This window comes from Marivita sp., assembly GCF_051859345.1.
In the GTDB taxonomy this organism is placed as follows: Bacteria; Pseudomonadota; Alphaproteobacteria; order Rhodobacterales; family Rhodobacteraceae; genus Marivita.
On the sequence record NZ_JBHYFV010000004.1, the window covers coordinates 56953 to 112327 of the forward strand.

Consider the following 55375-nt stretch of genomic DNA (forward strand, 5'->3'; position numbering starts at 1 on the left):
GGCATCAGCCGAGAGGCCGGATTGAAGGTGAACGTCTCCCACAGCGCGTAAAGGAACAGCGCCGCGGCAAGAGCCGCCAGCATCAGCGCCACGCTGCGGTTGCACTCTTCTGTCGCCTCGGGCGCATCGGGCTCAGTCATGCCCTCGGCGCTCTGCCATTGGCGCAACTTGCGAAATGCTGAAATCAGCAGCGGGATCACGATGATCGACGCAATAATCAGCACGCCGGGTCGTGTAAGCCAGGACCAGCCGTGGATCTGGTTGGTGAGCCAGAAATATTGCTCCATCGGGCTGGACAGCACGAAGCCGACAAGCGCCGGGGCGCGGGGCCAGCCGCCATGCTTCATCAGCCAGCCAAGCGCGCCCAACATGAACAGCATGAAGATGTCGCCGATGGTCGAGGTCGCCTGATAGGCACCGATCACCATGACAAGCACGAGCGGTGCCGCGATGATCGCAAAGGGGATGCGCGTCAGCCGCGCCAGCATTGGCGTTATGGCAAAGCAGAGCGCCGCACCCACGATCGAGGTGAGCGCCACCGACCACACGATGAGGAACATCAGGTCGGGGTTCTGCGTGACCATGCGCGGGCCGGGATAGTAGCCGAACGAGAAGAGCGCACCGAGAAAGATCGCCGCCGCCGGTCCGCCCGGCACGCTGAAGAGCAGCGTCGGCACGAGGTCCGAAATCACGGTTGCATTGTTCGCCCCTTCCGAGGCGGCAATGCCCCGGATCTCGCCCTTGCCGAATTTGGACTTGTCCTTGGTCGACCGGATGGCATGACCATAGGCCACCCATGTCGAGGCTGATGCGCCCACCGCAGGTACAAAGCCCCCGAGCACCCCGATCAGCGAGGCGCGCAGCACCAGCCAGCGGTGGCGCCAGAAATCGCGAAACCCTTCGCCCCACTGGGTGACTTCCATCTTCTGATGGCTGATCCCACCACCCTGCGCGAGCATGGAGATCACTTCGGCCACGCCGAAGAGGCCAAGTGCGACGATGGTCAGTGAGAACCCGTCAAGCAGGTAGACCTGTCCGAAGGTAAAGCGGAAATCGGCCGCCGCCTGTGCTGGCCCGACGACGCCAAGCAACACGCCAAGCGCCGCCGCTGCCAAGCCTTTGGCCAGATCCTTGCCGATCATCGACGAGGCAAAGAACAGTCCCACTAGCGCCAGCATGAAAAGTTCGGGTGTGGAGAGCATGAGCACTATCGGCCCAGCGATGGGGATGGCGAAGAACAGGACCAGCGACCCGACCAGCCCGCCCACCATGGAGGCCAGAAAGCCCACGCCAAGCGCCCGTGCTGCCTGTCCCTGTTTTGCCAGCGCGTGGCCTTCGATCGCCGTCGGTGCCGAGGCCGGGGAACCGGGTGCGCCCAAAAGCACGGAGGTGATCGTATCAGAGGTGTAGACCACCGACACCGCGCCCAGAAGCATCGCGAGGCCGGAATAATCGTCGAGATAGTAGATGAAGGGCAGCAGGATCGACACCGCCGCAACCCCGCCCAGTCCCGGCAACATACCGAAGACCATGCCGACAAGCATGCCGGCAAAAAGCGCGGCCAGTCGCATCGGGTCGAAGAGCGCGTCAAGCGCGATCAGCGCATTGTCGATCATATGGCTGTCCGGGGGTTGGAGACAGGAACAGGAGGCGGACCCGCTAGGGGGGCCGCCTCCGTACCGTTTGGTCTCTGCTTCAGAAGTTCACGCCGTACTTGTCGCTCAGCAAGGTGCGCAGATAGGTCTTGACCTCGTCCGACGGCGACAACGCCGCCTTGATCGCAGCCTCGGTGTCCGGACCCGCGCTGAGCCTTGCGCCGCCGGTGACATCCTGGCTTGCCGTCTGGAACTCGGGATCGGCGTTGATCGCCTCGACCGCCGCAGCAAAGGCATCAAGCGCCTCTTGCGGGGCGTCGGGATGCAGGTAGCCGGTCAGGCCGTAGGCATAGGTCACCGAGGCGATGCCCTGGAATGCGTCCCATTCAATGCCCGAGGGCGGCTGGCCGTTCATCGTCTCGTAGACCTCGTAGACCGAGGGCAGGTCCGGGGCGACCGGATCGCGGGCCTTGAGAACGCCACCTTCCATCGCGCCACCGGTCCAGAGCGGAACGGCATTGCCCTCTTCGACGCTCGGCACAACCTGTGTCAGCCAGACCGGGGTGAACTGATAGTCGATATTGACCTCGCCCTGTTCAAAGGCGAGCCGGACCGGACCGCGCCCGGTAAAGCCGAGCACCGATTTCACGTCGAGCCCCAGCACCTCGAAGGACAAAAGCCCCGGCAGGTCCGAAGCCGCCGCCGCGATGCCGCCATAGATCAGCGGGCTTGAAGAGTCCTTGATGCTTGCCGCATCCGTCACCCCGGTCGAGGGCGCGACATAGGCGACCGCGCCGAACGGATGGCTGTAGGCGACGCGGTAATCCGAAAGCCGGTATTCCACGCCCTCTTGCCCCAACACAAAGGGATTGGCGGTCGACGATGTGGTGAACAGGATCGTGGAGCCATCCGCCTTGGCGTTCTGCTCGAACCAGTTTGCGCCAAGGATGGACCCGCCACCGGGCCGGTCGATCACGTTGATCTCGGGATTACCTGGCAGGTGCTTTTCGAAATAGGGCTCAAGGAACTTGGCAGAGACATAGGTCGCTCCGCCGGTGCCGAAAGGCACGATTACGTCGATGGATTTCCCGGCAAAATAGCCGTCCTGAGCCTGAGCCATTGTGGCCATCGCGGCGAGCGCCGCAGTTGTCGTCAGCAGTTTACGCATGTCTTCCTCCCTAGGTTTTTGTCATGTCGGCCTTAGCCGATCTCGTTCTCCAGAACGCCCAGTCCGGTGATCGAGACCTTCATGTGGTCCCCGGACCTGAGATATTTCGGCGGGCTGAACCCGATCCCCACACCGACCGGCGTGCCAGTGGCGATGATGTCGCCGGGCAGCAACGTCATGGTGCGCGACATCGTTTCGATCAGCGTCGGTATGTCGAAGATCAAGTCCGACACCGTCACCCGCTGGCGTTCTTCGCCGTTGATTTCCGTCACCAGTTCAAGTGCGGTCACATCGCCGACTTCGTCGGACGTGGCGATCCACGGTCCCATCGGGCAGAAGGTGTCGATCCCCTTGCCGATGACCCACTGGTTGTGCTGTTTCTGCAATTCGCGCGAGGTGACATCGTTCACGATGACATAGCCGAACACATGGTCATACGCATCGGCCTTGGACACGCCAAAGCAGCGCTTGCCGATGACGACGCCCAGTTCTCCCTCGTAATCGACCGAGTCCGTCGGGTCGAGCGAGCCGCGCACCACATCGCCCGGACCGCAGACGCTGGTCGTGGCCTTGGTAAACACCACAGGGTGCGATGGCACCTGTTCCTTGGCGCTCGAATCAAAGCCACTGTTGTGGAATTCAGCCGCGTGGGCGTAGTAATTCTTGCCGACGCAGAAGATATCGCGCAGCGGTTCCGGGATCGGCGCAAGCAGGCGCACATCCTTCAGTGGCACGCGATTGTGTTCGGCAGTCTGCCAAGCCGCAAGCGCGGCATCTCCGCCCTCGATCACCGACAGGACAGCGCGTTGCGCCTCGACCCCGGTCACACAGGCCACGGCGTCGGTCCCGTCGACAAACCCGGCCGCCATTTCCCCGTCCATTTCGAAGGTAATCAGCTTCATTATCTCGACACTCTTTATTTTTATCGATAGAACTAGAAAACATATGAAAGTGAGTCTGTCAAATACAGTTGCGACGCCGGGCGAGGTGGGACATCCAGACGTTATGAATACACAGACCCTCCATCCGTCCGAAGGCGAAACCCTTGTGGATGCCGCCTATCGCGGCTTGCGCCATGACATCATCGCGGGAATCCGTGTGCCGGGCGAACGCCTGCGCATCGAAAAGCTCAAGGCGCTGTACGGCATTGGCCCGACACCGTTGCGTGAGGCCTTGCAGAAGCTTGCGCAGGACGGGCTGGTCGTCACCGAGGGCAATCGCGGCTTTACCGTGGCCCCGCTTGATCCGTCGGAATTCGCGGACCTCAACCTTGCCCGGACCGTGATCGAGAAAGAGGCACTACGCCTGTCCATCGCGCAGGGTGACACCGCGTGGGAAGCGCGCGTGGTGGCGGCAAGCTATATCATGGCCAAGGAAGACGCGGCCCTGTCCAGCGCCGCAGGCGCCGTGCCGGATGCGTGGGAACAGGCAAATGCGGGGTTTCACGCTGCGCTCGTCTCGGCCTGCGGATCGGACTGGTTGCTGCGCCTGCGGGTCGGGTTGCACGACCATTGCGAACGCTACCGCCGCGCCTCGGTCTATCAAAAACTTGGATCACGCGACCTTGGCGCTGAGCATGCCGCCATCTCGGAGGCCGCGCTGGCCCGCGATGCCGAGCGGGCCTGCACCCTGACTGAACGCCATTTCGCGCTGACCGCCGCGATCCTCAAGGAAGTCGAGGGCACCGCAGCAGGACAGTCCAGCACATGACTCTCGAAATCCTGATCTTCATTGCAGCCGGTCTTGTCGGTGGCATGGTCAATTCTGCGGCGGGTGGGGCCAAGCTCTTTGTCTTTCCAATGTTGCTGGCCACCGGCCTGCCACCCATCGCGGCCAATGTCACGCAGGGCGTGGCGCTTTGGCCCGCGCAATTGCCTGCGGTCTGGGTCTACCGACGCGAACTGATGGAGGACGCAAAAAGCCTTGTCTGGCAGCTGTTTCCAGCCCTGCTGGGCGCGGTGGCCGGTTCTGTGGTCATGATCAATTCCGGCAATGATGTCTTTGTCCGCGTCGTGCCGTTTCTGTTGTGTGTCGCGGTGGTTGCCATCGTGCTGGGTCCCAAGACGACCGACCTCATGCGCTGGGCCTTCCCAGGAGAGCGCCTGCGCGCCGCGACCACGGTCCTGTTGACGCTGATCGGCTTTTACGGCGGGTTTTTCGGTGCTGGCATGGGCTTCATGCTGCTGGCGGTGCTTTCGGCCTCGACAGGGCAGGGCTTGGGCCGGGTCAACGGAGCCAAGAACCTGTTTGCCGCGGCGATCCAGTCGGCAGCCGTCATCCCGATGATGCTGTCGGGTTTCACCGACTGGCTGGCGGCGGGCTGTGTTCTGGCGGGGGGCTTGGTCGGCGGATATTTCGGCGCGTCGATCACCCGACGCCTGCCCGAGAAACCGTTGCGCATCGGCGTCGCCGTGCTGGGCCTCGTGCTGACATTGTCTTTTCTGTTTTCCTGAAGAGCGGGGATCGCACCATGAAATTCTGCACCTACTTTCACGAGGACAACCGCCGACTTGGCCTTGTCGAAGGCGACCGCATCGTTGACCTGCACAAGGCCGACCCGCGTGCCGACTTCATCGACATGGTGTCGCTGATCCGGGGCGGCGAAGGTGCCCGTGAGGCCGCGCGCGTCGTCGCCGCAAATCCCCCTGCACACGCCTGCCTTGATACCGACATTGTGCGCCTGGCCGCGCCGCTTCTGCCCTCGACCGTGCTCTGCGCGGGCAGCAACTACCACGCGCACAATGCCGAAAAAGCGGGTGCGCCGCTCTCGGGCAAGGAGCCGGAGTTCTTTCTCAAGACCGCCGATTGCGTGATCGGCCCGGAGGATGGGATCGTGCATGACCCCGCACTCACCTCCAAGCTGGATTGCGAAACGGAGCTTGCCATCGTGATCGGTCGTGAAGGCCGCCACATTCCCGAGGCCGACGCGCTGTCCCATGTCTTTGGCTACACGGTGTCCAATGACGTGACCGCGCGCGACCGACAGGTGCGCCGCACGCCCGAAGGTCTCGTCTATTACGAACTTGGACGCGGCAAGGCCTTTGATTCCAGCCTGCCTCTCGGTCCAGTCATCACCACCACGGACGCGGTCCCCGATCCGCAGGCGCTCATGCTGCGCACCCGGATCAACGGAGAGTTGCGTCAAGAGGCCAGCACCGCCGACATGCATTGGAGTTGCGCCGCGCTGATCCATTTCTTTTCGATCAACTTCACCCTGAAGCCCGGCATGGTGATCCTGACCGGCACACCCGCCGGGACTGCATGGTCCGTCGATGCCGAACTTGGTGGCAAGTGGCAGCCCGCACCCGGTCTGGTGGCCGCAACGCGCTACTGCCTGCCCGGTGACAAGGTAGAAAGCGAGATCGAACGGATCGGCACGCTGCGCAATACGGTCATCGCAGAGGGCGCTGGGTAAAAACGCTTTGAGGCATCTTACGGGTCCATCAGTGTTACCGATGCTGTCGCGCGGCGATCGCAACATCCGCGCCCCTTCGGTGCCTCAAAACGCGGCTCGACTCTTCCATGATCGCGGTCGGAATGATCATTGCCGCCAAGGCCACGTCAGACGGCCCTCGCCGGAGGCATACCGCTAGGTGGCGTGCGCGACCAAAGCACCTCGCGAACGGATCACTTTCCCGGCCAATGCTGCCCCGGCCGCAGCCGCTTCCTTTTCCGACGCGCCTTGCAAGAGCGCTGCAAGATAGCCCGCATTGAAACTGTCTCCTGCGGCGGTCGTGTCAACCACGGCGTCTATCTTTTCAGGGCTGAGGGTTGTTATTGCGTTGTCCCTATGAATGAGGATGTCCGCCGGTCCATTCTTGACGAGTACAGTTCGCGCACCGGCCCCAGCATAGCGTGCGGCCGTGGCGAGGCTGTCGGCATCGCGAAACCATTCTGCTTCATCTTCGTGGGACGGCAAACTGATTGAGCTGACCGCTGCGGCCTTCATAATCGCGCTGGTCATATCTTCTTTCGATTCCCAAAGCTTGGGGCGCAAGTTTGGATCGAAGACCACAGTGCCGCCTGCCGTTTTGAAAGCAGCCAGAATAGCAAGGAATCGGGCGCGATCGCCCTTGGGCAAGATTGCGACGGTTATTCCTGAAAAAAAGGCGACATCCGCGCCCTTCAGGGCGTTCTCCAGACGCGTATCGTCCTGTGCAAGCGTGCGCGCTGCGCTTTGGCCACGCCAATAGCTGAAACTTCGTTCGCCATCGTTCAACTGGATCATGTAAAGCCCGACGGTCCGGTCGACGTGGCGTGCAATGTGGTCCGTGCCGATGCCCGCCTCCTCCAGAAAGCCAAGCATCTGATCCGAGACGCTGTCGGTTCCCACGACGGTGAAATAGTCAACCTGATGATCGGTGCCGAGAAGGCGGCGCAGATACCAAGCGGTGTTCATGGTATCGCCCGCGAATCCCATTTTGTAGGTGTCGGCGACGCCCATGGGGGCCATTTCGACCATACATTCACCAATTGCGAGGATGCGTGTCATTCGGCGTCGTCTGTGAACCAGCTGTGGTTCTCTGCCTTGATCGTGGCGATGAGATCGTCGATCCGCGACAAGTGCTGCACAAAGGCCGCCGCCGCGTCATCAGGTTTGCGATTGGTGATCGCGTCAAGGATGACCAAGTGTTCGTCAAGCGCGAGGCGCTGGGAGGTCGCGTCGAGCGAAAGCATGCGAATGCGGTCCATATGCGCCTTGCTGTCAAGGATCAGGTCCCAGACGAAACCGACACCGGACTGAACGCAGATTTCGCGGTGGAACGCATCGTCAAGGGCATGAAAGCGGCGCCTGTCGTTGTCCGCTACGGCGGCCCGTTGTTGCGCGATCAGGTCGTTCAGCGCGTCTATTCCTTCGGCGGTGATGACCTCGCACGCGGTACGGCAGGTGTGGACCTCTAGGGCAATGCGGATGAATTTGGCGCGCAGCACGTCGCGTTCCGAGATCAGGCTGACCATCGTGCTGCTTTGCGGGCGGATGATGAGGAAGCCGAGCTTTGCCAGACGCTTGAACGCCTCGCGCACGGGTTGCCGCGACACACCCATTTTCTTGGCGACGTCGGCTTCGGAAATCTTCGTCTGCGGGGGGAGTTCGAGCGACAATATGCGCTGCTGCAAGGCGTTGAACACCTGATCCGAGACTGTCGGTTGGGGTGAATGCTGGATGATCGGCAATGTCACAGCTTCTGAGTCCGATAAAATAATCTGCTCCACCACTGCCTTCTCCCTTGGCGACTATGTCCCTGACATCAATTTTGCCGCATCATGTCGGAAAAGGCAACTGGGATATTAGTTGACATGCGGAATCTGGCTAACTAGGATATCAGATGGATTGGCCGCATTTGGAGGTGCGCCAATCCTTAAAGTGAGGGGGGCACCATGACATTAATGGATGACGACCGTCTATTTCCGACGGATGCGACGGTCAGGGCGCTAGCGCGTGATCTATACGAGTCCGTCAAGGATTTGCCGATCATCAGCCCACATGGTCATACCGATCCGAAGTGGTTCGCAACAAACGAGGCGTTTCCAGATCCCGCGCAGCTGTTCGTGACGCCCGATCATTATGTATTCCGCATGCTGCATTCGCAGGGAATAGCGCTCGAGGATCTTGGCGTCCCGCGGGTTGACGGTGGGCCGGTCGAGCAGGACAGCAGGAAGATCTGGCATCTGTTCGCCAGCAATTATCACCTGTTCCGTGGAACACCTTCACGCCTCTGGGTTGATCATGCCTTGCAAGAGGTCTTCGGTGTGACGGACCGTCTGTCAGCGTCTTCGGCCGACGCCATTTATGACCATATTGATGCGAGTTTGAAGACAGAGGCTTTTCGTCCGCGTGCCTTGTTCGAGCGGTTCAATATCGAGGCGATCTCGACCACCGAAAGCGCGATTGACGATCTCAAGTGGCACAAGATGATCCGTGACAGCGGTTGGGGCGGCAAGGTCGTCACGGCCTATCGGCCTGACGCTGTGGTCGATCCGGAATTTGACGGATTTGCCGCGAACATCGAAAAGCTTGGCGAACTGGCGGGTGAGGATACATCGACATGGACCGGCTACCTGGCCGCGCATCGCAACAGGCGGGCATTCTTCAAGAGTTTGGGTGCAACATCGTCCGACCACGGTCACGCGACCGCACGCACAGAGGACTTGCCGCAGGATGTGGCGGCCAAGCTATTTGACAAGGCCCTGCAAGGGAATTGCACCGCAGACGAGGCGGACGCCTTCCGCGGCCAAATGTTGACGGAAATGGCACGGATGAGCCTTGATGACGGCCTGGTCTTACAAATCCACCCCGGGTCTTCCCGAAACCATTCCGCAGATATCCTGGCGCGGTTCGGACGCGATAAGGGATACGATATTCCGACACGAACGGACTACGTCTCTGCGCTGCGCCCGTTGCTGAACGCAGTCGGCGGACGTGCCGATCTGACGGTCATCCTGTTTACGCTGGACGAGACCTCCTATGCGCGTGAGCTTGCGCCGTTGGCTGGGGTCTATCCGGCCTTGCGTCTTGGCCCGCCGTGGTGGTTCCACGACAGCTACGAAGGCATGATGCGGTTCCGCGAAATGGCCACAGAGTCCGCCGGTTTCTACAACACGGTCGGCTTTAATGACGACACGCGCGCGTTTTGTTCCATTCCCGCCCGCCACGATGTGGCGCGCCGGGTTGATTGTTCGTTCCTTGCCACACTGGTCGAAACCGGCCGGCTGGACCGGGACGAAGCACCAGAGGTCGCCCACGACCTCACTTACCGGCTTGCCAAGCAAGCATACAAGCTCTGACGAGCATTTTCTGGGAGGAAAATTAATGACTTACACACAAACTCTTGGCGCAGCACTGTTGGCCAGCGTTGCGCTGACGACCAGTGCCTTTGCTTGTGAGACCACGTTCCGGTCATCCGACACCCACCCCGATGGCTACCCGACAGTTGCGGCCGTAGAGGCGATGGGCGCACTGATCGAAGAACGCTCTGGTGGGCGTCTTTGCATCGAGGTCTTCCACTCTGCCCAGTTGGGCGAGGAAAAGGACACCATCGAGCAGACCCAGTTTGGTGTGATTGACATGAACCGCGTCTCGCTTGGGCCGTTCAACAACATCATCGAAGAGACGCAAGTGCCGTCTTTGCCGTATATCTTCCGCTCGACCGACCATATGCACAAAGTGATGGACGGCCCCGTGGGACAGCAAATCCTTGACGCGTTCAGCGACCACGATCTGGTCGGTCTGGCGTTCTACGACGGTGGTTCGCGCAGCTTCTACAACTCAGAGCGCCCCATCAACTCGATCGAGGATCTGGCGGGCATGAAGTTCCGCGTGATGCAGTCGGATATGTTCGTGGACATGGTGGCGGCTCTGGGCGCCAACGCGACGCCGATGCCCTACGGTGAGGTATACTCCTCGATCCAGACCGGTGTGATCGACGGTGCCGAAAACAACTGGCCGTCCTACGACAGCTCGGGCCACTTCGAAGTCGCGCGATACTACACGCTTGACCAGCACCTGATCGTGCCGGAAGTTCTGGTGATGGCAAAGTCCACGTTCGATGGGCTTTCTGCCGAGGATCAGGAACTGGTACGTCAGGCCGCCCGCGATTCCGTCCCCGTGATGCGTGAGCTTTGGGCCGACCGCGAGGCAGAGTCCGAGGAGCGTGTTCGTGCCGCCGGTGTCGACGTAGTCACCGACATCGACAAAACACCGTTCATCGAAGCGATGGTGCCAGTCTACGAAAAATATGTGACCTCGCCGGTGTTGCAGCAAATGGTCCTCGACATTCAGGCGACTGAATAAGATCGCCTTCGGCCCGCCGTGTCGTGCGGCGGGCCGCACCCAACCTCTGAGGTATCGGCATGCAGCAGACGATGGAAGCCGTCGCGCTTTGGACAGGGCGCTTGGCGCGCCTTGCCCTATGGGCGGCAGGGATCGGGCTGGTCTTGATGACCGCCCTGATCGCGGCGCAGGTCTTTTGGCGGTACGTCCTCAACGACAGCATCGTCTGGACGGAACCCGCATCGGTGATGATTATGGGCTGGTTCATCTTTCTTGGTGCCGCGGTGGGTATCCGCGAAGGGTATCACCTGTCCTTCGATGTGGTGCTTTATGTGTTGCCGCACAGCGTGAAGATGGTGCTTTTTTCGGTCTCTGACATTGCGGTCGCCGGATTTGGCGGCGGGATGATCTGGTTCGGCTGGCAGTTGGCGGCCAAAACGGCAGGCAACATGTTGCCCAGCCTTGGCATATCGGGGGCCTATGACTTTGCCCCGATCGTGGCGGGTGGTGTGCTGATTGTCTTGTTCTCGGCAGAACGTGTGTTCCGCCGTGCCGCAGGCCTGCCGACCGCGCGCTTCGGCGACGATCCAGAGGCCGCATAACATGGAGCTCTACGTCCTTTTCGGCACTTTCGTGGTCCTCCTGCTTATTGGCACGCCGGTGGCTTTTTGTCTTGGAATCTCCAGCTTTGCGACGATTGCCTATCTTGGATTGCCTCCGGTGGTTGTGTTCCAGCGTCTGAACTCAGGAGTGTCGGTGTTCGCCCTTATGGCGATCCCATTCTTTATCTTTGCGGGCGACCTGATGGTGCGAGGTGACATTGCCCGAAGGCTGGTGGCGCTGGCTGGGGCTTTTGTCGGCCATTTGCGTGGCGGGTTGGGGCAAGTCAATGTGCTGTCCTCGGTCATGTTCGGCGGTGTGTCCGGCTCTGCGGCGGCGGATGCCTCTGCCGTGGGTGGCCTCATGGTTCCGCAGATGAAGGAGCGCGGATACGACGTTGATTATGCGGTCAATATCACCGTCGTCAGTTCGATTATCGCGCTGCTGCTGCCGCCCTCACACAACATGATTATCTATTCAATTGCCGCCGGTGGGCGCATCTCGATCGCCGATCTGTTCACCGCCGGTATTATTCCCGGATTCCTTCTGGCGCTATTGCTGATGATCGCCGCCTGGGCCGTTGCGGCGCGCAAGGGCTATCCAGTGCAGACATTTCAAGGTGTGCGCATGATAGGCACCTTGTTCGTGTCCGCAGCCCCCGGACTGATATTGGTGGCGATCATTTTCGGTGGGGTCCGGTCGGGCATTTTCACGGCGTCAGAATCCTCGAACATTGCGGTGGTCTACGCGCTGCTGGTCACGTTCTTTGTTTACCGCAGTCTCAGCTGGCACGATTTCGTCGAAGCGACCTTTGCTGCCGTGCGCACCACGGCGATGGTCTTGATGGTTATCGGATGTGCGGCGTCGTTTGGGTGGCTCTTGGCCTATACGCGGGTTCCGGCCTCTATGGTGGCAATGTTGCAGGGGGTATCGGACAATCCGATCGTGATCCTGTTGCTTCTCAACCTTGTGTTGTTGCTCCTGGGCACGTTCATGGACATGTCGCCGCTGATCGTCATCACGACGCCCATCTTCTTGCCCGTTGCCACCGCGTTCGGTGTCGATCCGGTCCATTTCGGGGTAATCTTGATCCTCAACCTTGGAATCGGATTGTGCACCCCCCCGGTGGGGGCAGTCTTGTTCGTTGGCTGTGCGGTGGGGCGTATCCCGATCTGGGATGCCGTCCGCACAATCTGGCCGTTCTATGGCGCAGCGTTCGCGACGCTGATGCTTGTCACCTATATTCCGGCGCTGTCTCTTTGGCTGCCATCCCTGTTCAGATAAGGCAAAACATGACCTATCCCGTTGTCCCCGCCGACCCAGGTGTCACCCGTCAAGTGCTGGCTGAAAACGCTGATCTGATGGTTGTCGCGTTCCGTTTCGAGGCGGCAGCGGAAGGCACGTTGCACCACCATCCCCATGTTCAGTCCACCTATGTCGAGGCGGGGCGTTTCACCTTTACGGTGGGCGATGTGACGCACGATCTGGGAAAGGGTGACAGCGTGGTGATCCCGTCGGGTGTGCGCCACGGATGCCTGTGCACCGAAGCTGGGACCCTCATTGATACCTTCGCCCCGCGTCGCGACGATTTCCTCTAGACAGAAAGACACAAAGACATGCTCAAGACCGAAACCCGCCATGCCATCGACCCTGCCACGGCCAAAACGCTCGATACCGACCAGTTGCGCGATCATTTTCACGTCGGCGGTTTGTTCGCTGACGGCGAGATCAATCTGGTCTACAGCCACTACGACCGCCTGATCCTCGGCTCTGCGGTGCCTGCGGGCAAGACGCTGACGCTGGACAAGGTCGAGGCCGCCGGAACAGCGACGATCCTTGAGCGGCGCGAGATGGGTGTGCTGAACATCGGTGACACCGGCACGGTTTCGGTGGGTGGCGAAACCTACGAGCTTGAAAACGGCGAAGTCCTTTACATCGGCATGGGCGCGGGTCCGGTGACCTTTGAAGGGGCGGGGCGGTTTTATGTACTGTCCGCGCCTGCGCACCAGAGCTATCCGACGACGCTTATCAAACTGAAAGACGCGCGCCGCGTCGAGATGGGCGCGCGCGAGACCGCCAACGAGCGGGTCATCATCCAGTTCCTGCACCCGGAGGTTTGCAAATCCTGCCAATTGTTGATGGGCTACACGCAGTTCGCCGAAGGATCAGTCTGGAACACAATGCCTGCGCACCTGCACGACCGCCGGATGGAGGCCTACCTTTACTTCCAACTGCCCGAAGACCAGCGCGTCTTTCACCTGATGGGTGAGCCGGACCAGACCCGCCACATTGTCATGGCCAACGAAGAGGTGGTGATATCGCCGCCATGGTCGATCCATGCAGGGGCTGGCACGTCGTCCTACACGTTCTGTTGGGCGATGGCTGGTGACAACGTCGATTTCACCGACATGGATATGGTCGCCATGGGGGATTTGCGGTGAGCAACCCTTTCGATCTGACAGGCCGTCGCGCATTGGTCACAGGGGCCAACACGGGCATCGGGCAAGCAATTGCGGTCGGACTGGCGCAGGCCGGCGCATCGGTTATCTGCGCGGGCCGCCGCGCCTGTGACCAGACTGTGGGCATGATTGCGGACGCAGGTGGCACGGCGTCCGCCGTTTTGGTGGATTTCTCCGATCCGATGGCGGGCCAGGGGCTGTTCGACGGCCAGGACATCGACATTCTGGTCAACAATGCTGGCATCATCCGCCGTAACGATGCGGTCGACTTTACCGAAGGCGACTGGGACGCGGTGATGGATGTGAACCTCAAGGCGTTGTTTTTCACCACGCAGGCGTTTGCCAAGGCGGTGCTTTCGCGTGGTGGTCAGGGCCGTGTCGTCAACATCGCGTCGCTGCTTTCGTTTCAGGGCGGCATTCGCGTGCCCAGCTACACGGCGTCCAAGCACGGCGTGGCGGGACTGACCAAGCTGCTGGCCAACGAATGGGCAGCCAAAGGCATCAACGTGAACGCCGTGGCACCGGGATATATCGAAACCAACAACACAGAAGCCTTGCGTGCGGACCCCGAGCGCAACAAGGCAATCCTTGACCGTATTCCGGCAGGCCGCTGGGGCGAGGCGTCCGACATCGCAGGTGCCGCAGTCTATCTGTGTACGCCCGCTGCCGGATACGTCCACGGTGCGGTTCTCAACGTGGATGGTGGCTGGCTTGCCCGCTGACGGTCAGAAAACACACGCGCAGACGCGCCCCGCGACGGGCATCGTTCATCTGGGGCTGGGTGCGTTCTTTCGCGCATTTGGTTGTGTGTACATTGCCGACGCCATGGCTGCGTCCGGTGGAGATTGGGGCATCGTTGGTGTATCCCTGCGCAGCCCAGCAACACGCGACGCGCTGCGCTCCCGCGACTGGTCTTATACCTCGGTCAGCCTCGGGCCCGATGGTGACAAATTGCGTGACATGACGATCCTGAACGACGTGCTGGTTGCGCCGGAAGACCCCGCTGCCGTGTTGGCGGTCATGGCGGATCCGGCTGTGAAGATCATCACGCTGACGGTCACCGAGAAGGGCTACTGCCACAACCCGGCAACCGGCGCGCTGAACCTCGATCACCCTGATATCCAGCACGATCTGGTCCATGGCCTTCCGGTGTCCGCGCCCGGGTATCTGGTGCGCGCCTTGGCCATGCGCCACGCCGCAGGTCACGCACCTTTTACCGTGCTGACCTGCGATAACCTGCCTGAAAACGGAAAGCTGGTGCGCGGACTGGTGTTGCAACTTGCCGCCCAGATCGACCCTGCTTTGGCGGGCTGGATCACGGCCGAAGGGCGGTTTCCCTCCACGATGGTGGATCGGATCACGCCCGCCACGACGGACGCGGACATCACCCGCATCGCAACGCTGACTGACATGATCGACGCCGCCCCGGTGATGCATGAACCCTTTGCCCAATGGGCGGTGGAGGACAATTTCGTAAACGGTGAACGACCGGATCTTGAGGCCGCAGGGGTCGAGATGGTCCGCGACGTAACCGCCCACGAACATATGAAATTGCGGATGCTGAACGGGACCCACTCGGCGCTGGCCTACACTGGATATCTGGCGGGGCATCAGACCATTGCCGATACAATGGCCGATCCGGTTTTCGCCACCTACGCCCGCGCGCTCTGGGCCGAAATCATGCCCGCCGTCACAGCCCCCGAAGGTGTCAGCCTGACGGCATACGCCGAGGCGCTGTTTGATCGCTATGCCAACCCTGCAATTCGTCACCGGACATGGCAGATCGCCATGGACGGTAGCCAGAAACTGCCGCAACGCATCCTTGGCACGCTGCGCGAAAATCTGATCGAGGGTCGGAGAACCGACGGGCTTTGCGTCGCGGTGGCCGCATGGATGCGCTACGTGAGCGGAACGGACGAGGACGGCCAACCCATCGACGTGCGTGACCCCTTGGCCAACCGCCTGCGTGACCTTGCTGCGGGGCAGCCCAACCCGGCAGATGTTGTCACCGCGATCCTGTCGGTCGAGGATATCTTCCCCGCCGATCTGGCCGACCAACTGCGCGGCCCTGTGACGAAAGCGGCAGAAAAGATATGGTCCAACGGCGTACGCGCTGCTGTGCAAGGGGTCACATCATGATTGAAAGCTGGCGGTGGTACGGCGAATTTGACAGCATTGCCCTGTCGGACGTGGCGCAGACGGGTGCGCGCGGGATCGTAACCGCGCTGCACGGCATTCCCTACGGTGACGTTTGGCCACAAGACGCAATTGCCGCGCGAAAGGCGTTGGTGACGGAAGCGGGGTTCGACTGGGTCGTGGTCGAAAGCCTGCCCATTCACGAACGCATCAAACGCGGCGAGGGGGATTTGTCGCAACTCTTTGCCAATTACCGCCAGTCGATGGCCAATCTTGCGGCAGAGGGGATTACCACGATATGCTACAATTTCATGCCGCTGCTGGACTGGACCCGCACCGATCTGGCAGCACCTGTGGCAGGGGGTGCCACTTGCCTGCGGTTCGAAGCGGTCCGCATGGCCGCGTTCGAGGTTCACATGTTGGGTCGCCGTGCCGCCGAAGACGATTATCCGGACGACGTACTGGCCAAGGCGGCAGCGTGGTTTCAGGCTGCGACAGATGCGGATCGCGCTGCCCTGCTGGACGCGATCATGGCCGGTTTGCCCGGTGCGTTCGACCGCTACGATGTGGACGGATTGAAAACCGCGCTGGCCGCCTATGACGGGATCGGACGCGACGCATTGCGGGCCAATTACCAGCGCTTCCTAAACGAGGTCGCACCCACCGCGGAAGAGTTGGGAATGCGGCTGTGCGTGCACCCCGACGACCCGCCGCGCGACATTCTGGGATTGCCAAGGATCGTGTCCGATGGCGACGATCTGGAGTGGGTGTTGAACGCCTATGACAGCCCTGTGAACGGGATCACGCTATGTTCAGGCTCGCTTGGGGCGAACCCCGCAAACGATGTGCCCGCGATTGCCGGAAACGTCGCCCATCGCATTCACTTTGCCCATCTGCGCAACGTGCGAAAAGACCCTGACGGGTCATTCGAGGAGGCGGCGCATCTGGACGGTGACACGGATATGGTGGCGCTGGTCCGGGTGTTGCTGGACGAAGAGGCGCGACGCCGCGATATGGGACGTGACGATCACGCGATCCCATTCCGGCCCGATCATGGCCACCACATGCTGTCCGACCTCGTGCGCGATTCGATTCCGGGCTATCCGCTGATCGGGCGTTTGCGCGGTCTGGCCGAATTGCGCGGCGTGATGCGGGCTTTGTCCCATGGCTAAGCCGCTTGTCCTGCACCCGAGCGACACAATCGCTGTCCTGACCGAGCGAGCCAAAGCGGGGGACGATCCGCTTGGACTTGGTGTGGCTTTGGTGGCACCTGTGTCGTCCGGTCACAAGGTGGCGCGGGTGGCGATGGCCGCAGGTACGCCGGTGATTAAGTTCGGGCAGTTCATCGGCCAAACGACGGTGGCGGTTGCCGCAGGCGACCATGTTCACACACACAATTGCGTCTTTGCGAATCCTGAAAAGGACTATGCCATCAGTGCCGATCTGGCCGCAGCGCAGCTGGCGATCCCGCGCACCGACCGGCTGACCTTCGACGGCTACGCCCGCGCGGACGGCCGTATCGGAACGCGGAACTTTATCGCCCTTGTGGCGACTGTGAATTGTTCCGCCACCGTCATCCGCAGGGCCGCATCCGAGATCGGGGCGAGCGGGCTACTGGACGACTACGCCAACGTTGACGGTATCGTCGCACTGGCCCACGGAACCGGCTGCGGCATGGCCAACAGCGGCCGGGGTTTTGACATTCTCGACCGTGTGCTGTGGGGACATGCGATCCATCCGAATGTGGGCGCGACGGTATTTGTCGGCCTGGGCTGTGAAGTCATGCAGATCGCGCGGATGCAATCGCATTTCGGCGACGCCGGCACTGATCGGTTCCACGCGCTGACCATTCAGGACACCGGCGGCACCCGTGCAACGATCGACGCGATCAAGGCGCATGTGGCGGAAATCCTGCCGCAGGTGAACGCCATCACCCGTACCCCCCAACCCATGAGCGCGCTGCGCGTGGCGTTGCAATGCGGTGGCTCGGACGGCTTTTCCAGCATCACAGCCAACCCTGCCTTGGGGATCGCAAGTGACCTGATCGTGGGGCAGGGCGGTACGGCTATCCTTTCGGAGACTCCCGAGATTTATGGCGCTGAGCAACTCTTGCTGCGACGCGCTGCTGACGAAAAGATAGCGGAGAAACTGATCGCCCAGATCAAGTGGTGGGAAGACTACGCCGCGCAAAATGGCGGCTCAATGGACAACAATCCAAGCCCCGGCAACAAGCAGGGTGGCATTACGACAATCCTTGAAAAATCACTTGGCGCGGCGGCCAAAGCGGGCTCGACTCCCCTGACCGAGGTGTACGACTACGGCGAAACGGTCACGCAGGCGGGCTTCGTCTTCATGGATACGCCCGGCTATGATCCGGTCTCGGTGACGGGCCAGATTGCGGGCGGGGCGCAGATTGTTGTGTTCACAACGGGGCGTGGCTCGGCGTTCGGGTCCAAACCTGCTCCGACGATCAAGCTGGCCACATCCGACCGACTGTTCAATCAGATGCCCGATGATATGGACATGAACACAGGCGATATCTTGTCCGGTGGCGTCAGCATGGCCGACAAGGGCCGCGAAATATTTGATCTTATCCGTGCAACGGCATCCGGTCAGGTCACCAAATCCGAGGCTTTAGACCTTGGCGACAATGAATTCGTCCCTTGGCAAATTGGCGCGGTGATGTGAGCCAGAAGATGGTAACAATCGCTATATCGCGGGTGGTCCGCTGAATTGAGCGACCAAGCTGATGGCGGATCTGGCACATGATACTGCGCTTGCGGCACATGAGCGGCTCTACGACATCGACCATGCCGCGGCAGTGCGCAACGCAAAGATCGGAATACGTTTCGCAGTTGTATCAAAGGGGACATCCGCGACCTACGAGGCCGTCGCCACGCCATCAACAGAGCGATTCCACGCGGCATATCTCGTCGAGCCGCATGGCCGTGGCCACCGCGAACTTCACGATCTGGGTCATCGGCAGCGTCAGGCGTTCGTTGTCATCGAAGCAGCGGAAGAGGCGGTTCAACTCATCCTTGGTGGGCCGGCGATCCCTCTCGGTTCCTTTGCCGATCAACCCGAGACGTTTGAGGGCGACGCGAGCCAAATCGACGGGTTCGGAGGATATGTCGAGACCATGGACAGCGGCGGCATGGGTTATGATCATCTTGGTAACGCCGATATCGATGCCAAGCGTCACCGGTCCCGCACCTTGCTCCGTCCGCATCTTGCCGTAGTCGATCAATTTCTGCCGGTCGAGGAGCCCGACTTCTCCTTCCCCAGATCGCGCTTGAGCGTCGTGAGCGTGGCGGCCTTGGCTCGCGACGCGGCGGTTTGCCTACCTCGCACATATCAATTATGTGGAGGTCGATGAGGTCGCCAAAGGTCTGGAGACGGGAGACGGACGACTTGTTCGGCGCCAGCCCCTGATCGACCCGGGTCTCAGCTTGGCGGGCCCAACGATGGGCGTCGTCACGGCTTCGGGCCGTCTCGCTCGCGTAGCGGCCCTTTCGTCTGATCTGGACCCGGTATGCACCGGAGGGGAGCTTGGTGATGGAGGCCATTTTCGTGTGCGGCTCATGTGTGCAATGAGTCGTCGTAGAGGGGGAAATTCGGGGATATTGGGGCGTATTCCAGCGTAGCAGGCCCCAAAGCCAACAGTTTGAAGGTACAAAAAAATGCAAATAAATCAACACGCTATATTATCCACGGCCCCGATGATGGATTGGACCGACCGGCACTGCCGGGTCTTCCACCGTCAGATCAGTTTGCATTCCTTGCTCTACACCGAAATGGTGACGTCTCCTGCGTTGGTGCGGGGTGGGGCGGTGCATTTGCTGCAATACAATCCCGCGGAACACCCGGTCGCGCTGCAGCTAGGTGGGTCCGATCCGCAGGAGCTGGCCGAGGCGGCGCGGATGGGGGCCGGGGCGGGCTATGACGAGATCAATCTCAATGTCGGCTGTCCGTCAGATCGGGTGCAGTCGGGCACATTTGGGGCGGTTCTGATGAAATCGCCGGGGCTGGTGGCCGACTGTGTCAAGGCGATGAAGGCGGCGGTCGATGTGCCGGTCACTGTGAAATGCCGGATCGGCGTGGATGATCAGGATCCGGCGCGAACACTGCCGGATTTCATAGCGCAGGTGCAGGATGCCGGGTGCGACTACCTGATCATCCACGCGCGCAAGGCGTGGTTGCAGGGGCTGTCGCCCAAGGAAAACCGGGACATTCCACCGCTTGATTACGACCTCGTCCTTAAGATGGCAGAGCGGTTCGCAGACCTGCCGATGTCGATCAACGGGGGAATCGAGACGCTGGGCGATGCACAGGCGCTGATCGCGCGCGGCATGAACGGTGTGATGATCGGGCGGGCCGCGTATCATCGGCCTTGGGACATTCTGGCCGAGGTCGACCAACGGGTGTTCGGAGCGCAGAGCGCTGTTGTGACCCGCGAAGACGTTATTGCGAAGATGCGCCCCTATATCGAATCGCATCTTGCGCAAGGTGGAAAGCTGCATCAGATCACGCGGCACATGCTGGGGCTGTTTGCCGGGCAACCGGGTGCGCGGACATGGCGTCGGGTCTTGTCGGAAAAGGCCAATCGCCCGGACGCGTCGGTTGCGCTCCTGGACGAGGCGCTCGACAGGATGCACCAGCCTGACAGTCTGGCAGGGTGACGCCATGCTCACCGATTGGCCGGACCGGGGGTATTGGCAGCTAGACTGGAACGCGCAAACCTATCGCTGGTCGCAGACGGCGCGCCGGGAGGCACGGGATATCGTGCAGCACCCCGACTTGGTGGCACAATGGCTGCAATGCGAGGGCACCTGGTTCGTCGGTGTCGATGTGTTGCCATCGGCACCGGATGGCTGTGTTGCGGGGGTGCCGCTTTGCGGTCCGGCGGCTGAACGGATCGGTGCGCGCGATGATTTGCACCCGGCGCAGGTGTCGATCACCTATCCCGGTTATCCACGTCCGCGCGCGGACGAGAGTGACGCCGCGTTTCGCTACAGGCGCAACAGGGATGCGGCGCATATGGACGGTGTGCTGGCCGAAGGATCTCCAAAACGGCGTTTTCTGCGGGACCGGCATGACTGGATCCTTGGTCTGCCATTGACCGAAACCTCACCGGGCGCCAGCCCCTTGGTGGTCTGGGAGGGCAGTCATCATATTCTTCAATCCGCGATGATCAACGCATTGGGTGACATCCCCGATGCCGATTGGGGGAGCACCGATATCACCGAGGTTTATCAGGATGCCCGCAAGGAGGTCTTTGCCACCTGCCGGCGGACTCCGCTCTTTACACGTCCGGGCGAGGCGGTTCTGCTCAGCCCGTTCCTGCTGCATGGCGTGGCCCCGTGGCAGGCGGCGGCCACCGCATCGCGGGATGGGCGCATGGTTGCATATCTACGCCCTGAATCACCTGCGCCGGGCCCGATCTGGATAAGGCAAAAATAAGGCACCGCCACATTCCACAAGCAAGGCCGCGACAATCCCGGCCCTCGGAAATCGACTGTCGCGCAATTCCGGACAATACCATTAAAATTGACGATTTTGTTTGGGGGGCATGACCTGCCACGCGTAAGTTGAAGGCCATTCGGTAATCTTGGGATTAACGTGCTATGGAACTTGCAGCGCTTTTGGCTCTCACGCTTTTGGGTATCACCGCCAGTGTGTTCGCCGATACTGGTGATGATGACGACGACGACTCCGACACAAGCGGGGGCGGCGATGGTGTAGACGGTGGCGACGGCACTGAAACAGGCGACGGCACTGATGGCGCCGGCGGAACTGACGGTGGACCTGACGACGGCACTGGCGGAACTGACGGCGGAACCGGCGGAACTGATGGCGGCACCGGCGGTGGCTCCAGTGACGGTGTCGTGACATCTGACGGTGTGACGTTCGGCACCGACGGAGGCGACAGCATATCCGCTGCAACCGGCAGTGACACTGTTGTGGGTGGCGGCGGCGACGATTCGATCGCCGGAAACGCAGGCGCGAACATTCTTGACGGCGAAGACGGTGACGACAGCGTTGTCGGCGGCGACGGTGACGATCAGGTGTTCGGCAGCGCGGGCAACGATGCGCTGAACGGCAATGATGGCAATGATCTTGTCGCAGGCGGCACCGGAGACGATGAGCTGTTTGGCGGTCTTGGCGATGACACCATGTTTGGCGATGCCGGCAATGATGTGATGGACGGCCAGGAAGGCAATGACCAGCTTGTTGGTGGCGACGGCGATGACACGATGTTCGGCGGCGCAGGGAATGACTCGCTCTTTGGCAACGATGGCGATGACAGCATCATGGATGGCGCAGGCGACGATTCCCTTGTTGGCGGCGCCGGAGCGGATACGCTCGACGGTGGTGAAGGCAATGACCAGATCTTCGGAATCTGGGACGGCAACACTGACGACATGATCGAAGCCCAGGACCTGGATGATCCGGATGTTCTGCTTGGTGGAGAGGGGAATGACGAGCTGCAGATGGGCAGTGGCGATATGGCCTACGGTGAAACCGGAAGCGATATCTTCTACACCGGCACCTGGGTCGACCCTGACAATGCGCCCGTGGTCTTCGATCTTGAATCCGACGAGGTTGTGATCGTTTCCGTACCGGTCGGCACCTCGGGTGATACCTCGATTTCGCTCGAAACCGACGAAGAAAGCGGCGACACGCTGGTTCAAGCCAATGGTCAGACCGTTGTGGTGATTGCATCTGAAGCCGGGGAGGTCTCGCTTGACCAGATCCTCGTCGTCGAAAGCGTCAGCATCCTGACCGCTGCGGCCGCCTGATACATCAGGATAACAAGATACCGCGCCGTGACGTGTGACTTCTCCACGGCGCGGACCCATGCTAGACAAAGCCGTAGTGTAAGCGGTTCAAAGAGGGAAATGATATGAGACTTGCCCTGCTGATTTTCGCTCTGATCGCGTCACCGGCGCTGGCACGCGATCTTCCGCCAGAGCCGCCGGCGTACGAAAAGCCGACATTCGAACGGCCGACCACGCCACCGCCGCCGCCACCGCCGCCGCCGCCAATACCGCCGGATGAGAACAAGGATCCGAGGGAACCGCGTCCGGCGACCAACCTTGTGCCACCACCCGCAACGGCGCTGGCGTGTCCAAAGGTCAAGTGCGTCACGGATGAGAACGGCCATCGCCGCGCGATGTTCACAGCGGATGTGCAGCCCGACATGTATTACCTGGGCCGCAAATTCTGCGCCGAAGCCCCGCAGGCGACCGAGGTGACCGCGTGTTGCCTCACCAAAGAGGACAACACCTACCAGATCCTCTACAACCTCAAGGTCAGCGCCAAAGCGCACAAGAAAGCCAAGGCGTTCTGCACCTGTGTGCTTGAACTCGACTGACTTGGGGTCTGACGATCAAAGATTTGAAAAACCGGGGCCTTTGGCCCCGGTTTTTCTGTCTGTAAAGGCTAACGCAGCAACCGTGCCGCGCGTCCACCGCGCCGCTTTGTCGGGGCTTTCTCGCGATTGGGCAGTTCTGCCATCACCGACCGGCGATCTTCGGGCGTCATCTTTGACCAGCGCGTGATCTCGTCAATTGACCGGGCACATCCCGAACAAAGCCGCGTTTCGGGATGGATCATACACAGCTGCACACACGGGCTTTCGATTTCGTCGCGGCTCCAGATGTCGTCTTTCATCGCTGCACGCTCCTTCATGCCCCAGCCTCGATATGGCGCAAACGGTCCAGCGCCCCTTGCAGGATATAGCTTGCCGCGACGTGGTCGATCACCTCTGCGCGACGTTTGCGTGTCGTATCCGCCTCCAGCAGTGCTCTTTCTGCCGCAACCGTGGACAGACGTTCGTCCCAGAACGTGATTGGACGATCCCAGAGCGCCGCGAAATTGCGGGCAAAGGCGCGGGTGGACTGGCAGCGCGGTCCCTCGGACCCGTCCATGTTGCGCGGCAATCCCAGCACCAGCCCGGCGATGTCCCGCTTGGTCAGGATCACCAGCAGCGCTTCTGCATCCAGACCGAACTTGCGCCGCTTCACCGTCTCAAGTGGCGTCGCCACGCTGCGCATCCCGTCCGACACCGCAACCCCGATGGTCTTTGTGCCAAGGTCCAACCCGGCAATCGCGCGCATCGCGGGCAGAGACCCTGCAAATTCAGAGATATCGTCGTGGATCAATGGTTTACAACACCAATCCGGCAGCCCGTGCGCCTTCACGCACAATCCCAAGCGCGTCCGGATTGTCGGCAAACACCTCTTGCGCGTTGTTCCAGACCGCGATGGCCTGCGCCTCGTCGCCCAACACGGAAAGCGACGAGATCAGTCGCGCCCATTCTTCGGGGGTTCCACCCTCGGTGGCCAGCCGGTCAGACAATTGCGCCACCATGCCCCGGATCATGTCCTGACGGTCCTCGGCGCTCATGTCGCCGGCCGCATCCATGTCCTCGGCGCTTGGTCCGGGCAGGCCCGCAACGCTTGGCACCTGGTAATCCGAGACCCCGGCGCGATAGGCCATCTCTTCGATCTGCGCCAAAATCGGCGGCAACCATGCGGCACCCGGCGGGCTTTGACGCAACAGACGATCCCACAACCGGAACGCCACGTCCGGACGGCCGGTCTGTGACATCATCAGCCCGATGTAATACTGTGCCACGCCGTTCTGTGGATCGCGCGTCAGGGCGGCCTCCAGCACCCGCTCTGCCTCGGGAGACACATAGCCACCCGCCGCCAGAACCATCATATCCGCCAGATCCGCGTAATCCTTGGCACTCGCGGACTCCCCCTTGATCGACAAGACCTGTTCCTGCGCTGCGTAAGCTTGGGTATAATTTCCCATCGCCGCCTCGGATCGCGCCAAAAGAACATGCCCCTGCAAGTCTCTCGGCCGCTCTGCCACTGCTCCGCGCAGGCGCTGCACAAGGGCAGCATATTCGGGCTGGATCTCGGGGGCGTCCGTGGTCGGCATCTGCGATTCCGCCTCGGCCTGCGACGGGCGGTTTTCGCGCGCGGCCTCGGCCATTTCGATACGCGCCGCAAGGCTCAGGTCGCCATATCCGGGTGCGCCCAATTGCGCATAAAGCCAATAGCTGCCGCCAACGACAACCGCTCCGATCAACGCCGCCGTGGCGAAACCCAGTGTCCGGGGCTGTGCGCCGCCGTCACCGCTGGCCTGCGCCTTGGAATCCGCACTCAGGATACGCCGCGAAATTTCGGTCCGCAGCCGCTCCGCGTCTTCCTGCGAAATCACCCCGCGCTGCACCTCGCGGTCCACTTCGTTCAACTGATCGCGGTAAACCTGCACATCGAACGCTTCGGCCGGGCCAGTATTGCGCTGCCCATGGATCAGCGCCAGAACCAGAAGACCCGCCATCGCGAAGGCCAGAACAACAGTAGCGATCCAGAAAAACGTCATCTTGAGAATATCCGCAGCTTGTTTCGATGTCATGTATAGGCGCAAGCCGCTTGAAAAAAGGGCAAAACCCCGTGACAAAGCGCCATGTCGCAAAAACACGGTAAAAGGGCGCTGCGCGTATCCTCGCCGACCCCAGTTCAGTCCACATATCCGTCAGATCACCCAAGCTCCGAGTCGCCCTTATGAAACGCTATTCCGCCTTTGCCGTCGCCCGCGAAGCTGTCCGCCACCACACGGGCTGGGAACGCGCCTGGCGCAAGCCCGAGCCGAAGAAGAAATACGACGTGGTGATCGTGGGCGCGGGGGGGCATGGCCTCGCCACCGCTTATTACCTTGGCAAGAATTTTGGCATCACCAACGTGGCGGTGATCGAAAAGGGCTGGCTGGGCGGCGGCAACACCGGCCGCAACACCACCATCATCCGATCCAACTACCTTCAGGATCCCTCTGCCGCGATCTACGAAAAGGCGCGCGGCCTCTACGAGACCCTGAGCCAGGACCTGAACTACAACGTCATGTTTTCCCCGCGTGGCGTGATGATGCTGGCCCAGACCGAACACGAGATCCGCGGCTATCAGCGCACCGCGCACGCCAACAACCTGCAAGGGGTCGAGACGAAATTCATCGGCCCCGCCGAGGTCAAGCGCCTCTGCCCGATCATCGAACTCAAAGGCCCGCGCTATCCGGTGCTTGGCGCACTCTGGCAGCCCCGTGGCGGCACCGCGCGCCATGATGCCGTCGCCTGGGGCTATGCTCGCGCGTGCTCGGACATGGGCATGGACATCATCCAGCAATGCGAAGTCACCGCTGTGCGCCAGTCCGAAGGTCGAGTGCAGGGCGTGACCACCACCAAGGGCGAGATCGACTGCGACAAGCTCGGCATCGTCGTGGCCGGTCACTCGGGCGTGCTGGCCGAAATGGCGGGCTTTCGCCTGCCGATCGAATCCGTCGCGCTTCAGGCGCTGGTCTCCGAGCCGATCAAGCCCTGCATGGATGTGGTGGTCATGGCCAACACCGTGCATGGCTACATGAGCCAGTCCGACAAGGGCGAAATGGTCATCGGCGGCGGCGCGGATGGCTACAACAACTACACCCAGCGCGGGTCGTTCCACCATGTCGAGGAAACCGTCCGCGCGCTGGTCGAGACCTTCCCGATGATCTCGCGCCTCAAGATGCTGCGCTGGTGGGGCGGCATCGTCGATATGACCGGCGACCGCTCGCCGATCCTGTCAAAGACGCCTTTGGAGGGCTGCTTCATCAACTGCGGCTGGGGCACCGGCGGCTTCAAGGCAATCCCCGGTTCCGGCTGGGGCATGGCTGAACTGATCGCCAAGGGCCACTCGCCGCTGACGGCTGAGTTTGGCTTGGAGCGCTTCCGCGAGGGTCGGTTCATTGATGAGAGCGTGGCGGCGGGGGTGGCGCATTGACAGTCAAGATGACCTTTCCCAAAAAAGCGCCAAAAACTTGGGCTGTTTTGGCGAGTAGAATAGGTGTCATCATTGTTGTGTTGGCGTACGTTTTGCTTGTTTTGATTTCGGTATATCTAGGCGATAGCACGCTCTTCCAAAATGCGGGTGCAGTGGGCGTTGCTGCGGTTCTATCGGCTTTTGCGCTGTTTCGTCGCGAAGGAGAAAGGCAAGTCGCTTTCGAGAACTTTTCTATTTCCGTGGCCGTTGCAGACATGATGGTATTGCGTGCCTTCGCCAACAACCCAGAGGGTAAAGAGGATTTCGAGAAGGCTGGCGAAGTAGTTAAGCAATCTTTGCAGAACTACGATGACACCCAGCAAAAATCAGACTCTTTGCTCTTTTGGGAAGTACTTCTATCGGTCGTGTTCACCCTGCAATGGGGATTTGGCCAAATGATCTGGGATAAGCTAAATGCTGCTCATTAATTGCCCCTATTGCGGCGTGGCCGCTGAAGAAACCGAACTCCACGGTGGCGGCGAAGCGCACCTGACGCGCTTTGGCCCCGACAGCTCGGACGCCGATTTCACCAGCTACCTGTTCCACCGCGAAAACCCCAAAGGGGTCCATTTCGAACGCTGGCGCCATGTGAACGGCTGCGGCAAGTGGTTCCACGCCGCGCGCGATACCGCGACGCTCGAAGTCTTCGGCACCTACAGCGCCCAGACAACCGAGCCCCCGAACGACCTGCTCGACACCATCCGCGCCAAACGCCCCGGCTTCACATGGAGGGACATCGCATGACCCTTCACCTTGCCAAGAAAACTCCCGCCGGAGGCTCCGACGCTTCCGCAATCGCCAAGGTCTGACTTATGAGCACCCGCGTTCAAACCCAGGGCCGCCTGATCAACCGCGACCGGCCTGTGTCGTTCAAGTTCAACGGCACCCTGCTGAAGGGCTACCAGGGCGACACGCTCGCCTCCGCGCTTCTGGCCAATGACCAGATGCTGATGGGCCGCAGCTTCAAATACCACCGCCCGCGCGGCGTCGTGGCGTCGGGGTCGGAAGAACCCAACGCACTGGTGGGTCTGGGCGAGGGCGACAGGTTCGAGCCGAACCAGCGCGCCACCACAACCGAGATTTTCCATGGCCTGACCGCCACCAGCCAGAACCACTGGCCGTCGTTGAATTACGATGTCGGCATCGTCAACAACACGCTCTCACGGTTCCTGAGCGCGGGCTTCTACTACAAGATGTTCATCCATCCGCGACCGTTCTGGAAACACATCTACGAACCGTTCATCCGCCATTCCGCCGGTCTGGGCAAAGCCCCCGACAAGGACGCGCGTGATGCCGACCGCTACGAGCATTTCTACGCCTTCACCGATGTTCTGGTGATCGGCGGCGGTGTTGCCGGTCTGCAATCCGCCCTCACGGCTGCCCGCGCCGGGGCCAAGGTGCTGTTGCTGGAACAGACCGCCCAACTGGGGGGCCGCGCGCCGGTCGATGGCGGCACAATCGACGGGATGGAGCCCGAAGCGTGGGTCACCAAGGCCCGCGCAGAACTCGACGCGCTGCCCAACGTGCAGGTCCGCACCCGCACGATGGGGGCGGGGGTTTACGATCACGGCTACGTTCTGGGCTACGAACGCCTGACCGATCACGCGCCCGAAGTTGCCGGCCCGCGCCATCGCCTCTGGCGCATCCGTGCCGCCCAGATCATCACGGCCACGGGCGCACTCGAACGGCCATTGTCCTTCGCGGGCAATGACATCCCCGGCGTGATGCTGGCCTCCGCCGTGCGCGACTATCTCGTGAACTACGGAGTCAGCCCCGGTGACCGCACCGTGGTTGTCACCAACAATGACGACGCCTACCGCACCGCCATCGCGTTGGTGCAGGCGGGACTCAAGGTTCCCGCGATCCTTGACGCGCGCCCCAATGGCGGCGGCGCGCTGATGGACGACGCCAAGGCGCTTGGCATCCGGGTCGAAACCGGTGCCGCGGCGGTCAAGGTCAAGGGCGCGAAACGGGTACATTCCGTCTGTCGCGGCGTGCAGGCGGGCGAAGGCGTGGTGTTAGAGGAGATTTTCTGCGACGCTGTGGCCATGTCCGGCGGCTGGTCGCCGGTGGTTCACCTCTGGTCGCATTGTGGCGGCAAGCTGAATTGGGACGCCGCCCAGGCGGCCTTCCGCCCCGATCATTCCCGCGCGCCGACAAGTCATGATGGCAATCCCTTTGTGATCACCGCAGGCGCGGCCGACGGTGAATCAAACCTGAAGAGCGTCCTGCAAAGTGCTGCAAACGCTGGTAAAACAGCAGCCGATCGTGTGGGTGCAGAACGAAGCGACCCCGCTGTTCCAACCGCAGACGCACCAGAAGAAGCCCCGCTTGCCCCGGTCTGGATGATGCCGCAGGGCGCGCATTACAAACTGCGCTCAAAGGCGTGGCTTGATTATCAGAACGACGTCAAAGTGTCCGACGTACAACTGGCTGCGCAGGAAGGGTTCGAAAGCGTCGAACACACCAAGCGCTACACCACGCTTGGCATGGCGACCGATCAGGGAAAGCTGAGCAACGTCAATGGTCTTGCGACCCTTGCGAATGCACTGGGTGAAGACATTCCAAAGGTCGGCACCACCACGTTCCGCCCGCCCTATACCCCCATCTCGATGGGGGCGATTGCAGGTGAGGCGCGCGGCGAGATTTTCCAGCCGATCCGCAAGACGCCGATGCACGACTGGCACGAGGCCAACGGCGCGCATTGGGAGCCGGTCGGCCACTGGCGCCGCGCCTATGCCTTCCCCAAGGCGGGCGAAAGCATCAAGGATGCGGTCCACCGCGAAGTGCTGGCGACCCGCAACAGTCTGGGTCTTCTCGACGCCTCGACCCTTGGCAAGATCATCGTCAAGGGCCCCGATGCGGGCAAGTTTCTCGACATGCTCTACACCAACATGATGAGCACGTTGAAAGTGGGCAAATGCCGCTACGGTCTGATGTGTTCGGAAAACGGCTTCCTGTCGGATGACGGCGTTGTTGCGCGGATCGACGAAGACACATTCCTGTGCCACACCACCACCGGCGGAGCAGATCGCATCCATGCCCATATGGAGGAATGGCTGCAAACCGAATGGTGGGACTTCAAGGTCTGGACCGTCAATGCGACCGAGCAATTGGCACAGGTCGCCGTGGTTGGCCCGAATGCCCGCAAGCTGCTGGAAAAGCTGGGCGGCATGGACGTGTCGAAAGACAATCTCGCCTTCATGGAGTGGAAGGACGGAGAACTGGCCGGCTTCCCGGTGCGCGTCTACCGCATCTCGTTCTCGGGCGAGCTCAGCTACGAAATCGCTGTACCCGCCAATCTGGGTCGCGCCTTCTGGGACACGCTGCTTGAGGCTGGCAAAGAGTGGGGCATCACCCCCTATGGCACCGAAGCGCTGCACATCATGCGCGCCGAAAAGGGTTTCATCATGATCGGTGACGAAACCGACGGCACGGTGATCCCGCAAGACCTTGGCCTCGACTGGGCGATTTCCAAGAAAAAGGACGACTATATCGGCAAGCGTGCGCAAGCCCGGTCGCACATGACAGATCCCAAGCGCTGGAAACTGGTTGGGCTTGAAACGCTCGATGGGTCAACCCTAATGGACGGCGCCTACGCAATTGCCGATGGCAGCAACGAAAACGGCCAACGCAACACGCAAGGGCGCGTCACCTCGACCTATCACAGCCCGACTTTGGACAAGGGCATCGCGATGGGGCTGGTGCTCAACGGGCCGGATCGCATGGGCGACGTGATCGAGTTCACAGCGGGGGGCGATGACACCATCAAGGCGAAAATCGTGAACGCGGTCTTCTTTGATCCCGAGGGGGAAAAGCAGAATGTCTGACGTAGCATTGGCGCTTGGCGGCGCATCCTTTGACGGTCTGGTGCAGGTCAATGAACTGGCCGGGCAGGGCATGGTGACGGTGCGCGGTGATCTGGCCGACACCGCAATCATCAAGGCGGTGAAAGATGTTTTCGGCGTAACGCTTCCCGGCACCCGCGAGACTGCGTTTGACGGCGCACAGGGCGCATTGTGGATGTCACCCGACGAGGCGTTGTTGCTTTGCCCGTATGTCGTGGCGCAGCAAAAGGCCGATGAATTGGCCGCCAAGCTGGCTGACGCCCATGCGCTGGTCGTCAATGTCTCGGACGCGCGTGCGGTCTTCCAACTCAAGGGCACGATGCTGCGCGAGGTGATCGCCAAGCTGGCCCCGGTCGATATGTCACCCGACGCGTTCAAGCCCGGCATGGTGCGCCGCACACGTCTGGCGCAGGTCGCTGGCGCGTTCTGGATGGACGATGCCCACTCCGCGCGGGTGGTCTGTTTCCGGTCGGTTGCGGGCTACATGTTCGGGATTCTGAGAAATGCCGCCGACGATGCGTCCGCAGTGAACCATTTCACCGGTTGACGCGTTGTTGCCCTGACAGGCTGGAATATTCCCCGATTGGCGCGCAGCTGGGCTTGACCTTGCCGGTGCGCCACATCAGGTATGCCTGTGTAATATGACGCACCAACGAGGGGACCTCCATTATGGCTTTCGAACTTCCTGATCTGCCCTACGCCCATGACGCGCTGGCCAGCAAGGGCATGTCCAAAGAGACGCTCGAGTATCACCACGACATCCACCACAAGGCTTATGTCGACAACGGCAACAAGGCCATTGCTGGCACCGAGTGGGAGGGCAAGTCCCTCGAAGAGATCATCAAGGGCACATACGACGCCAACGCGGTGGCCCAGAATGGCATCTTCAACAACATCAGCCAGCTTTGGAACCACAACCAATTCTGGGAAATGATGGGCCCGGACGTCAACGACATCCCGGGCGAGCTTGAAATCCGTCTGAACGACGCATTCGGCTCGGTCGAGAAATTCAAGGAAGCGTTCAGCGCAGCAGGCGCGGGCCAGTTCGGTTCCGGCTGGGCGTGGCTGGTGGTTGACACCGATGGCACGCTCAAGGTCACCAAGACCGAGAACGGCGTGAACCCGGTCTGCTTTGGCCAGAAAGCCCTTCTGGGCTGCGACGTGTGGGAGCACAGCTACTACATCGACTTCCGCAACAAGCGTCCGGCATACCTCGCCAACTTCCTCGACAATCTTGTCAATTGGGACAACGTGGCCGAGCGTCTGTCCAAGGCCTGATCCGGTCGCATTGGGTACATATCGACTACACGAGGCCCTGCCATACTGGCGGGGCCTTGTCGTTTGTGGCCGCGGGGTGGCTCCAATGAAAAGTAGCGGGCCGTTTCCTTGCCAGCTGCATTCCTGCAATGCGTCACCGAAAAACAAGAAACATCGGCGGGGCGTTTCTCAATCGTTGACCCAAAGACACGGTCTTTGCGTCTCTGGTGAGTGGCCACAGCCGGACCAGCAGAACGTCCCGGCGGCCTCTTGCTGTTCCTTGCCGCAGCCGATACCGCAGGGCGCAAGAGGACCTTCCCATGACAGACACCCAAAAAGGCGTTCTTGCCCTGATTGCTGCTTGCACCATCTGGGGGTTGTCGCCGCTTTTTTACAAGGCTCTCACCGACGTTCCCCCGCTTGAGATCCTGGCACACCGGACGCTGTGGTCCTTCGGCTTCTTCGCGATTGTGCTGACGCTTCAGCGCCGCTTGCGCATCTTGTGGGGCGCGGTGTCATCCTGGGCGTCGATCCGGGTCATTGCCTTTGCGGCGATCATGATCTCGACCAACTGGTTTCTGTTCATCTTTTCGATCCAGGTCGACCGGGCGACCGAGGCGTCGATGGGGTATTACATCTTTCCTCTGGTGGCGGTTCTTCTGGGACGGCTGGCTTTTGGCGAACGGCTTAGCCTGGCGCAGTGGAGCGCGATCACGTTGGCCGGAATTGCGGTATTGTCACTGACCATCGGGTTGCACATCGTGCCGTGGATATCGCTTGTTCTTGCCCTGTCATTTGGCATGTATGGGCTGGTCAAAAAACGGCTCGATCTGGGGCCGGTGGTATCGGTGGCGGTCGAGGTGCTGATCCTGTCACCGATTGCCGTCGGGTGGTTGATCCATCTGCATTTCGGGCAGGGCGGAGTCTACGGCGCAGACGCGGTGCAAAGCGCGCTTCTGATGACATCCGGGCCTCTGACAGCTTTGCCGTTGATCCTGTTTTCCTTCGGCGCGCGGCGCTTGACCATGTCGACGGTGGGGATTGTGCAATATATCAATCCGACGCTTCAGTTCTTCTGTGCCGTGGCAATCTTTGGCGAACCGTTCGGCCCGATTCACCTTGTCGCCTTCGCCCTGATCTGGACTGCGCTCGCGATCTATTCAGGCAGCGCGTTCCATCAGGACAAGGCGCGGCGCAAGGCTGTGATGGTGTCCGAAGCCGAGGTGGTGGTTTCCACGAACCCAAGCAGGGACGCATCGGCAAACCCCTGATCCACAACGTGATCAAGCAACGCCGACAGCGGCGCCCAGTAATCCTCGACGCTCAGCAGGATGATCGGTTTGCCGTGCAGGCCCAACTGTCGCCATGTCAGCACTTCGAAGAACTCGTCGAGCGATCCGGCGCCGCCGGGCAGGACCACGATGGCATCGGCGTTCATCACCATGACCTTTTTGCGCTCGTGCATGGTTTCGGTGATCACGAAACGGGTGAGGTCTGTCTTCCCGACTTCGAGGTCCAGAAGATGCGTCGGGATCACGCCGAACGTATCCGCTCCGGCCTCTTGCGCGGCGCGGGCGGTTGCCCCCATCAGCCCGACATCCCCGGCACCGTAAACCAGACGCCACCCTTCGACGGCGATGGCGCGACCCAATGCATCAGCCTCGTGGGTAAAGGCCGGGTTTCGGCCCGGACGTGAGCCGCAATAGACACAGATGGATTTGGCGATCATGGGGGGGCGTCCTTGACAAGGGCTGGGAAGTTGCCTCGTGATACCTGCGTTGATAGACACGCTCAACTGCAGGAATGGCAAAACGCCGGTCTCTTGCAAACACTTGGGGTAAGATGCGCAAACTGGCTAAGGGAAACGGCCCCTCCGGGATCATTCTGGGGGGTGTGGCAGCGGCAGGGGCTGTGCTTCTGGCGATGTTCACCAGCGGGTTGGTGTTCCCGACATCACAGCCGGACACGCCGGCAGAGCAGGGTGCGGTGAACCCCGACACCGCTCAGCCCGCCGCACCACCGGACCCCGTAGAGGCGAGCCCGCAACCGGTTGTTGTGGACCCTGCGCCGGTTCAGGAGGACAGCGCCGCCGACGAAGTGGATCCTGTGCAAGAGCCCGCCGAAGGTGTGACCGAGACACCCGCTGAAGAACCTGACGTTCCTGTCATGGAGCCCGATGCCCCGACGACGCCCGCGCCGGCTTTTGATATCGTGCGCGTGGCCCCGGATGGCCAGACACTGGTCGCAGGTCGCGCGCCGGGTGCGCGCGAAGTGGTCATCCTGATTGACGGTGCCGAAAGCGGCCGTGCCGAGGTCGATGGGTCTGGCAAGTTTGTAGCCTTCCTTGACGTGCCTCCAAGCGATGCCCCGCGCGTTGTCAGCCTTGTGTCGGACGGGGAGGCCGGTCAGATCGAAAGTGCGGATCAGGTCATCCTTGCGCCGGTCATGCGTGTGGCAGAAGCTCAGAATCCGGCACCGTTACCGCAGGACGATGCATCCGTTGAAAGTGCACCCTTGCCCGAGGATGACGAAGAGACAGAGACTGCTTCAGTCGCATCCGTGCCATCAGAAAGTGACACCACAGCAGCCCAAGAACCGTCCGTGGAGGTGAACGCGGCGACCGAGCGCGATGCGCCGGTTGCGCAGCCGACCACGGCAACACGAGATGATCCCGCCGCTGCGCCCTCTATCGCAACAGCGGCCCCGCGCCTTGTGGGGACGGCCCAGCCTGACGTCGACACACAGCAGACCACCCAGGTTCCAAGTCCGATGTCCGAGGTGAGCGAACCGGCCCTTGCCCAGGCGCCTGCTGCTCCCGCAGTGATCCTCTCTACAGAGTCCGGTGTGAATGTGTTGCAATCGGGTGGCGCATCCCCCGAGATCCTGGACCAGATCGCGCTGGATGCGATCACCTACGAAGATGCCGGTGCGGTCGCGCTGTCCGGTCGGGGCACGGCGAATGAATTTGTCCGTGTCTACCTCGACAACCAGCCGGTTCTGACCGCCGAGATCGGTGCGGACGGGCAGTGGCGCGCGAAATTGCCGGATGTGGACAGCGGGACCTATACCTTGCGAGTCGATGCGGTGGGCCCGTCCGGTGACGTGACCTCTCGTATCGAAAGCCCGTTCCGTCGCGAAGACCCGGCTGTCCTGGCGGCCGCCGCGGCGCGTGCAGAGGGCGCATCCGTCATACGGGTGGTCACGGTCCAGCCCGGCAACACGCTCTGGGCGATTGCGCGCGACAGATACGGCGAAGGCCTGGCCTATGTGAAGGTGTTCGAAGCCAACAGGGATCGCATTCGCGACCCTGATCTGATCTATCCCGGGCAGGTGTTTTCCATTCCGGATTGACGGACCTGTCATGGAACCGTCATTTCCATCCGGTACGGCTTTGACACATACTGCATATTGCGGGGGTTGTCCGTTTGCTTCCGCGATATATAGTGTTGTTAAGAGATTGGGGCGGGGCTCCCGTCCTGGCGCTGAAACAGGCAGACAGGGCAGGAGACGAGTCCCCCGATGGATGGTAATTTCAGAACAGCTTTTGTGCGTGAACCGGGGGCGTTGCGACACCACCCGGCGCTTGTGCTGAACGCGGATTACAGGCCCTTGTCCTATTATCCGCTGTCGCTCTGGCCGTGGCAGGACGCCGTCAAGGCGGCGTTTCTCGACAGAGTCGACATCGTCGCCGAGTATGACGAGGTGGTCCGCAGCCCGTCGATGACGCTTCGAATACCAAGCGTCGTGGTGCTCAAGGATTATGTCAAACCGCAAAAGCGCGTGGCCTTCACGCGCTTTAATCTTTTTTTGAGGGATGAATTCCGCTGCCAGTATTGCGGGGCGAAGGGCGAATTGACCTTTGATCACGTTGTACCGCGCGCGTCAGGCGGAATCACGTCTTGGGAGAACGTTGTGGCAGCCTGCGCGCCGTGCAATCTGCGCAAAGGGTCAAAAAGCCTGCGCCAGGCCGGACTTGCACTGCGCAAACCACCGCGCCAGCCGGGGGCGCAGGAATTGTTGAACATGGGACGCAAGTTTCCGCCCAACCATCTGCACGACAGCTGGATGGATTTTCTGTATTGGGATGCCGAATTGCAGGCCTGATTCCGGTCTGACAGTGGCAAGTTGTCGAGACTTTTAGAAACGTCTCGGGAAAGCCTTTGAAGGCGTTCCGTGCCCATGTCGCAGGGTGGGGGTTGAAAGGCGTTTCAAACGCCTTGATCAAGCGCCTTCAAAGGTGCTTTCCCGCTCTTACCGCGCGAGTTGAGACGCTTCGCGGGCCAGTTCCTCGATCGCTTTCCAGTCCCCCTTTGTCACAAGGTCTTTCGGCGCGACCCAGCTTCCCCCGGCGCAGAGCGTGTTGGCAAGGCCCAGATAGTCGGGCGCATTTTTGAGAGACACGCCCCCCGTCGGGCAGAACCGCACCTGCGGGATCGGCGCTCCGATCGCCTTTAGGGCGGGGACGCCGCCACTGGCCTCGGCGGGAAAGAATTTCTGGACGGTGTAACCGCGTTCCAGCAGGGCCATCGCTTCGGAGGCGGTCGCCGCGCCCGGAAGCAGCGGCAGATCAGCCGCTTCACAGGCGTCCAGCAGACGGTCGGTTGCCCCCGGAGACACACCGAACCGCGCCCCGGCCGCCACGGCGGCCTGCACATCCGACGGCGTCAGCAAGGTGCCCGCGCCAACCACACCGCCCTCGACCTTGGCCATTTCGCGGATCGCGTCCAGCGCGGCGTCCGTCCGCAACGTCACCTCAAGCACAGGCAGTCCACCTGCAACCAAGGCCTCTGCCAAGGGGCGCGCGACGCGGGCGTCGTCAACCACCAGCACCGGGATGATCGGCGCAAGACGGCATAGTTTTTCGCTTTCGACGCTGGCTTCCAAAGGCGTAATCATATTGCTTCTCTGTTGTTTAAGGGCTGTTCTTGACGCGATACTTTAAACGACGACACCGGCCCCGTATTCGGCAAGACCAACATTCGCCCGGAAGGTTTCAAACAACTCGCGCCCGACTCCGTGACCGTTGCCGCTCAGATTCGCTGTGGCGGGTTCGCGTGTGTCAAAGTCTTCGGCAAGGCAGTCGATCCGCCCGCTGACCGCGTCAACACGCACCATATCCCCGTCACGCACGCGCGCCAAGGGGCCGCCTTTTGCGGCTTCGGGCGAAACGTGGATGGCGGATGGCACCTTGCCGGAGGCGCCCGACATGCGCCCGTCCGTGACCAGCGCCACCTTGAGGCCGCGATCCTGCAGCACCGCAAGCGTGGGTGTCAGGCTGTGGAGTTCCGGCATCCCGTTCGAACTTGGCCCCTGGAAACGGACGACCACCACCGTGTCTTCGGTGAATTCGCCGTTCTTGAACGCAACTTTCACATCGCCCTGATCGTGAAAGACGCGGGCCTTGGCCTCGATGATGTGGCGCTCTGCTGCAACGGCAGAGGTCTTCATCATGCCTTTGCCAAGATTCCCCTCGAGCTGTTTCAGACCCCCAGTGGCCTGAAACGGATCACTGGCGGGGCGCAGGATCTTGTCGTTCTGCGTTTCGCCTGCGCCGGGGCCGTAGACCACGCGGCCATCGGCGATCTTGGGTTCCTGACTGTAAAGGCCGAGACCATCGCCAGCAACGGTCTTGACGTCCTCGTGCAGCAGGCCGTGGCCCAACAGTTCGCCGATCATGTAACCCAGACCACCGGCGGCGTGGAAATGGTTCACATCCGCCAGACCGTTGGGATAGACCTTGGCCATCAGTGGCGTGACCGAGGAAACCTCTTCGAAGTCTTCGAGCCGCAGTTCGACCCCGGCTGCACGCGCCATCGCGGGCAGGTGCAGCACAAGGTTGGTTGATCCACCTGTCGCCATCAGCCCGACGATCCCGTTTACAAACGCCTTTTCGTCCAGCACGTCGCAGACCGGGCGGTAATCATTGCCCAGTTGGGTGATTTCAAGCGCCCGTTCAGTGCCCGCCACTGTCAGGGCTTCGCGCAGATCTGTGCCGGGATTGACGAAAGACGCGCCGGGAAGGTGCAGGCCCATGAATTCCATCAGCATCTGGTTGCTGTTCGCCGTGCCATAAAAAGTGCAGGTGCCGGGGCTGTGATAAGATGCCATCTCGGCCTTCATCAATTCATCACGACCAACTTCGCCCGTGGCGAATTTCTGCCGCACCTTGGCCTTTTCGTCATTCGGCAGACCCGACGGCATCGGTCCCGCAGGAAGGAAAATGCCCGGAAGATAGCCAAAGGTTCCGGCAGCGATCACGAGGCCCGGCACGATCTTGTCGCAAACGCCAAGATAAAGCGCTGAGTCGAAGGTGTTGTGGCTCAGCGCGACACCGGCAGCCAAGGCGATCACATCGCGCGAAAACAGCGACAGCTCCATTCCGACCTGGCCTTGGGTCACGCCATCGCACATGGCAGGCACGCCACCGGCCACCTGTGCGGTGCCTCCTGCGGCGCGGGCCGCCTTGCGGATGATATCGGGATAGGTTTCAAAAGGTTGGTGCGCCGACAGCATATCGTTATAAGCCGTGACGATGCCGATATTGGGCGCCCGTTCGGTGGCCAGCTTGTCCTGATCCGGGCCCATCGCGGCATAGGCGTGGGCCTGGTTGCCACAGCTCAGATGTGCGCGGCGTGGCCCTTCGGCAGCGGCCTGCCGCATCCGCTCCATATAGCGGCCGCGGGACGGTCCCGAGCGCTCCTGAACACGTTCTGTGACCCGTTTGATCGTGTCATTCAGCGATTGTGCCATGATGCCTCCGCGCAAGATCAGTGGAATGTTTATGGATGATGTAGTGAGGTTAGCGCTAACAGTAAAGGCCTATCTCCCTCCACTGCGCGGCTTTGGCCAAAGGGGGATTTACCGCAAATTGTACGGTTTCTGCCCAGATCAGGTCCATTTGTGCGCGCATCTTACCCCCCGAGGAACAAGAGCAATCGCCCCGCAAAGGAGGCATCTACATGACGTCATTATTCAAAATGCTGGCAGGCCTGATCTTGGCTGTCACGCTCACCGCGTGCGGTGCCACGCCGTCGGCCACGCGGTCTGCGATGCCGGATGATACCCTTCCGGGGTTTGTTTTGCCCGATGTCCGGGTCGCGAGCTATAGCGTGACGGTGCCGGAGTCGCTCAAGGTGAGTGAGCGCAATCTGTATTATCCGCATGGGGATATCGTCTGGCGCGGCGACCCGCGTGGTGATCGGCATCAGCAGGTCAAGGCGATCTTCGAGGCGGGTTTGCGCAACGCGGCCCCGATTGTTGATGGCGCACGGGCGGTTCGTCTGGACGTGCAGGTTGTGCGATTCCATGCCTTGTCTGAAAAGGCGCGCTATTCTGTTGGTGGTGTGCATGACATCGACTTCAAATACCGACTGATGGATGTGCAGACCGGAATGCAGATCGGGCAGACCAAAGATGTCAGCGCCGATCTTGAAGCGTTGGCCGGGCAGACCGCGATGGCCGCGGATGCGCGCGGCGAGACCCAGAAAGCGCGCATCATCGCCCATCTGACACGGGTGTTTGTCGAGGAACTGACAGTGCCCGGCGGACATGTGAATGCGAATTTGGGTCTTCTGCAGCAGATCAACGATCTTTGAACCTGCAAGACGGGCTTTCCCCTTGGATGCGAGGGGCGTAAAGGGGGCGGTATGACACTGTCCCCTTTGCCCGTTATCCGGCTTCTGCCCAAAACCAAACCGCAAGCCATTCGGCGCGGCTATCCTTGGGTGTATTTCAACGAAGTGGTCACCGACCGCCGCACCAGATCGCTTGCTCCCGGCACGATTGCGGTGCTGGAAGACGCCGAGCGCAGCCCGCTGGCGCTTGTCGCGGTGAACCCGAATTCAAAGATCATCGGCCGCGTGCTGGATGGCCCGGATGCGGCCCATCCGGATCAGGACTGGTTTGCGACCCGTCTGCGCAAAGCGCAGTCCCTGCGCGATCGGGTGTTTCCGACGCCCTTCTATCGTTTGGTGCATGCCGAAGCGGATGGATTGCCCGGTGTGATCATCGACCGTTTCGGCGATACAGCCGTGATTCAGCCGAACGCCGCCTGGGCAGACGTTCTGTTGGAGGATCTCGCGGCGGCGCTCGCCGACGTGACCGGCGTGACAACCATCCTCAAGAACGCTGGTGGGAGGGGTCGGTCTCTGGAAGGGCTGGATGATGTGGATGCGGTACTGCTTGGGGACGCGCCCGATGCGGCGCTCCCGGTCGAGATGAACGGAGCCACCTACATGGCCGACCTGCTGGGCGGGCAGAAGACCGGCCTGTTCTTTGACCAACGCCCAAACCACGCCTTTGCGGCGCAACTGGCAAGGGACGCACGGGTGCTGGATGTCTTTTCCCATGTTGGGGGCTTTGGCCTTGCCGCATTGGCCGGAGGCGCGATGCAGACGCATTGCGTGGACGGTTCGGAAGCGGCGCTTGCGCTGGCGACCGAAGGCGCGCGCAAGATGGGGGCCGAGGACAAGCTGACCACCACCAAAGGCGATGCCTTTGACGTGCTGACGGCGCTTGGCGATGAAAACACACACTTTGAACTGGTGGTCTGTGATCCGCCTTCCTTTGCGCCTTCGCACAAGGCGCGCGAGGCCGGTCTGCGCGCCTATGAGCGGATCGCCCGTTTGTCGGCCCCGCTGGTGGCCGAAGACGGCTTTCTTGTGCTGTGCTCCTGTTCACACGCGGTGGACCTCACGGCCTTTACGGGGGCCTGCCTGCGGGGCATCGGACGCGCCGGGCGCAGGGCGCAACTGATCCATACCGGGCAGGCGGGACCAGATCATCCGTTGCTGCCGCAACTGGCGGAATCGGGTTACCTCAAAGCGTTGTTCTTCCGGCTGTGAAGGTTCTTCTCGACACATGTGTGCTTTACCCGACGGTGATGCGCGAAGTGGTGTTGGGAGTGGCGGCGCAGGGCCTGTTCGAACCGCTTTGGTCGGAACGTATTCTGGGCGAATGGTCCCGCGCGGCAGCCAAGCTGGGTCCGCAGGGGCAGGTTCAGGCAGATGCCGAGATCGCGATGGTGTCCGCCCATTGGCCCAAAGCCAAGGTGACCCCGACGCCTTCCTTGATGGGTCGACTGTGGCTGCCGGATGCCAATGACATCCATGTTCTGGCGGCTGCGATTGCCGGGCATGCAGATGTGATCCTGACGGTCAACGCCAAGGATTTTCCACGCAACATTCTTGCTGAAGAAGGGGTGTCGCGATCCGATCCGGACGCGTTTCTGCTTGGGCTTCATGCCAGTGCGCCAGAGGCCGTGTCCGATGCGGTGAGCAAAGTACATACCGAGGCGAACCGATTGTCGGATCGACCCTGGGAGCTGCGCAAGCTGCTGAAAAAGGCACGTTTGCCCCGTTTGGGCAAAGCCCTGGAAATGGGCTGAGGCGGGTTCCTCAGAACGGTCCCTGAGCCCGCGATACGCTTCGACGTCAGCGAAGGTAACCCATAGGATCCACGCTGTCGAAGCCCTTGCGCACCTCGAAATGCACCCGCGCCGGTTCAAAATCGGCCACTTTTGCAATTGACTGTCCCCGGCTGACGGCATCGCCCTTGGCAACCGAGATATTGTCGACATGGGTGTAGACGGTCAGCAGGTTGTCGGGATGGCGGATCACGAGAATATTGATTCCGTCCGTGTTGCGGGTGATCGCGGCGACCTGACCGCTGGCTGCGGCCGTGACAGTTGTGCCCACCGAAGCGCCGATGTCGATGCCATCATTGCGGCCTTTGGCGTATTCGCGGATGATGCTGCCCTGCACCGGATAGCTCATCGCGGCGTTTGACGCGCTGGCGGCAGTCTGGGTGCCGACATTGGCAACCGGCTTGGCTGTGGCGGCTGGTGTGGCGGCCGCCGGGGCTGGCGTTTCTTCGGGCAGGGGCTGCGACGCGGACGGGGGTTCCGGTGTCGGCGACCCACTTCCCGGAGCAATCGGAGCGTCTTCGCGGGGCGCTGCGGCCTGGGTGACGACGGGGATCAGCAGGTACTGCCCTTCGCGCAGCGTGAAATTGCTGTCCAGACTGTTCCACTCTGCAAGCGAACGCACGGACACGTTGTAAAGCCGCGAGATGGTAAAGGCGGTTTCGCCGCGTTTGACCTGGTGGCGGATCGGCTCGTTTCCATCCTGGGGCGTGGCCCGTTGCGTCGGGGTGGGAGTCGAGCGTTCGATGGCATCACTTGCCAGGGTTGTGATGTCGATGTCCGAGGGTGCGCCGATCGGACCGGTTGTCGCCGCTCCTGTGGCTGGGGACGGTTCCGCGACCCGGCGGGGCAGGGCGATGATTTCGCCGGCACGCAGCGGATCGCCGGTCTGCACGCCATTGTAGCGGGCAAGCTCTGATGCGGGCAGGCCGACGCGCGATGCAAGCGTCGCAAGCGTATCGCCGCGCTGTGCCACGGCCACCTGGTAGGTCGGATACGAGATCACGCCGCGGTTGTCCGGGTCGGGCCGGGGCGCGGTTGCGGCGCGGGCGGCGTCTGCCGTGTTGAAGCCGCCGTTCAGGACGCCGCGCATATCAAGATCAAGAGGTTCGGAACAGGCCGCAAGCAGCGCCAGCAGCGACAGACTGGTGCCAACCTGAAGGCCGGAACGAAAGGAACGTGAAAGATGTGCCATGTCGATTTCCTCAAATGCGCCGGTTGTCCCCCAAGCGTCATGCCTCCATAGTATGCCCGCTTTATCCGTCGCGGGCCACCCCTTCGACCAGTGGAACAAAACGCACTGGCCTCAATTCATCGTAATCCAGCCCGTCAGGCGTGCGCCGCACCCGGATCAGGTGCTGAACGGCGTCCGATTGGCCCACCGGCAGCACCATGATTCCCCCCACCTTGAGCTGCGCCAGCAACGGTCCGGGTGGGTCTTCTGCAGCTGCGGTGACAAGGATGCGGTCGAAGGGCGCCTGATCGGGCAAGCCGAAACTGCCATCGGCGGTGAAGGCGGTCACATTGGTCAGGCCCAATTGGTCGAACACCTCGCGTGCCTCGCGCACCAGGCGCTGATGGCGATCCACCGTGTAGACCCTGCGGGCCAGCTGGCTCAGGATCGCGGCCTGATACCCCGACCCGGTGCCCACCTCGAGAACGGTGTCGCGGGCGGTGACTTCCAGTGCCTGTGTCATCAGACCAACCACCGAGGGCTGGCTGATCGTTTGACCGCAGGCAATGGGAAGCGGCATGTCCTCATAGGCGCGTTCGGCGAAATAACCCCGGATAAACGGCGCGCGGTCGACCTGCTCCATCGCGGTGAGCACGGCGGCATTGGTCACGCCGCGCGACCGGAGCGCATAGAGGAACTGCATCTTGAGTTCCGCGTTTTCCATCAGCGAAAGGCGTCCCGCATCGCGTCAAGTTGTTCATGGGCGGTCAGATCGGCGCGCATCGGTGTGACGCTGATATATCCGGCCAGGTTTTCCGACGCGTCGCTGCCCGGTGCTGTCGGCGCGCGCTGATCGCCGCCCTTGATCCACAGGAAGCGCCGACCAGAGGGCGAATTGTGCGGCTCCACGGAAAAGCGCGTGCCGTTGCGGATGCCCTGCGGTGTGATCCTTGTTCCATTGACGGCAGCGGCAGGCACCGGTGGGAAGTTCACGTTGTAGAACAATCGGTAGCCATCCTGTCCTTGCGGATCATGGGCAAGAATCCGCCGGATCACGTCGGTGCCATGAAGGCGGGCCGCTTCGAACGGGTCGTCGGCCTGCGCGTTGTCGGGGCCGTAATATTGCGACAGGGCAATTGCGGGGATGCCTTGCAAAGCGGCTTCCATCGCGCCGCCCAGTGTGCCGGAGTATAGCGCGTTCTCGGCCGAATTGTTGCCCCTGTTGACGCCCGACAGCACAAGGTCCGGGGGGACGTCGAACATGACATCGTGCAATCCGGCCAGAACGCAATCCGCCGGGCTGCCTTCGGCGGCAAAGCGGCGTTCGCCCATTTCGCTGACCATCATCGGGTGGGTGTAACTGATGCAGTGGCCAACGCCGGATTGTTCGAACGCGGGGGCGACCGTCCAGACCTCGCCATCGGTCCCGGCCAGATCATGGGCGATCTCCGTGAGCACCTTCAGCCCCGGCGCGTTGATCCCGTCATCGTTGGTAATGAGTATGCGCATCTGCTCTGCCTTGCTTTGTCCCTGCATAGGCCAACCCCTGCCTTGCGGCAAGCATCCGCCTGTTGGCGTCGGGCGGCGATTTTCCGTTGACGGAAAATCTCGGATGCGTCGACGCATCCGGCACCTGGATCAATCCGCGAGGATCTCGGGCAACAACCGTGCGGCTTCATCTGCCGGGTTGGCCAGCACGCTGCGGTCTTCGCCGGGGTGGAATCGCGCGCGCAGATGCGTGCCCATGGGCCTTGGCGAGAGAAGCCGAACCTTTGGACCAATCGACACGGTTTCGGCCTGCCAACTGCGGACCAGACTGATCTGCGCCGATTTGGTGGTCCCGTAATGACCAAAGAACTTTTCACCAGCGTGATTGTCCTCGAAGAACACCGCGCTGCCGTCCTTTTTCAGGAGCGCCGAAACATAGGGCACCAGGTGCGCCATCGCGTCGAGGTTGATCGACAGGGATTTCTGCCAATCCTTGGCATCCATGTGATCCACCGGCGTCAACGGTGCGGCGTGGATCGCCGTGTGAACCCAAAGCGCGATCTGACCCCAGCGGTCATGCACCGAGCGGCACAGCTGCGCCATTGCGTCCGCCTTGGTGATATCCATCGGGGCCAACGTGGCGCTGCCGCCCTTTTGCTGGATGCGGTCGTCAAGCTCTTCCAGCCCACCCACAGTGCGCGCCACGGCAATGACATGATGCGTGTCGGCCAATGCCTCTGCCAGCGCAAAGCCAAGACCGCGAGAGGCGCCGGTGACCAGCGCGAGGGGGCGAGATGTATCCGTCATGCGCAGTCACATGCCTTTTTGGCGACCCGCCCGCAAGAGGGCAGTGCTTGACTTGATGCTGCAATTGCAGAATTAACGGGGGCAAATGACACTCATACGAGGGATATTGGCCATGACACTTACACAAGCCGCCTTTGGCAAGACAACTCTGCTCCGTCAGGCGCTGCTCGCGCTGGGTGGGGCGGCCTTCATCGCCGCAGCGACACAGATCTCGGTGCCGTTCTTTCCGGTTCCGATGACGCTTCAGACATTGGCGATCCTGATCGTCGGCCTGAGCTTTGGCGCGCGTCTTGGGACGGCGACTTTGATCACCTACCTTGGCTACGGCGCGATGGGTCTGCCGGTGTTCGCCAATGGCATGAACGGTCTGGCCTTTGCCGGCCCGACTGCAGGTTTCCTTCTGGGTTTTGTCCTGATGGCGGGTCTGGCCGGTCTGGCGACGGATCGCGGGATTGCCAAGGGCTTCGTGTCCACCACTCTGGTGACACTGGGGCTGGCGGCGCTGCTCTACATCCCCGGCATCGCGTGGCCTCTGGCGGTTGCGTCGGCAACGGGTGTCGAGGCAGGTTGGGTCGGCCAGGAGATCGGCTACTACTGGACCTACTTCATCGCGCCCTTCCTGATCGGCGATGTCGTCAAGGCGGTGATTGCGGCGCTGGTCGTGACTGGTGCGTGGAAAGTACTGGCGGGTCGGAAAGCCTGAGATTTTACCAAACGGAAAAAAAATAGAAACCCCCGTCGAGACATCGGCGGGGGTTTTCTTTTTGGGGGGCGCTGTCGCCGTCGCGCAAGCGCGACTCCTCCGGGATATTTTTGAACCAGAGAAGATCGGGTCGCGTTCAGGAATTTGGTGCGGGCATTTCGAGCCAGTGCGCGGTGCCATTGCGGGCCAACGCCACGCGACCCTCTTCGATGGCAACGATGGTCTTACCGTTCACGGTATCGCCACGCGACACGGTGGCGGTCTTGCCGCCACGCAGTTTCAGCAGGGCCTGCAGATCGGACTGTGATCCGAAGGTCCCGAGCAGGGTCAGCGCGCCGCCGAGGTCGCGTGTGGTCTGGGTCGCCTCTTGGGCCACCTGAGGCGGGGTTGGTTCTTGTGCCATGATGCTTGCGTTATCTGTTTCAATCGCCTGCCAGATGGGGGCGATTACAGGCAATGAAAAGCAGGCATTTTGCCCTGCGCGGAAGGTCGCCGAGGGTTATTCGGCGGCCTTCATCTGGAAGCCTTTTTCCAGCATGTCCGATGGTTCCACCGGGTATTCGCCAGAGAAACAGGCATCGCAATATTGCGGGGACTTTGCGTCGCGGCCCGACGATTCGCCGACGGCGCGGTAGAGACCATCGAGCGAGATGAACTTGATGCTGTCGACGCCGAGATGGACGCGCATTTCCTCTTCCGACATGGTGGCAGCCAACAGTTTTTCCCGTTGCGGCGTGTCCACACCGTAAAAGCACGGCCATGCGGTGGGGGGCGATGCAATGCGGAAGTGCACCTCGGCGGCACCGGCATCGAGGATCATTTCCTTGATCTTGCGGCTGGTGGTGCCACGCACCACGCTGTCATCGACCAGCACCACGCGTTTGCCCTTGATCAGGGCACGGTTCACGTTGAGCTTGAGACGGACCCCCATGTTGCGGATCTGTTCGGTCGGTTCGATGAAGGTGCGGCCCATGTATTGGTTGCGGATGATGCCCATGCCGTAGGGGATGCCGCTCTCGTGCGCATAGCCGATGGCGGCGGGGGTGCCGCTGTCGGGCACCGGGCAGACCAAATCGGCCTCAACGGGTGTTTCGCGCGCCAGTTCGACACCGATCTGGCGGCGGGTTTCGTAGACCGAGCGGTCTCCGATGATGCTGTCGGGGCGCGAGAAATAGACATGTTCAAAGATGCAGAACCGCGATTTCTGCGGCCGGAAGGGACGGATAGATTCGACGCCATGTTCGGCGGTGATCACGACCATTTCTCCGGGGTCGATCTCGCGCACATATTCGGCGCCGATGATGTCCAGCGCGCAGGTCTCTGACGAAAGCGCCCAGCCATCCCCGATCTTGCCCAGCACCAGTGGACGCACGCCCAGCGGATCACGCACACCGATCAGTTTCGTGCGGGTCATGGCCACAACCGAGAACGCGCCTTCAACGCGGCGCAGCGCGTCTTCCATGCGTTCGGGGATGTTTCGCTGAAGGGAACGGGCCATCAGGTGGATGATACATTCACTGTCGGACGAGCTTTGGAAGATCGAGCCGCGGTCGATCAGTTCGCGTCGCAGTGCAACGGCATTGGTGATGTTGCCATTATGGGCAATCGCCGCGCCGCCCATCGAGAATTCACCGAAGAAGGGCTGCACGTCGCGAATCTGTGTCGGGCCTTTGGAGCCGGCGGTGGAATAGCGCACATGGCCGATGGCCAGTTCGCCGGGCAGCGTTTCCATCAGCTTCTGGCTGGTGAAGTTGTCGCGCACATAGCCGAAGCGGCGGGCAGAGTTGAAGCCATGCTCGGGATGGTGCGAAACGATCCCTCCGGCTTCTTGCCCGCGATGTTGCAGGGCGTGCAGGCCGAGGGCCACGAAATTAGCCGCATCGGTCACGCCGACAACGCCGAAGATTCCACATTCTTCTTTCAGCTTGTCGTCGTCGAATGGATGGGCAGGTGGCATCTGGGTGTCGGACAAATCGGGTCTCCGAATCCGTGGCAGCAGAGGATGCCCCCTCATAAGCGCCACAGCGCCCAGTGTCACGAAACTATCATGTGTCCGTGACAGGATGACAGGGTCAGTTTAGGTGTCGCTGCCACTTGGCGCATCACAGACGCCGACAAGCGCTTCATATTGCGCCGTTATCCAGCCAAGCGCCTGTTCCGGGTTCTGATCTTCGATCTGACCGGTGAAGCGACTGAACACCACGGCAGAGCGGCTGTCGTCGATCATCGCGATATCCTGCGAGGTGATCACCACCTGGTAGACAAAGAACGCCACCGCCACGAGCAACACGCCGCGCGCCACGCCAAAGAGGAAGCCGAACGCTTGATCGACGCCGCCAAGGGCCGAGCGTTGCACCAGTGTGGAGAAAAGCGGTGTGAAGAAGGACATGATCACCAAAGCGATGGTGAACACGACGGCAAACCCGCCAATCACGCTGAGTTCGCAACTGCCGGTCATGAATTCGCCGATCACCGGAACCTCGGTCATCAGGGGACGCAGCTGCGGGCCGAACATGAAGCCCAGCACGGCTGCCGCGATCCAGCCCAAAATGGCCATCATTTCCCGGACAATGCCGCGGGAATAAGCCAGTAGCGCGGAGAGAACGATGACGACGGCGACAACGCCGTCAATAATGGTGAACCCTTCCATCGGCCCCTTGCCCTTCTTTTCCCGGATGGCGCTAACCTGCGCCGAACACATCACCAACAAAACTTGCCAAAGCGTCAATTTCGGTTGCCGTGATCCCGTCACGGGGCACCGATTTACCACCCTTTGGCACTATCGCGGCGGTAAAACCAAGTTTTTGTGCCTCTTTCAACCGATTTTCGGTCTGCCCCACCGGACGCAGCGCGCCAGACAGGCTGATTTCTCCGAAAACCACCGTCTCGGCAGGCAGCGCGATATCTTCGCGCGCCGACAAAAGTGCCGCTGCAACGGCCAGATCGGCTGCCGGTTCGCTGACCTTCATTCCGCCTGCAACGTTGAGATATACGTCCATTCCGGCAAACGGGATGCCGCAGCGCGCCTCGAGTACGGCCAGGATCATGGCAAGCCGTCCGCCATCCCATCCGACAACGGTGCGGCGTGGCTGGCTGTGTGGTGTCGGGGCCACAAGTGCCTGAAATTCCACCAGAACCGGGCGGGTGCCTTCGATTCCGGCAAAAACCGCCGATCCGGGCGATGGATCGCCGCGTTCGGAGAGGAACAGGGCCGAGGGATTCGCCACTTCGGCGAGGCCCGCTCCGGTCATTTCGAACACGCCGATTTCATCCGCAGGGCCAAAGCGGTTCTTCACGGCGCGCAGGATGCGGAACTGGTGGCCGCGTTCGCCTTCGAAATACAGAACCGTGTCCACCATGTGTTCGACAACGCGGGGCCCGGCGATCTGCCCGTCCTTTGTGACATGGCCCACAAGGATCACAGAGGTGCCACGCCGCTTGGCAAAGCTGGTCAGCTCGTGCGCAGAGGCGCGCACCTGGGACACGCTGCCCGGTGCGCTGGCGACGTTGTCGGCCCACATGGTCTGGATCGAGTCGATGATCGCCAGATCCGGCTTTTCGTTTTCCAGAGTCGTGAGGATGTCGCGCAGGTTGGTTTCCGTGGCGAGTTTCACCGGCGCGTCGCGCAGCCCCAGTCGGGCCGCACGCATCCGCACCTGTGCGCTGGCCTCTTCGCCGGAAATGTAGATGACCTTTAGGCCCGCATTGGCGAAGGCGGCGGCGGCCTGCAACAGCAGGGTGGATTTGCCGATGCCGGGATCACCCCCCACCAGAAGCGCCGAGGCAGGAACCAGACCGCCGCCCAGGACGCGATCAAGTTCGGCCATGTTCGATTCCGTGCGCGGGGGTGGTTCTTCCGTGCCAGAGAGATCCCCAAGCGGCAGGGACCGTCCTTTGGCCGCGCCCAGCGTCTTGGTCGAGGGGCCGGCCGCCAAAGGCACGTCTTCAACGATGGAATTCCATTCGCCACAGGCATCACAGCGACCCGACCATTTGGTCGTGCTGTTGCCACAGGACTGGCAGACAAAGGTTGCGGTGGATTTCGCCATGACGCCGCTTGTGGCCCAAGCGACGCTGGCCTGCAAGCGGCGGCGGCTTGCTTGGTGTTATTCGGCAGCGCGCCGCGCGAGAAGGGCGACGATGCGGTTGTCGTCATTATCCGGGAAATGTGCCGGATCATCCCAGTCGGTTGCGGTGGTTTCGCCTTTTGGATTGAGGTTTGCAACGCTGCGCGGCGGGATCACCGGGGTATCGTCCGTGGTGTGCAATTCCGGCAGGATGTCCGACAGTTGTTCGTTCAGGCGCGTCAACTGGGCCTGTGCCACACTTTCCTCGAGTTCGATCTTGTCGACCCAGACCCGCATCTGCGCAGCCGTGGCCTTGGCCTCATCAAGACGGGAGTTGAATTCCTCGATCTCTTGCTGCCGCTGGATCAGGAAGTCGCGCGCGCGCGCGACGCTGCGGTCGGAATAGGTCAGCGCAAGGTCTTTCGAGACATGGCTCATCTGGCTGGCCACTTCGAGAACCGAAGGTTCGAGTTCTGCCAGATCCGGGTGATCGCGCAGGAAAGACATGCGTTCGCGGACCGAATCAAATTCAGAGCGCATCTTGAACACGCCGTCGCGGTCTGACGCGTGGGACAGGCGATAGGCGCGGGCGACGTCCTCCATCGCGATCTGAAACCTGCGATGCGAGGTTTCAAGCGCCATCATCCGGGCGTTTGCAGGCAGGAAAAAGCACAGACCCAGCATCAGCGCTGTCACGCCGATCTGTACCACCAGTCCGGCCTCGGGGTAGGCGACACCCCCAAATGTAGCGGTCATCTCAAGCCACGGGGCATATCCGGACGCGCAGGCCAACGTGTATCCAAGCAAGCCGAGGCCAAGCAGCGCCACGGCGGCAAACATCAGTCTTTGCATCAGCCAGACCACGGCAACCACGAACGAACGCATCGCACCCATCATCGAAAAACCCCCAGAAACCATCTAATCGGTTGGCAACATAGGCGACATTATGCCGAACATGGTGTTGGACATACTGTTTTTTAACGATTTTTCCGACTGGCCGCAAAGAAGTGAACAAATCGCAGCAATCGGTGTGATTGTTTCCAAAACGTGATCAATACTGTGTCTTGCGCGCCTCAGCGAGGCTGATCAGAACCGATGTGAGGATACAGGCGGTGAACAGGTACAGCCCCCACGCCGTTTCAATGCGTCCAATGCCGATGCCCTTCACGATGGTGATATAAAGCGCGATCAGAAAAACATCCGCCATGGCGAGTTTGCCGATGAGTCTCAGTGCAGGCAATGTCTGTCGGCCAAGCAGCCCGAATTGCACCAGCGCAAGACCCAGCGTTTTCACATAGGGCGCAAACAAGGCAAACACCGTAACGACCAGTGCAAGCACGATATCGGTGCCCCACAGCGCCTGCAGCCCGGTCAGCACACTGATTTCGCTGAGCCCGAACAGCGGCAGAAGACCGGCCCGCATCAGCGGCGCCACCCATGCCACCGGATAGAGCACCAGAAGCGTCAGGTTGATCCATCTGAGTGCCGCCATAATCTAGAACCGGGTTGCCAGCCACAGACCGAGAAACGCCAGCAGGCCCACCAGATGGACAAAATCAATCCAGCGCCAACGCCGGGCGGGTAAGCCAAAGCTGATGGCAAAGATCGCCGATGTGAACAGCGGCAGCGTCAGACCGCCGCCCATTGCCATCCACCGCGCGATATCGCCATAGCCGGGCGCGGATTGCAGGTTCAGGGCCGGGGCGTAAGTGGCAAAGATCGCGGCACCGCAGATCAGCAGGGTGATCAGCGCCACGGCCCGCGCCATCCCGCGCCCTGCGATCAGACGCAGCAGGGCAAGAAGGCCCAGCACTTCGAAAAACACGAAACGCTGAACAAAAATGAAAGCAACAAGGATCGGAGAGGGCTCGAAAAAGGTCATGCGCCGATATAGCGGCGGGCATAGCGCGACCCGAGCGACGTCAGGATCTCGTAGCCGATGGTGCCAGCCGCATCCGCCAGCGTGTCAACCAGTTGGTGCCGTCCCAACAGTTCCACGGTATCGGGCATGTCCTTGACCGCGCCGACGTCGACGCCGATCAGGTCCATCGAAACACGACCTACGATCTTGCAGCGTGTCTCGCCCGCCCAGACATAGGCTTTCGGCCCCATCGCGCGGATCACGCCGTCAGCGTATCCGGCGGAAATCGTGGCGATCGTGCTGGGCACACGGGCGACCCAGGTGTTGCCATAGCCGACGGATTCGCCGGGATTGACCTCGCGGACCTGAATGATCGGGATCGACAGTGATGCAACCGGCAGGGCGTCGACAAACGGCAGCCCGCCATAAAGCCCGATGCCCGGACGCGTCATGTCAAAATGATAGTCAGACCCCAGCAGCGTCCCACCCGTGGCGGCAAGCGACCGGGGCGCGTCAATGCCGTCGGTCATCTGGCGGAAAGTCTGAAGCTGAAACGCATTCATGCCGTGGTTCGGTTCGTCCGCGCAGGCCAGATGGCTCATGATCAGAACCGGGTTCTGGCTCAGGGCAATGTCGCGCAGGGCGGACCACTCGGCAGGCTCCATCCCGAGGCGGTTCATTCCGGAATCAAGCTGTATGCCAAACGGATGGCCGGGCAGCGCTTCGACATGGCGCAGCATCTGGTCGATGGAGTTGATCATCGGAACAAGATTGGAATCGCGCAGCAGAGGCGCATCGCCGTCCATATGCCCGCCATAGACGCAGATCCTGGGACCGGCGCCAAGCGCATCGCGGACGATCACACCTTCTTCGGCGAGGGCCACAAAAAAGGTGCGCGCGCCAGCCTTTGCCAGTGCCTTGGCCACCTGTGCAGCGCCCAAGCCATACGCGTTGGCTTTGACCACAGCGGCGGTTTCGCCCGCGTTCATGCCGGCCAGAGCCCGCCAGTTGGCGCAAATCGCACCCAGATCAATCGTTAAAACAGCCTGTGCCATGCGCGGTGTTTGTTCATCTCTGCACGGTGGGTCAAGCCGGAAAAAACGCAGACCGTTGTTTGGACGTGTGGTGCGGCGGATTTGATAGGGTGGCCGGGACGATCCGGCCACCTGCGCTTACATATCGTCCGCGCCTTGCTGCCAAGGTTTGATAAGGTTGCCAAAGCGGGTAAAGCGCCCTTCGAAGCTCAGTTCGACGGTTCCGATGGGGCCGTGACGCTGTTTGCCGATGACAACTTCGGCGCGGCCATGCAGGCGTTCCATTTCGTCCTGCCAGGCGGCCATCTTTTCCAGTTCGTGATCGCCGGGTTTTTCGCGTTCCTTGTAATATTCCTCGCGGAACACGAACATCACCACGTCGGCGTCCTGTTCGATCGACCCGGATTCGCGCAGATCCGACAATTGCGGGCGCTTGTCCTCGCGGCTTTCGACCTGACGCGACAGCTGGGACAGGGCGATGACCGGGATATCCAGTTCCTTGGCAATGGCCTTGAGGCCTTGCGTGATCTCGGACACTTCGTTGACGCGATTCTCACCTTTGCCGGTGCCTTTGACAAGCTGAAGGTAGTCCACAATCAGGACGTCCAGACCGTGCGTCCGCTTCAGACGGCGCGCGCGGGCGGCCAGTTGGCTGATCGGCAGGGCAGGCGTGTCGTCGATGTACAGCGGACAGGCTTCAAGCGATTTGGCGGCATCCACGAAGCGGCGGAATTCGGTTTCTGTCATGTCGCCGCGCCGGATCTGTTCAGAGGGCACTTCGGAGGCTTCCGACAGGATGCGCGCAGCGAGCTGTTCGGCGCTCATCTCCAGACTGTAGAACCCGACCACACCGCCTTCGACCGTGCCTTCGGTGCCATCAGGGCGCATGCCCTTGCGATAGGCCTTGGCAATGTTGAACGCGATGTTGGTCGCAAGCGAGGTTTTCCCCATCGACGGACGACCGGCGAGAATCAGAAGATCGGATTTGTGCAGGCCGCCCAGCTTGCGGTCCATATCCGTCAGGCCGGTCGAGATGCCCGCCAGACCACCTTCGCGCTGATAGGCGGCATTTGCCACATTCACTGCGTCGGTTACGGCCTTGAGAAAGCTTTGAAACCCGCTTTCCGTGCGACCCTGTTCAGCGAGTTTGTAAAGGGCCTGTTCAGCCTCCACGATCTGTTCACGCGGTTCCGAGGCGACATCGACCTTGGCGGCCTTGGAACTGATGTCCCGGCCCAGTGCGATCAGATCGCGCCGCACCGCCAGATCATAGATCATCTGCGCGTAGTCTCGCACGGCAAAGGAACTGATCGCGGCCCCCGCGAGACGGGCAAGATAGGTGGGCCCGCCCAATTCCTTGAGCCCTTCGTCGTCTTCCATGAACGCCTTGAGCGTCACTGGCGAGGCCAGGTTGTTCTTGGCAATCCGGGCGGATGCGATGTCGTAGATTCGCGCGTGCACCGGATCATAGAAATGTTGCGGCCCGATGATCGAAGCAACCCGGTCAAAGACATCATTGTTGGTGAGAATCGCACCGAGAAGCTGTTGTTCGGCTTCGATGGAATTCGGCATCGTCTCGGCGTTTTGAATTTCTGCGCCTGTCGGATTGAAAGTGGTGATCTCGTTCATGCTATTCCCCCGCGTACACCCGGGTCCGAGGTAGCGATATGTCCGTCGCAGGGCAAAATGTATATCCTGTGGAAAAGATGTGTATCACGAGCGATGCTTTATCTTGCGCTATTTCAGGGCCGCACGTCAATATCTGGTAGTTCAAGCGACTCACTGTAACGCAGTTGACACGCAGCAAGCTGCTTGTTCATGCGTGCGACGCCACGTTTACAGCAAGGCGCTGCGCATGCGAACGTGAGGTCAACTCGGGAAAGGCACGCGGGATATGAAAGCGATTCTGAACGCTCTGGTTGTTGTCGGTCTCGGGATTGCGCCGGTTGGCGCGCAAGAGGCCTGCACCCGCGATGCGATGGTGGTGTTCGACGGGTCCGGGTCGATGGCCGAAATGGGCTTCAACCTTTTGGACGAGCCGCGCATCTTCGACGCCCGCCGCGCGGTGCGCACGGTCATGCCGCAGGTTGCACCAACACGTCGGGTCGGGCTGGTGACGTACGGGTTCGGGCGGCGCGAAAGCTGTGCCAACGTTGTCGTCCGGTTCCCGCCGCAGCAGGATGCGGCGAATCGGATCATCTCGGAGATCGACCGCCTCCAGCCCGCCGGGGAAACGCCTTTGACCGAGGCGATTGCAGAGGCGGCGCGGGTCTTGGACTACAAGTCCAAACCGGGTGAGATCGTTCTGGTCACGGATGGCAAGGAAACCTGTGGCGGTGCGCCGTGTCAGCTTGCCGGGGAACTGGCAGCGGGAACGGACCTGACGGTGCATGTCATCGGATTTCGCATCCGCGGAGAGCATTTTGCCTGGCCGGACCAGCCACAGGACACGCTGGTCGAACCCGTCGCACGTTGCCTCGCCGATCGCACCGGTGGGATGTATGTGCAGGCAGAAACGCTGGATGATCTGATTGCCGCACTGCGCCAGACGCTGGGCTGTCAGGTGTTTGGCAAAGTTACTTTCGGGCGTCCTGCCATGCGCGGGGTTCTTTGAGGAAGGCTTCGACTTCGGTCAGGGTGGCGTCGTCGAACGTTCCCTGTGCTCGGGCCTCGGCCAGCACATCCCACCAGGTGCAAAGATGGTGCAGTTGCACACCGTGGTCGCCAAGTGTTTTCTCGGTATCGGGAAAGATGTCGTAGAAAAAGATCACAGCGGTATGGCCGCAGGTCGCCCCGGTTTCGCGGATCGCATCCACAAAACTGAGTTTCGATCCGCCATCTGTGGTGAGGTCCTCGACCAGAAGCACCCGCTGGCCTTCGCTCATCGCGCCTTCGATGCGGGCGTTGCGACCATATCCCTTTGGCTTTTTGCGCACATAGGTCATCGGCAAGGCCATGCGTTCGGCCATCAGAGCGGCAAAGGGAATGCCTGCGGTTTCGCCACCTGCGATATTGTCAAACGCCTCGAACCCCGCTTTGCGCATGACCGTGACGGTCAGGAAATCCATCAGGGTGGCGCGGATGCGCGGAAAGGAGATCAGTTTCCGGCAATCAATATAGG

Annotated in this window: 57 protein-coding genes (2 of these 57 running past the window's edge); 32 read left to right on the forward strand and 25 right to left on the reverse strand. The window is 61.3% G+C overall.

Annotated elements, in window-relative coordinates; translation table 11 throughout:
- From ACTIEN_RS04290 to ACTIEN_RS04300, 3 genes are all read right to left on the reverse strand, one after another.
- Nucleotides 1-1616: the 5' portion of a tripartite tricarboxylate transporter permease gene (locus tag ACTIEN_RS04290; RefSeq protein ID WP_439521875.1), read on the reverse strand. Its footprint begins 319 nt before the window's first position; only the first 1616 of its 1935 coding nucleotides appear in the window; the start codon lies at nt 1614-1616; its stop codon lies beyond the left edge, outside the window.
- 79 nt (nt 1617-1695) lie between these two features.
- Nucleotides 1696-2763, reverse strand: a complete 1068-nt coding sequence (locus ACTIEN_RS04295) for a tricarboxylate transporter (RefSeq protein ID WP_439521876.1) — start codon at nt 2761-2763, stop codon at nt 1696-1698.
- Nucleotides 2764-2795: 32 nt separating this feature from the next.
- Nucleotides 2796-3665: a fumarylacetoacetate hydrolase family protein gene (locus ACTIEN_RS04300; protein ID WP_439521877.1), complete on the reverse strand. Its 870-nt coding sequence runs from the start codon at nt 3663-3665 to the stop codon at nt 2796-2798.
- A gap of 103 nt (nt 3666-3768) precedes the next feature.
- Here ACTIEN_RS04300 and ACTIEN_RS04305 point away from each other — a divergent pair, with 103 nt between their 5' ends.
- Genes ACTIEN_RS04305 through ACTIEN_RS04315 form a run of 3 tightly spaced genes read left to right on the forward strand, consistent with a single transcriptional unit; the run spans nt 3769 to nt 6178 of the window.
- The gene (locus tag ACTIEN_RS04305; protein ID WP_439521878.1) at nt 3769-4473 is read left to right on the forward strand and encodes a GntR family transcriptional regulator; all 705 of its coding nucleotides are present in this window, start codon (nt 3769-3771) and stop codon (nt 4471-4473) included.
- Complete coding sequence (locus tag ACTIEN_RS04310; protein ID WP_439521879.1) at nt 4470-5216, forward strand: sulfite exporter TauE/SafE family protein; 747 nt, start codon at nt 4470-4472, stop codon at nt 5214-5216. Before ACTIEN_RS04305 ends, ACTIEN_RS04310 begins: the two co-directional genes overlap by 4 nt.
- Before the next feature lie 17 nt (nt 5217-5233).
- Nucleotides 5234-6178: a fumarylacetoacetate hydrolase family protein gene (locus ACTIEN_RS04315; protein WP_439521880.1), complete on the forward strand. Its 945-nt coding sequence runs from the start codon at nt 5234-5236 to the stop codon at nt 6176-6178.
- Nucleotides 6179-6352: 174 nt separating this feature from the next.
- Here the strand turns inward: ACTIEN_RS04315 and ACTIEN_RS04320 are convergent, their stop codons facing one another.
- Together ACTIEN_RS04320 and ACTIEN_RS04325 are read right to left on the reverse strand one after the other, a co-directional pair.
- Nucleotides 6353-7255, reverse strand: a complete 903-nt coding sequence (locus tag ACTIEN_RS04320; protein ID WP_439521881.1) for a sugar kinase — start codon at nt 7253-7255, stop codon at nt 6353-6355.
- Nucleotides 7252-7980, reverse strand: coding sequence for a GntR family transcriptional regulator (locus tag ACTIEN_RS04325; protein ID WP_439521882.1), 729 nt, complete (start codon nt 7978-7980; stop codon nt 7252-7254). Before ACTIEN_RS04325 ends, ACTIEN_RS04320 begins: the two co-directional genes overlap by 4 nt.
- Before the next feature lie 162 nt (nt 7981-8142).
- On the opposite strand from ACTIEN_RS04325, the gene uxaC reads away from it, so the two are divergent.
- The 15 genes from uxaC to ACTIEN_RS04400 all read left to right on the forward strand — a co-directional run bounded on the left by uxaC (nt 8143) and on the right by ACTIEN_RS04400 (nt 23104).
- Entirely contained in the window at nt 8143-9549 is a 1407-nt protein-coding gene (uxaC, locus tag ACTIEN_RS04330; protein ID WP_439521883.1) for a glucuronate isomerase, read from the forward strand.
- Nucleotides 9550-9574: 25 nt separating this feature from the next.
- Entirely contained in the window at nt 9575-10555 is a 981-nt protein-coding gene (locus ACTIEN_RS04335; RefSeq protein WP_439521884.1) for a TRAP transporter substrate-binding protein, read from the forward strand.
- Between the two features lie 59 nt (nt 10556-10614).
- Nucleotides 10615-11136 carry a TRAP transporter small permease gene (locus ACTIEN_RS04340; RefSeq protein WP_439521885.1) on the forward strand — a complete coding sequence of 174 codons (522 nt, stop codon included), beginning with the start codon at nt 10615-10617 and terminating at the stop codon, nt 11134-11136.
- A 1-nt stretch (nt 11137) separates the two neighbouring features.
- Nucleotides 11138-12418 (forward strand): TRAP transporter large permease, encoded by a 1281-nt coding sequence (locus ACTIEN_RS04345; protein ID WP_439521886.1) that lies wholly within the window; start codon nt 11138-11140, stop codon nt 12416-12418.
- An 8-nt stretch (nt 12419-12426) separates the two neighbouring features.
- Nucleotides 12427-12732 (forward strand): cupin domain-containing protein, encoded by a 306-nt coding sequence (locus ACTIEN_RS04350; RefSeq protein ID WP_439521887.1) that lies wholly within the window; start codon nt 12427-12429, stop codon nt 12730-12732.
- A gap of 18 nt (nt 12733-12750) precedes the next feature.
- Nucleotides 12751-13575, forward strand: coding sequence for a 5-dehydro-4-deoxy-D-glucuronate isomerase (gene kduI, locus ACTIEN_RS04355; RefSeq protein ID WP_439521888.1), 825 nt, complete (start codon nt 12751-12753; stop codon nt 13573-13575).
- Nucleotides 13572-14315, forward strand: coding sequence for a 2-dehydro-3-deoxy-D-gluconate 5-dehydrogenase KduD (gene kduD, locus ACTIEN_RS04360; RefSeq protein ID WP_439521889.1), 744 nt, complete (start codon nt 13572-13574; stop codon nt 14313-14315). Before kduI ends, kduD begins: the two co-directional genes overlap by 4 nt.
- Nucleotides 14293-15732, forward strand: coding sequence for a mannitol dehydrogenase family protein (locus ACTIEN_RS04365; protein WP_439521995.1), 1440 nt, complete (start codon nt 14293-14295; stop codon nt 15730-15732). The genes kduD and ACTIEN_RS04365 overlap by 23 nt, the downstream gene beginning before the upstream one ends.
- Complete coding sequence (uxuA, locus tag ACTIEN_RS04370) at nt 15729-16901, forward strand: mannonate dehydratase (RefSeq protein WP_439521890.1); 1173 nt, start codon at nt 15729-15731, stop codon at nt 16899-16901. Before ACTIEN_RS04365 ends, uxuA begins: the two co-directional genes overlap by 4 nt.
- Entirely contained in the window at nt 16894-18417 is a 1524-nt protein-coding gene (locus tag ACTIEN_RS04375; RefSeq protein ID WP_439521891.1) for a UxaA family hydrolase, read from the forward strand. Before uxuA ends, ACTIEN_RS04375 begins: the two co-directional genes overlap by 8 nt.
- A 61-nt stretch (nt 18418-18478) precedes the next feature.
- Nucleotides 18479-19105, forward strand: coding sequence for a hypothetical protein (locus ACTIEN_RS04380; RefSeq protein ID WP_439521892.1), 627 nt, complete (start codon nt 18479-18481; stop codon nt 19103-19105).
- A gap of 304 nt (nt 19106-19409) precedes the next feature.
- Nucleotides 19410-20408 carry a tRNA dihydrouridine(20/20a) synthase DusA gene (dusA, locus tag ACTIEN_RS04385; RefSeq protein WP_439521893.1) on the forward strand — a complete coding sequence of 333 codons (999 nt, stop codon included), beginning with the start codon at nt 19410-19412 and terminating at the stop codon, nt 20406-20408.
- A gap of 4 nt (nt 20409-20412) precedes the next feature.
- On the forward strand, nt 20413-21189 hold the full coding sequence (locus tag ACTIEN_RS04390) for a hypothetical protein (RefSeq protein WP_439521894.1): 777 nt from the start codon (nt 20413-20415) through the stop codon (nt 21187-21189).
- Between the two features lie 164 nt (nt 21190-21353).
- Nucleotides 21354-22529 carry a calcium-binding protein gene (locus tag ACTIEN_RS04395; RefSeq protein ID WP_439521895.1) on the forward strand — a complete coding sequence of 392 codons (1176 nt, stop codon included), beginning with the start codon at nt 21354-21356 and terminating at the stop codon, nt 22527-22529.
- 104 nt (nt 22530-22633) lie between these two features.
- Complete coding sequence (locus tag ACTIEN_RS04400) at nt 22634-23104, forward strand: hypothetical protein (protein WP_439521896.1); 471 nt, start codon at nt 22634-22636, stop codon at nt 23102-23104.
- A 68-nt stretch (nt 23105-23172) separates the two neighbouring features.
- Here the strand turns inward: ACTIEN_RS04400 and ACTIEN_RS04405 are convergent, their stop codons facing one another.
- From ACTIEN_RS04405 to ccmI, 3 genes are read right to left on the reverse strand one after another with little or no spacing between them, the layout of a single operon-like run.
- Nucleotides 23173-23403: a DUF1289 domain-containing protein gene (locus ACTIEN_RS04405; RefSeq protein WP_439521996.1), complete on the reverse strand. Its 231-nt coding sequence runs from the start codon at nt 23401-23403 to the stop codon at nt 23173-23175.
- Between the two features lie 14 nt (nt 23404-23417).
- Complete coding sequence (ruvX, locus tag ACTIEN_RS04410; protein ID WP_439521897.1) at nt 23418-23894, reverse strand: Holliday junction resolvase RuvX; 477 nt, start codon at nt 23892-23894, stop codon at nt 23418-23420.
- Nucleotides 23895-23898: 4 nt separating this feature from the next.
- The gene (ccmI, locus tag ACTIEN_RS04415) at nt 23899-25128 is read right to left on the reverse strand and encodes a c-type cytochrome biogenesis protein CcmI (protein ID WP_439521997.1); all 1230 of its coding nucleotides are present in this window, start codon (nt 25126-25128) and stop codon (nt 23899-23901) included.
- Nucleotides 25129-25310: 182 nt separating this feature from the next.
- Here ccmI and ACTIEN_RS04420 point away from each other — a divergent pair, with 182 nt between their 5' ends.
- From ACTIEN_RS04420 to rarD, 7 genes are all read left to right on the forward strand, one after another.
- Nucleotides 25311-26555 carry a sarcosine oxidase subunit beta family protein gene (locus ACTIEN_RS04420; protein ID WP_439521898.1) on the forward strand — a complete coding sequence of 415 codons (1245 nt, stop codon included), beginning with the start codon at nt 25311-25313 and terminating at the stop codon, nt 26553-26555.
- Nucleotides 26556-26563: 8 nt separating this feature from the next.
- Nucleotides 26564-27022 (forward strand): hypothetical protein, encoded by a 459-nt coding sequence (locus tag ACTIEN_RS04425; protein WP_439521899.1) that lies wholly within the window; start codon nt 26564-26566, stop codon nt 27020-27022.
- Entirely contained in the window at nt 27009-27338 is a 330-nt protein-coding gene (locus tag ACTIEN_RS04430; protein ID WP_439521900.1) for a sarcosine oxidase subunit delta, read from the forward strand. The genes ACTIEN_RS04425 and ACTIEN_RS04430 overlap by 14 nt, the downstream gene beginning before the upstream one ends.
- Before the next feature lie 68 nt (nt 27339-27406).
- The gene (locus ACTIEN_RS04435) at nt 27407-30424 is read left to right on the forward strand and encodes a sarcosine oxidase subunit alpha family protein (RefSeq protein WP_439521901.1); all 3018 of its coding nucleotides are present in this window, start codon (nt 27407-27409) and stop codon (nt 30422-30424) included.
- Nucleotides 30417-30989, forward strand: a complete 573-nt coding sequence (locus ACTIEN_RS04440; protein WP_439521902.1) for a sarcosine oxidase subunit gamma — start codon at nt 30417-30419, stop codon at nt 30987-30989. Before ACTIEN_RS04435 ends, ACTIEN_RS04440 begins: the two co-directional genes overlap by 8 nt.
- A 122-nt stretch (nt 30990-31111) precedes the next feature.
- A complete protein-coding gene (locus ACTIEN_RS04445) occupies nt 31112-31720 on the forward strand; it encodes a superoxide dismutase (RefSeq protein ID WP_439521903.1) in 609 nt (202 codons plus the stop codon).
- A 299-nt stretch (nt 31721-32019) separates the two neighbouring features.
- Nucleotides 32020-32970: an EamA family transporter RarD gene (gene rarD, locus ACTIEN_RS04450; protein WP_439521904.1), complete on the forward strand. Its 951-nt coding sequence runs from the start codon at nt 32020-32022 to the stop codon at nt 32968-32970.
- Here the strand turns inward: rarD and ACTIEN_RS04455 are convergent.
- Entirely contained in the window at nt 32877-33428 is a 552-nt protein-coding gene (locus ACTIEN_RS04455; RefSeq protein ID WP_439521905.1) for a TIGR00730 family Rossman fold protein, read from the reverse strand. The two genes, rarD and ACTIEN_RS04455, sit on opposite strands and share 94 nt — an antisense overlap.
- A gap of 113 nt (nt 33429-33541) precedes the next feature.
- On the opposite strand from ACTIEN_RS04455, the gene ACTIEN_RS04460 reads away from it, so the two are divergent.
- Nucleotides 33542-35050, forward strand: a complete 1509-nt coding sequence (locus ACTIEN_RS04460; RefSeq protein WP_439521906.1) for a LysM peptidoglycan-binding domain-containing protein — start codon at nt 33542-33544, stop codon at nt 35048-35050.
- 168 nt (nt 35051-35218) lie between these two features.
- Nucleotides 35219-35803: an HNH endonuclease gene (locus ACTIEN_RS04465; RefSeq protein ID WP_085632239.1), complete on the forward strand. Its 585-nt coding sequence runs from the start codon at nt 35219-35221 to the stop codon at nt 35801-35803.
- Between the two features lie 147 nt (nt 35804-35950).
- Here the strand turns inward: ACTIEN_RS04465 and eda are convergent, their stop codons facing one another.
- Together eda and edd are read right to left on the reverse strand one after the other, a co-directional pair.
- Entirely contained in the window at nt 35951-36595 is a 645-nt protein-coding gene (eda, locus tag ACTIEN_RS04470) for a bifunctional 4-hydroxy-2-oxoglutarate aldolase/2-dehydro-3-deoxy-phosphogluconate aldolase (RefSeq protein WP_439521907.1), read from the reverse strand.
- 42 nt (nt 36596-36637) lie between these two features.
- On the reverse strand, nt 36638-38449 hold the full coding sequence (gene edd / locus ACTIEN_RS04475) for a phosphogluconate dehydratase (RefSeq protein ID WP_439521908.1): 1812 nt from the start codon (nt 38447-38449) through the stop codon (nt 36638-36640).
- A gap of 209 nt (nt 38450-38658) precedes the next feature.
- Between edd and ACTIEN_RS04480 the strand changes: the two genes are divergently transcribed.
- From ACTIEN_RS04480 to ACTIEN_RS04490, 3 genes are read left to right on the forward strand one after another with little or no spacing between them, the layout of a single operon-like run.
- Entirely contained in the window at nt 38659-39294 is a 636-nt protein-coding gene (locus ACTIEN_RS04480; RefSeq protein WP_439521909.1) for a DUF6778 family protein, read from the forward strand.
- A 51-nt stretch (nt 39295-39345) separates the two neighbouring features.
- Nucleotides 39346-40542, forward strand: coding sequence for an RSP_2647 family RNA methyltransferase (locus ACTIEN_RS04485; RefSeq protein WP_439521910.1), 1197 nt, complete (start codon nt 39346-39348; stop codon nt 40540-40542).
- Nucleotides 40539-41084 (forward strand): RSP_2648 family PIN domain-containing protein, encoded by a 546-nt coding sequence (locus ACTIEN_RS04490; RefSeq protein WP_439521911.1) that lies wholly within the window; start codon nt 40539-40541, stop codon nt 41082-41084. Before ACTIEN_RS04485 ends, ACTIEN_RS04490 begins: the two co-directional genes overlap by 4 nt.
- 46 nt (nt 41085-41130) lie before the next feature.
- On the opposite strand, the gene ACTIEN_RS04495 is transcribed toward ACTIEN_RS04490, so the two are convergent.
- From ACTIEN_RS04495 to ACTIEN_RS04510, 4 genes are all read right to left on the reverse strand, one after another.
- Complete coding sequence (locus tag ACTIEN_RS04495; protein ID WP_439521912.1) at nt 41131-42315, reverse strand: peptidoglycan DD-metalloendopeptidase family protein; 1185 nt, start codon at nt 42313-42315, stop codon at nt 41131-41133.
- Between the two features lie 61 nt (nt 42316-42376).
- The gene (locus ACTIEN_RS04500; RefSeq protein ID WP_439521913.1) at nt 42377-43018 is read right to left on the reverse strand and encodes a protein-L-isoaspartate(D-aspartate) O-methyltransferase; all 642 of its coding nucleotides are present in this window, start codon (nt 43016-43018) and stop codon (nt 42377-42379) included.
- Nucleotides 43018-43803, reverse strand: a complete 786-nt coding sequence (gene surE / locus ACTIEN_RS04505) for a 5'/3'-nucleotidase SurE (RefSeq protein WP_439521914.1) — start codon at nt 43801-43803, stop codon at nt 43018-43020. The genes ACTIEN_RS04500 and surE overlap by 1 nt, the downstream gene beginning before the upstream one ends.
- 129 nt (nt 43804-43932) lie before the next feature.
- Nucleotides 43933-44589, reverse strand: coding sequence for an SDR family NAD(P)-dependent oxidoreductase (locus ACTIEN_RS04510; RefSeq protein ID WP_439521915.1), 657 nt, complete (start codon nt 44587-44589; stop codon nt 43933-43935).
- Nucleotides 44590-44701: 112 nt separating this feature from the next.
- Between ACTIEN_RS04510 and ACTIEN_RS04515 the strand changes: the two genes are divergently transcribed.
- Nucleotides 44702-45292: a biotin transporter BioY gene (locus tag ACTIEN_RS04515; protein ID WP_439521916.1), complete on the forward strand. Its 591-nt coding sequence runs from the start codon at nt 44702-44704 to the stop codon at nt 45290-45292.
- A gap of 136 nt (nt 45293-45428) precedes the next feature.
- Here the strand turns inward: ACTIEN_RS04515 and ACTIEN_RS04520 are convergent, their stop codons facing one another.
- The 9 genes from ACTIEN_RS04520 to ACTIEN_RS04560 all read right to left on the reverse strand — a co-directional run bounded on the left by ACTIEN_RS04520 (nt 45429) and on the right by ACTIEN_RS04560 (nt 53883).
- Nucleotides 45429-45695, reverse strand: coding sequence for an amidophosphoribosyltransferase (locus ACTIEN_RS04520; protein ID WP_439521917.1), 267 nt, complete (start codon nt 45693-45695; stop codon nt 45429-45431).
- Between the two features lie 96 nt (nt 45696-45791).
- A complete protein-coding gene (gene purF / locus ACTIEN_RS04525; RefSeq protein WP_439521998.1) occupies nt 45792-47249 on the reverse strand; it encodes an amidophosphoribosyltransferase in 1458 nt (485 codons plus the stop codon).
- A gap of 120 nt (nt 47250-47369) precedes the next feature.
- The gene (locus tag ACTIEN_RS04530) at nt 47370-47942 is read right to left on the reverse strand and encodes a CvpA family protein (protein WP_439521918.1); all 573 of its coding nucleotides are present in this window, start codon (nt 47940-47942) and stop codon (nt 47370-47372) included.
- Between the two features lie 31 nt (nt 47943-47973).
- Nucleotides 47974-49341, reverse strand: a complete 1368-nt coding sequence (gene radA, locus ACTIEN_RS04535; RefSeq protein WP_439521919.1) for a DNA repair protein RadA — start codon at nt 49339-49341, stop codon at nt 47974-47976.
- 57 nt (nt 49342-49398) lie between these two features.
- The gene (locus tag ACTIEN_RS04540) at nt 49399-50244 is read right to left on the reverse strand and encodes a DNA repair protein (protein WP_439521920.1); all 846 of its coding nucleotides are present in this window, start codon (nt 50242-50244) and stop codon (nt 49399-49401) included.
- Between the two features lie 166 nt (nt 50245-50410).
- A complete protein-coding gene (locus tag ACTIEN_RS04545) occupies nt 50411-50851 on the reverse strand; it encodes a paraquat-inducible protein A (RefSeq protein WP_439521921.1) in 441 nt (146 codons plus the stop codon).
- A gap of 3 nt (nt 50852-50854) precedes the next feature.
- Nucleotides 50855-51241, reverse strand: coding sequence for a hypothetical protein (locus tag ACTIEN_RS04550; protein WP_439521922.1), 387 nt, complete (start codon nt 51239-51241; stop codon nt 50855-50857).
- A complete protein-coding gene (gene alr, locus ACTIEN_RS04555) occupies nt 51238-52275 on the reverse strand; it encodes an alanine racemase (protein ID WP_439521923.1) in 1038 nt (345 codons plus the stop codon). The genes ACTIEN_RS04550 and alr overlap by 4 nt, the downstream gene beginning before the upstream one ends.
- Nucleotides 52276-52392: 117 nt before the next feature.
- Entirely contained in the window at nt 52393-53883 is a 1491-nt protein-coding gene (locus tag ACTIEN_RS04560) for a replicative DNA helicase (protein ID WP_439521924.1), read from the reverse strand.
- A gap of 265 nt (nt 53884-54148) precedes the next feature.
- On the opposite strand from ACTIEN_RS04560, the gene ACTIEN_RS04565 reads away from it, so the two are divergent.
- Nucleotides 54149-54868: a vWA domain-containing protein gene (locus ACTIEN_RS04565; RefSeq protein ID WP_439521925.1), complete on the forward strand. Its 720-nt coding sequence runs from the start codon at nt 54149-54151 to the stop codon at nt 54866-54868.
- Here the strand turns inward: ACTIEN_RS04565 and ACTIEN_RS04570 are convergent.
- Nucleotides 54831-55375: the 3' portion of an orotate phosphoribosyltransferase gene (locus tag ACTIEN_RS04570; protein WP_439521926.1), read on the reverse strand. 130 nt of this gene lie beyond the right edge of the window; the window shows 545 of its 675 coding nt (coding positions 131-675); its start codon lies beyond the right edge, outside the window; it ends in the stop codon at nt 54831-54833. The genes ACTIEN_RS04565 and ACTIEN_RS04570 overlap by 38 nt on opposite strands.

Excerpts from the sequence above, each read along its gene's own strand:
- ACTIEN_RS04295 (WP_439521876.1), bottom strand. The coding sequence starts at position 2,763 with ATGCGTAAACTGCTGACGACAACTGCGGCGCTCGCCGCGATGGCCACA.
- ACTIEN_RS04300 (WP_439521877.1), bottom strand. The coding sequence starts at position 3,665 with ATGAAGCTGATTACCTTCGAAATGGACGGGGAAATGGCGGCCGGGTTT.
- ACTIEN_RS04305 (WP_439521878.1), top strand. The coding sequence starts at position 3,769 with ATGAATACACAGACCCTCCATCCGTCCGAAGGCGAAACCCTTGTGGAT.
- ACTIEN_RS04310 (WP_439521879.1), top strand. The coding sequence starts at position 4,470 with ATGACTCTCGAAATCCTGATCTTCATTGCAGCCGGTCTTGTCGGTGGC.
- ACTIEN_RS04315 (WP_439521880.1), top strand. The coding sequence starts at position 5,234 with ATGAAATTCTGCACCTACTTTCACGAGGACAACCGCCGACTTGGCCTT.
- ACTIEN_RS04320 (WP_439521881.1), bottom strand. The coding sequence starts at position 7,255 with ATGACACGCATCCTCGCAATTGGTGAATGTATGGTCGAAATGGCCCCC.
- uxaC (WP_439521883.1), top strand. The coding sequence starts at position 8,143 with ATGACATTAATGGATGACGACCGTCTATTTCCGACGGATGCGACGGTC.
- ACTIEN_RS04335 (WP_439521884.1), top strand. The coding sequence starts at position 9,575 with ATGACTTACACACAAACTCTTGGCGCAGCACTGTTGGCCAGCGTTGCG.
- ACTIEN_RS04340 (WP_439521885.1), top strand. The coding sequence starts at position 10,615 with ATGCAGCAGACGATGGAAGCCGTCGCGCTTTGGACAGGGCGCTTGGCG.
- ACTIEN_RS04345 (WP_439521886.1), top strand. The coding sequence starts at position 11,138 with ATGGAGCTCTACGTCCTTTTCGGCACTTTCGTGGTCCTCCTGCTTATT.
- ACTIEN_RS04350 (WP_439521887.1), top strand. The coding sequence starts at position 12,427 with ATGACCTATCCCGTTGTCCCCGCCGACCCAGGTGTCACCCGTCAAGTG.
- kduI (WP_439521888.1), top strand. The coding sequence starts at position 12,751 with ATGCTCAAGACCGAAACCCGCCATGCCATCGACCCTGCCACGGCCAAA.
- ACTIEN_RS04365 (WP_439521995.1), top strand. The coding sequence starts at position 14,293 with ATGGTGGCTGGCTTGCCCGCTGACGGTCAGAAAACACACGCGCAGACG.
- uxuA (WP_439521890.1), top strand. The coding sequence starts at position 15,729 with ATGATTGAAAGCTGGCGGTGGTACGGCGAATTTGACAGCATTGCCCTG.
- ACTIEN_RS04375 (WP_439521891.1), top strand. The coding sequence starts at position 16,894 with ATGGCTAAGCCGCTTGTCCTGCACCCGAGCGACACAATCGCTGTCCTG.
- ACTIEN_RS04380 (WP_439521892.1), top strand. The coding sequence starts at position 18,479 with ATGGCGGATCTGGCACATGATACTGCGCTTGCGGCACATGAGCGGCTC.
- dusA (WP_439521893.1), top strand. The coding sequence starts at position 19,410 with ATGCAAATAAATCAACACGCTATATTATCCACGGCCCCGATGATGGAT.
- ACTIEN_RS04390 (WP_439521894.1), top strand. The coding sequence starts at position 20,413 with ATGCTCACCGATTGGCCGGACCGGGGGTATTGGCAGCTAGACTGGAAC.
- ACTIEN_RS04395 (WP_439521895.1), top strand. The coding sequence starts at position 21,354 with ATGGAACTTGCAGCGCTTTTGGCTCTCACGCTTTTGGGTATCACCGCC.
- ACTIEN_RS04400 (WP_439521896.1), top strand. The coding sequence starts at position 22,634 with ATGAGACTTGCCCTGCTGATTTTCGCTCTGATCGCGTCACCGGCGCTG.
- ACTIEN_RS04405 (WP_439521996.1), bottom strand. The coding sequence starts at position 23,403 with ATGAAAGACGACATCTGGAGCCGCGACGAAATCGAAAGCCCGTGTGTG.
- ccmI (WP_439521997.1), bottom strand. The coding sequence starts at position 25,128 with ATGACGTTTTTCTGGATCGCTACTGTTGTTCTGGCCTTCGCGATGGCG.
- ACTIEN_RS04420 (WP_439521898.1), top strand. The coding sequence starts at position 25,311 with ATGAAACGCTATTCCGCCTTTGCCGTCGCCCGCGAAGCTGTCCGCCAC.
- ACTIEN_RS04425 (WP_439521899.1), top strand. The coding sequence starts at position 26,564 with ATGACCTTTCCCAAAAAAGCGCCAAAAACTTGGGCTGTTTTGGCGAGT.
- ACTIEN_RS04430 (WP_439521900.1), top strand. The coding sequence starts at position 27,009 with ATGCTGCTCATTAATTGCCCCTATTGCGGCGTGGCCGCTGAAGAAACC.
- ACTIEN_RS04435 (WP_439521901.1), top strand. The coding sequence starts at position 27,407 with ATGAGCACCCGCGTTCAAACCCAGGGCCGCCTGATCAACCGCGACCGG.
- ACTIEN_RS04440 (WP_439521902.1), top strand. The coding sequence starts at position 30,417 with ATGTCTGACGTAGCATTGGCGCTTGGCGGCGCATCCTTTGACGGTCTG.
- ACTIEN_RS04445 (WP_439521903.1), top strand. The coding sequence starts at position 31,112 with ATGGCTTTCGAACTTCCTGATCTGCCCTACGCCCATGACGCGCTGGCC.
- rarD (WP_439521904.1), top strand. The coding sequence starts at position 32,020 with ATGACAGACACCCAAAAAGGCGTTCTTGCCCTGATTGCTGCTTGCACC.
- ACTIEN_RS04455 (WP_439521905.1), bottom strand. The coding sequence starts at position 33,428 with ATGATCGCCAAATCCATCTGTGTCTATTGCGGCTCACGTCCGGGCCGA.
- ACTIEN_RS04460 (WP_439521906.1), top strand. The coding sequence starts at position 33,542 with ATGCGCAAACTGGCTAAGGGAAACGGCCCCTCCGGGATCATTCTGGGG.
- ACTIEN_RS04465 (WP_085632239.1), top strand. The coding sequence starts at position 35,219 with ATGGATGGTAATTTCAGAACAGCTTTTGTGCGTGAACCGGGGGCGTTG.
- eda (WP_439521907.1), bottom strand. The coding sequence starts at position 36,595 with ATGATTACGCCTTTGGAAGCCAGCGTCGAAAGCGAAAAACTATGCCGT.
- edd (WP_439521908.1), bottom strand. The coding sequence starts at position 38,449 with ATGGCACAATCGCTGAATGACACGATCAAACGGGTCACAGAACGTGTT.
- ACTIEN_RS04480 (WP_439521909.1), top strand. The coding sequence starts at position 38,659 with ATGACGTCATTATTCAAAATGCTGGCAGGCCTGATCTTGGCTGTCACG.
- ACTIEN_RS04485 (WP_439521910.1), top strand. The coding sequence starts at position 39,346 with ATGACACTGTCCCCTTTGCCCGTTATCCGGCTTCTGCCCAAAACCAAA.
- ACTIEN_RS04495 (WP_439521912.1), bottom strand. The coding sequence starts at position 42,315 with ATGGCACATCTTTCACGTTCCTTTCGTTCCGGCCTTCAGGTTGGCACC.
- ACTIEN_RS04500 (WP_439521913.1), bottom strand. The coding sequence starts at position 43,018 with ATGGAAAACGCGGAACTCAAGATGCAGTTCCTCTATGCGCTCCGGTCG.
- surE (WP_439521914.1), bottom strand. The coding sequence starts at position 43,803 with ATGCGCATACTCATTACCAACGATGACGGGATCAACGCGCCGGGGCTG.
- ACTIEN_RS04510 (WP_439521915.1), bottom strand. The coding sequence starts at position 44,589 with ATGACGGATACATCTCGCCCCCTCGCGCTGGTCACCGGCGCCTCTCGC.
- ACTIEN_RS04515 (WP_439521916.1), top strand. The coding sequence starts at position 44,702 with ATGACACTTACACAAGCCGCCTTTGGCAAGACAACTCTGCTCCGTCAG.
- ACTIEN_RS04520 (WP_439521917.1), bottom strand. The coding sequence starts at position 45,695 with ATGGCACAAGAACCAACCCCGCCTCAGGTGGCCCAAGAGGCGACCCAG.
- purF (WP_439521998.1), bottom strand. The coding sequence starts at position 47,249 with ATGCCACCTGCCCATCCATTCGACGACGACAAGCTGAAAGAAGAATGT.
- ACTIEN_RS04530 (WP_439521918.1), bottom strand. The coding sequence starts at position 47,942 with ATGGAAGGGTTCACCATTATTGACGGCGTTGTCGCCGTCGTCATCGTT.
- radA (WP_439521919.1), bottom strand. The coding sequence starts at position 49,341 with ATGGCGAAATCCACCGCAACCTTTGTCTGCCAGTCCTGTGGCAACAGC.
- ACTIEN_RS04540 (WP_439521920.1), bottom strand. The coding sequence starts at position 50,244 with ATGCGTTCGTTCGTGGTTGCCGTGGTCTGGCTGATGCAAAGACTGATG.
- ACTIEN_RS04545 (WP_439521921.1), bottom strand. The coding sequence starts at position 50,851 with ATGGCGGCACTCAGATGGATCAACCTGACGCTTCTGGTGCTCTATCCG.
- ACTIEN_RS04550 (WP_439521922.1), bottom strand. The coding sequence starts at position 51,241 with ATGACCTTTTTCGAGCCCTCTCCGATCCTTGTTGCTTTCATTTTTGTT.
- alr (WP_439521923.1), bottom strand. The coding sequence starts at position 52,275 with ATGGCACAGGCTGTTTTAACGATTGATCTGGGTGCGATTTGCGCCAAC.
- ACTIEN_RS04560 (WP_439521924.1), bottom strand. The coding sequence starts at position 53,883 with ATGAACGAGATCACCACTTTCAATCCGACAGGCGCAGAAATTCAAAAC.
- ACTIEN_RS04565 (WP_439521925.1), top strand. The coding sequence starts at position 54,149 with ATGAAAGCGATTCTGAACGCTCTGGTTGTTGTCGGTCTCGGGATTGCG.